57 protein-coding genes and 2 pseudogenes (2 of these 59 only partly in view) are annotated in these 54,978 nt (G+C 68.7%); 19 read left to right on the forward strand and 40 right to left on the reverse strand.

Translation table 11 applies throughout. The features are described 5' to 3' along the window. From ACWENQ_RS15535 to rpmG, 9 genes are all read right to left on the reverse strand, one after another. Positions 1-510, reverse strand: partial view of an ABC transporter ATP-binding protein gene (locus ACWENQ_RS15535; RefSeq protein ID WP_452414670.1) — the 5' end (the start) only. The gene continues 951 nt to the left of window position 1, outside the view; the window shows 510 of its 1,461 coding nt (coding positions 1-510); it begins with the start codon at positions 508-510; its stop codon lies off the left edge, out of view. 34 nt (positions 511-544) lie between these two features. Next, positions 545-1,306 (reverse strand): ABC transporter permease, encoded by a 762-nt coding sequence (locus ACWENQ_RS15540; RefSeq protein WP_449919368.1) that lies wholly within the window; start codon positions 1,304-1,306, stop codon positions 545-547. Next, positions 1,303-2,238: an ABC transporter permease gene (locus ACWENQ_RS15545; protein ID WP_449919365.1), complete on the reverse strand. Its 936-nt coding sequence runs from the start codon at positions 2,236-2,238 to the stop codon at positions 1,303-1,305. The genes ACWENQ_RS15540 and ACWENQ_RS15545 overlap by 4 nt, the downstream gene beginning before the upstream one ends. Continuing rightward, positions 2,235-3,641 (reverse strand): ABC transporter substrate-binding protein, encoded by a 1,407-nt coding sequence (locus tag ACWENQ_RS15550; protein WP_452414671.1) that lies wholly within the window; start codon positions 3,639-3,641, stop codon positions 2,235-2,237. The genes ACWENQ_RS15545 and ACWENQ_RS15550 overlap by 4 nt, the downstream gene beginning before the upstream one ends. A gap of 712 nt (positions 3,642-4,353) precedes the next feature. Continuing rightward, the gene (rpmF, locus tag ACWENQ_RS15555) at positions 4,354-4,518 is read right to left on the reverse strand and encodes a 50S ribosomal protein L32 (protein ID WP_452414672.1); all 165 of its coding nucleotides are present in this window, start codon (positions 4,516-4,518) and stop codon (positions 4,354-4,356) included. 2 nt (positions 4,519-4,520) lie between these two features. Then, positions 4,521-4,820, reverse strand: a complete 300-nt coding sequence (gene rpsN / locus ACWENQ_RS15560) for a 30S ribosomal protein S14 (protein WP_449919360.1) — start codon at positions 4,818-4,820, stop codon at positions 4,521-4,523. Beyond that, entirely contained in the window at positions 4,820-5,056 is a 237-nt protein-coding gene (rpmB, locus tag ACWENQ_RS15565) for a 50S ribosomal protein L28 (protein WP_449919357.1), read from the reverse strand. Before rpmB ends, rpsN begins: the two co-directional genes overlap by 1 nt. Further along, the gene (locus tag ACWENQ_RS15570; RefSeq protein WP_449919356.1) at positions 5,056-5,301 is read right to left on the reverse strand and encodes a type B 50S ribosomal protein L31; all 246 of its coding nucleotides are present in this window, start codon (positions 5,299-5,301) and stop codon (positions 5,056-5,058) included. Before ACWENQ_RS15570 ends, rpmB begins: the two co-directional genes overlap by 1 nt. Next, on the reverse strand, positions 5,298-5,462 hold the full coding sequence (gene rpmG / locus ACWENQ_RS15575; RefSeq protein WP_452414673.1) for a 50S ribosomal protein L33: 165 nt from the start codon (positions 5,460-5,462) through the stop codon (positions 5,298-5,300). Before rpmG ends, ACWENQ_RS15570 begins: the two co-directional genes overlap by 4 nt. Before the next feature lie 70 nt (positions 5,463-5,532). On the opposite strand from rpmG, the gene ACWENQ_RS15580 reads away from it, so the two are divergent. Genes ACWENQ_RS15580 through ACWENQ_RS15590 form a run of 3 tightly spaced genes read left to right on the forward strand, consistent with a single transcriptional unit; the run spans position 5,533 to position 7,555 of the window. Beyond that, positions 5,533-6,648 (forward strand): CobW family GTP-binding protein, encoded by a 1,116-nt coding sequence (locus tag ACWENQ_RS15580; RefSeq protein WP_449919351.1) that lies wholly within the window; start codon positions 5,533-5,535, stop codon positions 6,646-6,648. Continuing rightward, the gene (rpsR, locus tag ACWENQ_RS15585) at positions 6,645-6,872 is read left to right on the forward strand and encodes a 30S ribosomal protein S18 (protein WP_449919350.1); all 228 of its coding nucleotides are present in this window, start codon (positions 6,645-6,647) and stop codon (positions 6,870-6,872) included. Before ACWENQ_RS15580 ends, rpsR begins: the two co-directional genes overlap by 4 nt. Continuing rightward, positions 6,869-7,555: a methyltransferase domain-containing protein gene (locus ACWENQ_RS15590; RefSeq protein WP_452414675.1), complete on the forward strand. Its 687-nt coding sequence runs from the start codon at positions 6,869-6,871 to the stop codon at positions 7,553-7,555. Before rpsR ends, ACWENQ_RS15590 begins: the two co-directional genes overlap by 4 nt. A gap of 53 nt (positions 7,556-7,608) precedes the next feature. Here ACWENQ_RS15590 and ACWENQ_RS15595 read toward each other — a convergent pair whose 3' ends face one another. After that, a complete protein-coding gene (locus ACWENQ_RS15595) occupies positions 7,609-7,809 on the reverse strand; it encodes a hypothetical protein (RefSeq protein ID WP_452414676.1) in 201 nt (66 codons plus the stop codon). A 290-nt stretch (positions 7,810-8,099) separates the two neighbouring features. On the opposite strand from ACWENQ_RS15595, the gene ACWENQ_RS15600 reads away from it, so the two are divergent. Further along, complete coding sequence (locus ACWENQ_RS15600) at positions 8,100-8,378, forward strand: helix-turn-helix domain-containing protein (RefSeq protein WP_452414677.1); 279 nt, start codon at positions 8,100-8,102, stop codon at positions 8,376-8,378. A gap of 229 nt (positions 8,379-8,607) precedes the next feature. On the opposite strand, the gene ACWENQ_RS15605 is transcribed toward ACWENQ_RS15600, so the two are convergent. Both ACWENQ_RS15605 and ACWENQ_RS15610 read right to left on the reverse strand, forming a co-directional pair. Further along, a complete protein-coding gene (locus ACWENQ_RS15605; protein WP_452414678.1) occupies positions 8,608-9,168 on the reverse strand; it encodes a hypothetical protein in 561 nt (186 codons plus the stop codon). 215 nt (positions 9,169-9,383) lie between these two features. Then, the gene (locus ACWENQ_RS15610; protein WP_449919339.1) at positions 9,384-10,052 is read right to left on the reverse strand and encodes a DUF998 domain-containing protein; all 669 of its coding nucleotides are present in this window, start codon (positions 10,050-10,052) and stop codon (positions 9,384-9,386) included. A gap of 89 nt (positions 10,053-10,141) precedes the next feature. On the opposite strand from ACWENQ_RS15610, the gene ACWENQ_RS15615 reads away from it, so the two are divergent. Together ACWENQ_RS15615 and ACWENQ_RS15620 are read left to right on the forward strand one after the other, a co-directional pair. After that, entirely contained in the window at positions 10,142-10,330 is a 189-nt protein-coding gene (locus ACWENQ_RS15615; protein WP_449919336.1) for a helix-turn-helix domain-containing protein, read from the forward strand. Positions 10,331-10,336: 6 nt separating this feature from the next. Then, positions 10,337-10,795 carry a Clp protease N-terminal domain-containing protein gene (locus ACWENQ_RS15620; RefSeq protein WP_452414680.1) on the forward strand — a complete coding sequence of 153 codons (459 nt, stop codon included), beginning with the start codon at positions 10,337-10,339 and terminating at the stop codon, positions 10,793-10,795. Between the two features lie 356 nt (positions 10,796-11,151). On the opposite strand, the gene ACWENQ_RS15625 is transcribed toward ACWENQ_RS15620, so the two are convergent. The 4 genes from ACWENQ_RS15625 to ACWENQ_RS15640 form a co-directional block, all read right to left on the reverse strand. Beyond that, positions 11,152-11,817, reverse strand: a complete 666-nt coding sequence (locus tag ACWENQ_RS15625; protein WP_449919332.1) for a response regulator — start codon at positions 11,815-11,817, stop codon at positions 11,152-11,154. Beyond that, positions 11,814-12,959: a sensor histidine kinase gene (locus ACWENQ_RS15630; RefSeq protein ID WP_449919330.1), complete on the reverse strand. Its 1,146-nt coding sequence runs from the start codon at positions 12,957-12,959 to the stop codon at positions 11,814-11,816. The genes ACWENQ_RS15625 and ACWENQ_RS15630 overlap by 4 nt, the downstream gene beginning before the upstream one ends. Positions 12,960-13,108: 149 nt before the next feature. Further along, complete coding sequence (locus tag ACWENQ_RS15635) at positions 13,109-13,534, reverse strand: hypothetical protein (protein WP_452414681.1); 426 nt, start codon at positions 13,532-13,534, stop codon at positions 13,109-13,111. Positions 13,535-14,181: 647 nt separating this feature from the next. Further along, entirely contained in the window at positions 14,182-14,607 is a 426-nt protein-coding gene (locus ACWENQ_RS15640) for a Tn3 family transposase (RefSeq protein WP_449919324.1), read from the reverse strand. A gap of 51 nt (positions 14,608-14,658) precedes the next feature. On the opposite strand from ACWENQ_RS15640, the gene ACWENQ_RS15645 reads away from it, so the two are divergent. Next, the gene (locus tag ACWENQ_RS15645) at positions 14,659-15,288 is read left to right on the forward strand and encodes a transposase (protein ID WP_452415019.1); all 630 of its coding nucleotides are present in this window, start codon (positions 14,659-14,661) and stop codon (positions 15,286-15,288) included. 1,127 nt (positions 15,289-16,415) lie between these two features. Next, positions 16,416-17,561 (forward strand): mandelate racemase/muconate lactonizing enzyme family protein, encoded by a 1,146-nt coding sequence (locus ACWENQ_RS15650; RefSeq protein ID WP_449919323.1) that lies wholly within the window; start codon positions 16,416-16,418, stop codon positions 17,559-17,561. A 50-nt stretch (positions 17,562-17,611) separates the two neighbouring features. Here ACWENQ_RS15650 and ACWENQ_RS15655 read toward each other — a convergent pair whose 3' ends face one another. The 10 genes from ACWENQ_RS15655 to ACWENQ_RS15700 all read right to left on the reverse strand — a co-directional run bounded on the left by ACWENQ_RS15655 (position 17,612) and on the right by ACWENQ_RS15700 (position 29,458). After that, positions 17,612-18,619, reverse strand: a complete 1,008-nt coding sequence (locus ACWENQ_RS15655) for a dihydrodipicolinate synthase family protein (RefSeq protein WP_452414682.1) — start codon at positions 18,617-18,619, stop codon at positions 17,612-17,614. A gap of 1 nt (position 18,620) precedes the next feature. Then, positions 18,621-19,646 (reverse strand): NAD-dependent epimerase/dehydratase family protein, encoded by a 1,026-nt coding sequence (locus ACWENQ_RS15660; protein WP_452414683.1) that lies wholly within the window; start codon positions 19,644-19,646, stop codon positions 18,621-18,623. Beyond that, positions 19,633-21,081: a beta-N-acetylhexosaminidase gene (locus ACWENQ_RS15665; RefSeq protein WP_452414684.1), complete on the reverse strand. Its 1,449-nt coding sequence runs from the start codon at positions 21,079-21,081 to the stop codon at positions 19,633-19,635. The genes ACWENQ_RS15660 and ACWENQ_RS15665 overlap by 14 nt, the downstream gene beginning before the upstream one ends. Further along, on the reverse strand, positions 21,078-21,848 hold the full coding sequence (locus ACWENQ_RS15670) for a sugar phosphate isomerase/epimerase family protein (RefSeq protein ID WP_452414686.1): 771 nt from the start codon (positions 21,846-21,848) through the stop codon (positions 21,078-21,080). Before ACWENQ_RS15670 ends, ACWENQ_RS15665 begins: the two co-directional genes overlap by 4 nt. Further along, on the reverse strand, positions 21,845-22,852 hold the full coding sequence (locus ACWENQ_RS15675) for a Gfo/Idh/MocA family protein (RefSeq protein ID WP_452414688.1): 1,008 nt from the start codon (positions 22,850-22,852) through the stop codon (positions 21,845-21,847). Before ACWENQ_RS15675 ends, ACWENQ_RS15670 begins: the two co-directional genes overlap by 4 nt. A gap of 29 nt (positions 22,853-22,881) precedes the next feature. Further along, positions 22,882-23,694: a carbohydrate ABC transporter permease gene (locus ACWENQ_RS15680; protein ID WP_449919313.1), complete on the reverse strand. Its 813-nt coding sequence runs from the start codon at positions 23,692-23,694 to the stop codon at positions 22,882-22,884. Then, positions 23,687-24,613 (reverse strand): carbohydrate ABC transporter permease, encoded by a 927-nt coding sequence (locus ACWENQ_RS15685; protein WP_449919311.1) that lies wholly within the window; start codon positions 24,611-24,613, stop codon positions 23,687-23,689. The genes ACWENQ_RS15680 and ACWENQ_RS15685 overlap by 8 nt, the downstream gene beginning before the upstream one ends. A 2-nt stretch (positions 24,614-24,615) precedes the next feature. Continuing rightward, on the reverse strand, positions 24,616-25,908 hold the full coding sequence (locus ACWENQ_RS15690) for an ABC transporter substrate-binding protein (RefSeq protein WP_449919308.1): 1,293 nt from the start codon (positions 25,906-25,908) through the stop codon (positions 24,616-24,618). Between the two features lie 53 nt (positions 25,909-25,961). After that, positions 25,962-27,089, reverse strand: a complete 1,128-nt coding sequence (locus ACWENQ_RS15695; protein ID WP_449919306.1) for a GntR family transcriptional regulator — start codon at positions 27,087-27,089, stop codon at positions 25,962-25,964. 161 nt (positions 27,090-27,250) lie between these two features. Then, positions 27,251-29,458: an Ig-like domain-containing protein gene (locus ACWENQ_RS15700; protein WP_452414690.1), complete on the reverse strand. Its 2,208-nt coding sequence runs from the start codon at positions 29,456-29,458 to the stop codon at positions 27,251-27,253. 480 nt (positions 29,459-29,938) lie between these two features. Between ACWENQ_RS15700 and ACWENQ_RS15705 the strand changes: the two genes are divergently transcribed. Continuing rightward, on the forward strand, positions 29,939-30,853 hold the full coding sequence (locus tag ACWENQ_RS15705; RefSeq protein WP_452414691.1) for a hypothetical protein: 915 nt from the start codon (positions 29,939-29,941) through the stop codon (positions 30,851-30,853). A 273-nt stretch (positions 30,854-31,126) separates the two neighbouring features. Further along, complete coding sequence (locus ACWENQ_RS15710; protein WP_449919301.1) at positions 31,127-31,537, forward strand: hypothetical protein; 411 nt, start codon at positions 31,127-31,129, stop codon at positions 31,535-31,537. 355 nt (positions 31,538-31,892) lie between these two features. Here the strand turns inward: ACWENQ_RS15710 and ACWENQ_RS15715 are convergent, their stop codons facing one another. Together ACWENQ_RS15715 and ACWENQ_RS15720 are read right to left on the reverse strand one after the other, a co-directional pair. Next, positions 31,893-32,468, reverse strand: a complete 576-nt coding sequence (locus ACWENQ_RS15715; RefSeq protein WP_452414693.1) for a (R)-mandelonitrile lyase — start codon at positions 32,466-32,468, stop codon at positions 31,893-31,895. A 49-nt stretch (positions 32,469-32,517) separates the two neighbouring features. Next, positions 32,518-32,904 (reverse strand): annotated as a pseudogene (locus ACWENQ_RS15720) (tyrosine-type recombinase/integrase); the annotation flags it as partial. Positions 32,905-33,300: 396 nt separating this feature from the next. Here ACWENQ_RS15720 and ACWENQ_RS15725 point away from each other — a divergent pair. Together ACWENQ_RS15725 and ACWENQ_RS15730 are read left to right on the forward strand one after the other, a co-directional pair. After that, entirely contained in the window at positions 33,301-39,033 is a 5,733-nt protein-coding gene (locus tag ACWENQ_RS15725; protein ID WP_452414695.1) for a LamG-like jellyroll fold domain-containing protein, read from the forward strand. A 148-nt stretch (positions 39,034-39,181) separates the two neighbouring features. Continuing rightward, positions 39,182-40,252 (forward strand): hypothetical protein, encoded by a 1,071-nt coding sequence (locus tag ACWENQ_RS15730; RefSeq protein WP_452414697.1) that lies wholly within the window; start codon positions 39,182-39,184, stop codon positions 40,250-40,252. 184 nt (positions 40,253-40,436) lie between these two features. Here the strand turns inward: ACWENQ_RS15730 and ACWENQ_RS15735 are convergent, their stop codons facing one another. Then, a complete protein-coding gene (locus ACWENQ_RS15735; protein ID WP_452414698.1) occupies positions 40,437-41,027 on the reverse strand; it encodes an integrase core domain-containing protein in 591 nt (196 codons plus the stop codon). Positions 41,028-41,242: 215 nt separating this feature from the next. On the opposite strand from ACWENQ_RS15735, the gene ACWENQ_RS15740 reads away from it, so the two are divergent. Then, positions 41,243-41,515: a hypothetical protein gene (locus ACWENQ_RS15740; RefSeq protein ID WP_452414700.1), complete on the forward strand. Its 273-nt coding sequence runs from the start codon at positions 41,243-41,245 to the stop codon at positions 41,513-41,515. 348 nt (positions 41,516-41,863) lie between these two features. After that, positions 41,864-42,448, forward strand: a complete 585-nt coding sequence (locus tag ACWENQ_RS15745; protein WP_452414702.1) for a hypothetical protein — start codon at positions 41,864-41,866, stop codon at positions 42,446-42,448. Between the two features lie 45 nt (positions 42,449-42,493). On the opposite strand, the gene ACWENQ_RS15750 is transcribed toward ACWENQ_RS15745, so the two are convergent. From ACWENQ_RS15750 to ACWENQ_RS15760, 3 genes are all read right to left on the reverse strand, one after another. Next, positions 42,494-42,712 carry a hypothetical protein gene (locus ACWENQ_RS15750; protein WP_449919287.1) on the reverse strand — a complete coding sequence of 73 codons (219 nt, stop codon included), beginning with the start codon at positions 42,710-42,712 and terminating at the stop codon, positions 42,494-42,496. 101 nt (positions 42,713-42,813) lie between these two features. Next, complete coding sequence (locus tag ACWENQ_RS15755) at positions 42,814-43,107, reverse strand: helix-turn-helix transcriptional regulator (RefSeq protein ID WP_449919284.1); 294 nt, start codon at positions 43,105-43,107, stop codon at positions 42,814-42,816. A gap of 159 nt (positions 43,108-43,266) precedes the next feature. Then, positions 43,267-43,764, reverse strand: a complete 498-nt coding sequence (locus tag ACWENQ_RS15760; RefSeq protein WP_452414704.1) for a methyltransferase domain-containing protein — start codon at positions 43,762-43,764, stop codon at positions 43,267-43,269. Positions 43,765-44,074: 310 nt separating this feature from the next. Here ACWENQ_RS15760 and ACWENQ_RS15765 point away from each other — a divergent pair, with 310 nt between their 5' ends. Continuing rightward, positions 44,075-45,541 (forward strand): serine/threonine-protein kinase, encoded by a 1,467-nt coding sequence (locus tag ACWENQ_RS15765; protein WP_452414706.1) that lies wholly within the window; start codon positions 44,075-44,077, stop codon positions 45,539-45,541. A 209-nt stretch (positions 45,542-45,750) separates the two neighbouring features. Here the strand turns inward: ACWENQ_RS15765 and ACWENQ_RS15770 are convergent, their stop codons facing one another. After that, positions 45,751-46,623 carry a barstar family protein gene (locus ACWENQ_RS15770; protein WP_452414707.1) on the reverse strand — a complete coding sequence of 291 codons (873 nt, stop codon included), beginning with the start codon at positions 46,621-46,623 and terminating at the stop codon, positions 45,751-45,753. Here ACWENQ_RS15770 and ACWENQ_RS15775 point away from each other — a divergent pair. Next, complete coding sequence (locus ACWENQ_RS15775; protein WP_452414708.1) at positions 46,570-47,082, forward strand: flavoprotein; 513 nt, start codon at positions 46,570-46,572, stop codon at positions 47,080-47,082. The genes ACWENQ_RS15770 and ACWENQ_RS15775 overlap by 54 nt on opposite strands. Positions 47,083-47,572: 490 nt before the next feature. Here the strand turns inward: ACWENQ_RS15775 and ACWENQ_RS15780 are convergent, their stop codons facing one another. After that, complete coding sequence (locus ACWENQ_RS15780) at positions 47,573-48,130, reverse strand: hypothetical protein (protein ID WP_449919739.1); 558 nt, start codon at positions 48,128-48,130, stop codon at positions 47,573-47,575. After that, positions 48,061-48,405: a transposase gene (locus ACWENQ_RS15785; protein WP_452414709.1), complete on the reverse strand. Its 345-nt coding sequence runs from the start codon at positions 48,403-48,405 to the stop codon at positions 48,061-48,063. The genes ACWENQ_RS15780 and ACWENQ_RS15785 overlap by 70 nt, the downstream gene beginning before the upstream one ends. Between ACWENQ_RS15785 and ACWENQ_RS15790 the strand changes: the two genes are divergently transcribed. From ACWENQ_RS15790 to ACWENQ_RS15800, 3 genes and pseudogenes are all read left to right on the forward strand, one after another. Further along, positions 48,319-49,071: an alpha/beta fold hydrolase gene (locus ACWENQ_RS15790; RefSeq protein ID WP_452414711.1), complete on the forward strand. Its 753-nt coding sequence runs from the start codon at positions 48,319-48,321 to the stop codon at positions 49,069-49,071. The genes ACWENQ_RS15785 and ACWENQ_RS15790 overlap by 87 nt on opposite strands. A 311-nt stretch (positions 49,072-49,382) precedes the next feature. Then, on the forward strand, positions 49,383-49,871 hold the full coding sequence (locus ACWENQ_RS15795) for a dihydrofolate reductase family protein (RefSeq protein WP_449919267.1): 489 nt from the start codon (positions 49,383-49,385) through the stop codon (positions 49,869-49,871). Between the two features lie 649 nt (positions 49,872-50,520). Continuing rightward, positions 50,521-50,619 (forward strand): annotated as a pseudogene (locus tag ACWENQ_RS15800) (dihydrofolate reductase family protein); the annotation flags it as partial. Between the two features lie 246 nt (positions 50,620-50,865). Here ACWENQ_RS15800 and ACWENQ_RS15805 read toward each other — a convergent pair. The 5 genes in view from ACWENQ_RS15805 to ACWENQ_RS15825 are tightly spaced (each overlapping or abutting the next) and all read right to left on the reverse strand, a layout consistent with a single transcriptional unit that may run on beyond the window. Continuing rightward, on the reverse strand, positions 50,866-52,116 hold the full coding sequence (locus ACWENQ_RS15805) for a M16 family metallopeptidase (RefSeq protein ID WP_449919260.1): 1,251 nt from the start codon (positions 52,114-52,116) through the stop codon (positions 50,866-50,868). Continuing rightward, positions 52,109-53,386 carry a M16 family metallopeptidase gene (locus ACWENQ_RS15810; protein WP_449919257.1) on the reverse strand — a complete coding sequence of 426 codons (1,278 nt, stop codon included), beginning with the start codon at positions 53,384-53,386 and terminating at the stop codon, positions 52,109-52,111. The genes ACWENQ_RS15805 and ACWENQ_RS15810 overlap by 8 nt, the downstream gene beginning before the upstream one ends. Next, positions 53,383-54,333 carry a hypothetical protein gene (locus ACWENQ_RS15815; RefSeq protein ID WP_449919254.1) on the reverse strand — a complete coding sequence of 317 codons (951 nt, stop codon included), beginning with the start codon at positions 54,331-54,333 and terminating at the stop codon, positions 53,383-53,385. Before ACWENQ_RS15815 ends, ACWENQ_RS15810 begins: the two co-directional genes overlap by 4 nt. Continuing rightward, positions 54,330-54,935, reverse strand: coding sequence for a flavoprotein (locus tag ACWENQ_RS15820; protein WP_452414713.1), 606 nt, complete (start codon positions 54,933-54,935; stop codon positions 54,330-54,332). The genes ACWENQ_RS15815 and ACWENQ_RS15820 overlap by 4 nt, the downstream gene beginning before the upstream one ends. Next, positions 54,928-54,978, reverse strand: the 3' portion of a protein-coding gene (locus tag ACWENQ_RS15825) for an LLM class flavin-dependent oxidoreductase (protein WP_449919249.1). It continues 915 nt past the right edge of the window; the window shows 51 of its 966 coding nt (coding positions 916-966); its start codon lies off the right edge, out of view; the stop codon is at positions 54,928-54,930. The genes ACWENQ_RS15820 and ACWENQ_RS15825 overlap by 8 nt, the downstream gene beginning before the upstream one ends.

The following is a 54,978-nucleotide window of genomic DNA, read 5'->3' on the forward strand; positions in this document are numbered from 1 at the left end:
GCGCACCACCTCGTCGCGGGTGAGGACGTCCTGACCTGTGGTGGGCTCGTCGGCCACGATGACGGCGGGATCGCCGAGCAGGGCCTGGGCAATCACGAGCCGTTGCTGCTGGCCGCCGGAGAGCTGGTGGGGGTAGCGGCGCAGGAAGGCGCGATCGGAGGGCAGGCGGGCGCGGCGCAGCGTCGCCTCGACGGAGGTGCCGTGCCGCGCGGCGATCTCCCTGAGCACGGCGCCGATCCGGCGGACGGGGTTGAGCACCGAGGAGGGATGCTGCGGGATGAAGCCCACGGTTCCAGGAGCGGGCGGGTGTGTGGCGGTGATCTCCTGCCCCGCCACCGTGAGGGTGCCGGTGACGTCGACGCCCGGTGGGTGCTCGCCGAGCAGGGCCAGTCCGGTGGTGGTCTTGCCGCTGCCCGAGGCGCCGACGATGGCCAGCACCTGCCCGGCGGGCGCCTGGAAGCTCACCCCGTGCAGGATCGGCTCCGCGCGCAGGTCGACGACGTCGATCATGGGCGGGCCTTCCTGCGCGGGTCGATGACGTCGGTCACGGGCTGGCCTTCCTGCGCAGGGCGCGGTCGAAGGTGAGGTTGAGGCCGACGGACAGCGCCACGATCAGCAGCGCGGGGACGACCACCGCCCACGGCTGGAGGAACATCCCCGCGCGGTTGCGGTCCACCATGACGGCCCAGTCGGCGGCGTCGGGGGAGACGCCGATGCCGAGGAAGCTGGCCGCGGCGACGAGGTAGAGCGCCCCGGTCAGGCGGGTGCCGAGGTCGGCGGCAAGGGTGCGCAGCATCGAGCGGCCCACGTAGCCGACCGCGATGCGCCACGGGCTCTCCCCCTGCAGGCGCATGGCCTCCAGCGCCGGCCGCCCGGCGATCTCCAGCGCGGCGGCCCTGGAGATCCGGGCGACGTCGGGCAGGTTGATCAGCATGACGATGGGCACCAGGGTGAGCACACCGCGGGGCGCGACGGTGGCCAGCAGGATGAGCAGAAGCAGCGAGGGCACCGCGAGCAGCAGGTCGAGCGGGCGCATGAGCAGCTCGTCGAGCACCCGCCGCCGGGTCATGGCCGCGACGACCCCCCACGGGACGCCGAGTAGGTAGGCGCCACCCGTGGCCAGCAGCGCGACGAGCACGAGGCTCCGCCCGCCGAGCAGCACCTGATGCCACACGTCCCTGCCGATGAAGTCGGTGCCCAGCCGACCCTCGCTGGTGAAGGCCGCCCTCCTGGCGAGGTCGTCGGGCGCGAACCAGGGGCCGAGAAGCGCGATGAGCAGCGGTACTGCGAGCACTATCCGTCTCATGCGCGCGGCGCCAACCGGAAGGCCGCCAGGTCGGCGACGAGGTTCACCAGCACGGTGGTGGTGGCGAAGACCAGCGCCAGCCCCTGGACGACCGGCAGGTCCCGCCCGTCGACGGCACCGGTCAAGGTCGTGCCCAGACCGGGGATGACGAAGACCGCCTCGACCACGATCACCCCGCCCAGCAGCCAGTCGGTCGTGCGAGCGATCTGCTGGACGGCCGGCGCCAGCGCGTTGGGTAGCGCGTGCGCCAGCCGTACCCGAAGGACGGGTAAGCCGAGCCTGAGGGCGTGGCGCGCGTACCCGGAATGCAGTGCGTCGATCATCCCGGCGCGGACCAGGCGGCTGATGGAGCAGATCGGCCGGGCGAGCAGGACGAGCAGCGGCAGCACCAGCACCGCCGGATGCGCGAGCAGGTCCTGCACGCCGACCGCGGTCGGCGGGAGCCAGCCCAGGCCCACGCCGAACACCGCGATCAGCACGATGGCCAGGGCGAATTCCGGGATCGCGTACAGCGCGACGCTCACCGAGGTCAGCGCCTGGTCGAGCGCGCGGCCCTCACGGACGGCGGCGGCCACGCCGATCAGGATCGCCGCCGGCACGAGCACCAGGAGCGTGAGCCCGGCCAGCACCAGTGTCGGCTCCAGCCCGTCCAGCAGGATCTCCGCCACCGGCCGGCCGGAGACGATCGAGACGCCCAGGTCGGCGCGGGCGAGCCCGCCCAGCCAGTCGAGGAACCGGTCCAGCGGCGGCCGGTCCAGACCCAGCGTGGCGCGGATCTGCGCGATCCGCTGCGGGTCGGGGTTGTCTCCGGCCAGAGCGACGGCCGCGTCCCCTGGCAGGGCCTCGGCGAGCAGGAACACCATGGCAGCGACACCGATCACCTGGCCCAGGCCCAGCAGCAGCCGCCGCCCTGCGTAGCGCGGCAGGTTCACCCCAGCCGGACCTTGTCGAAGCGGGCCCAGTCGAGCGTGTTGGCGGGCGCGCTGGGCACGCCGGTGACGTTCGCGGCCGTTCCGACGATCCAGTCGGCGAAACCCCAGACCAGCAGACCGCCCTCGGCGTGCAGCATCTCCTGCATCCGGTGGTAGGCCAGGCGGCGGGCCTGCTCGTCGGCGGTGGAGACGGCCTTGGCGTACAGCGCGTCGAACTCGGGGCGGGCCCACTTGGTGGCATTGGTGGTGGAGGTCGACAGCAGCCGCTGGGCGATGTGCGTCTCGATCGGCATGGCGCCGGAGCGGAAGCTGACCATCGAACCCTTGGTGAGGATGTCGGCCCAGTAGGTGTCCTTGTTGCCCGTCACCACCTCGGCCTTCAACCCGGCCCTGCGGATCTGGTCGGCGAAGACGCTGGCGGACTCGACGAAGCCCGCGGCGGCGGCCGAGGTCGTCAACCGGACCGTGAACCCCTCCGCGCCCGCCTTGCGGATCAGCGCCCGCGCCTTGTCCAGGTCGGGCTCGCGCTGCGGGATGTCGGCGGCGTAGTACTGGTAGTCCTTTCCGAACAGATCGTTCCCGACCTGCCCCGCTCCCGGCATGATCGTGTCCACCAACTGCTGCCGGTCGGTCAACAGGAACATCGCCTCGCGCAGGTCCCGGTCGTCGAACGGCGGGCGGTCCACCTTCATGGCGAAGGCCTGCATGCCGCTGTTGGGCGAGCGGACCAGTTTGACCCGCGAGCCGTACTGCCGGGCAGTGGTCGGCGTGAGGTCGTGCGCGTACTCGACCTGCCCGCCGAGCAGGGCGTTGATCCGCGCGGACTCCTCGTTGGCGATGACGAACTCCAACTCCTCCAGGTACGGCGCGCCGTCCCAGTAGTCCGGGTTGCGCTTGAGCAGCACCGAACGGCCGGGCTGGAAGGAGACGAAGGAGAACGCGCCGGAGCCGACGGGCTTGGTGAAGTCCTCGGCGCCCTCGGGGACGATGTAGGTGCCGAACGCCGCCAGCACGTTGGGGAACTCCACGAACGGCCGCTTCAGCGCGAACTCCACCGTCCGCTCGTCCACCGCACGGCTGTTCGCCAGGTCGATCACCGCCAGGCTCGACTTGGCGCGGAAGGTCCGCTTCGGGTCGAGAATGCGGGTGTAGCTGGCCAGCACGTCCTGGGAGCGCACGGGGCGGCCGCCATGGAAGGCGGCCTGACGCAGGGTGATCCGCCACCGGGTGAGATCGGCCGACGGCTCCCACCTCTCAGCCAGCCTCGGTTGCGGCGACACGTCAGCGCCAAGGTCGGCGAGCTTGTCGAACATGGCCTTGGACCTGGCCGCCTCGACGAAGAGGTTCGCCAGGTGCGGGTCGAGCACCTCCGTGGCGCCGCCTCCCGCGAAAGCCGCCCGCAACCTGCCTCCTGTCGAGCCCCCGGTTGAGGCGGCGGGCTGTGTTGCGCACCCAGTGAGCGCGGCGGCCGACAAGCCGGCGGTGAAGCCGAGGAAGCCACGGCGGTTCAGGTGATCGTTCATGGGGTGGTGCCTTTCCATTTCGTTGTGACGTCGTGCAGCCGAGGCCGATGGCCGCGCAAAGCAGAGGTCCGGCGCGGTCGGCCCAGCCGAGAGTGGCGGTGCCCGCTGCCGCCGCGACGCCGGAGATCAGGTAGACACCCCGAAGTAGGTGCCGGACAGGCCGTCGCGGGCGAAGGCGGGGATCAGCGCGAGCACGAACGGCTGGGCGATCATCACGCCCGCCGACAGCGTGAGTGCCGCGATCAGCTCCGCGACCGGCCCTGCAAATCCCTAGTCCCACAGCCGCGTGAGTGCGGGGGCGGTGAAGCCGCGCCCCATCCAGCCAGTCCGACCGGGATGGTTCACTCGATCCGTCCGGGCGCTTCACGGCCACACTCCTGGGCGCGGGCCGTGAGATGGACGGTAGGCGACTGACCGAGTTCACTGACAGATGGATGGTGGCCGGCAACCTGGTGTTCACCGTGATCGCTCTATAGCCTCCACGCTTGAAACCTTGTCGCACGCGGGCCAGAGAGACGCGATGGCGCGACCGGATCGCCCTCTGCGGTTCCGCGCCCGGCAATGCTGGCGGGCGACCCGGTGCGCGGTAATCTCATCGAGCGGCGAGCCCCCGCTGATAGGCGCGGACGAGTCGTCGAGGGACCAGCAGGTGCCGCCCGTTCACGGTGATCGGGACGAGGTCCGGCACGGTCGCCTTCCACTGACTGCGGCGATGCCGCGTGTTGCTGCTCGAGGTCCTGCGCTTGGGCACGGCCACAGCTACCAGCTCGCCTTCGTGATCCCGGGGAGCTCGCCCCGGTGGGCCATGTCGCGGAAGCGGATCCGCGAGAGGCCGAACTTCGTCAGGTGCCCGCGAGGCCGCCCATCGACGGAGTCGCGGTTGCGCAGGCGGGTGGCGCTGGCGTCACGGGGCTGGCGGTTCAGCTCCTGTACGGCTGCCGCCCGCTCCTCCGGCGTACCGGTGCGGATCAGCTTCTTCAGCTCGGCCCGCCGTACGGCATAGCGGGCCACCACGACCTTGCGCCGCTCGTTGGCCGCGATCTTGCTCTTCTTGGCCATCAGACCTTTTCTCCCCGGGCGCGAATCCGGGCCACGGCCGCCTCGATGCCGATCTTGTCCACGGTCTTGATCGCTCGCGTGTTGAGCGTCAGCCGGACGAACCGGTCCTCGCTGGGCAGCCAGTAGCGGCGGCGCTGGATGTTGGGGTTCCACCGGCGCCGGGTACGCCGGTGAGAGTGGGAGACGTTGTTGCCGAAGACCGGCGCCGCCCCGGTGAGCTGGCAGCGGGCCGACATCACGACCTCCCGTAACGCTGGTTGAAGCGGTCGACCCGCCCGGCGGTGTCCAGGACGCGGCTGCGCCCGGTGTAGAAGGGGTGACTGGCCGAGGAGACGTCAACGTCGACCACGGGGTAGGTGTTGCCGTTCTCCCACTCGATCGTCTTGGTACTGGTCATCGTGGACCTGGTGAGGATCGCGAACCCGGCGCTCGGGTCACGGAAGACGATCGGGCGGTAGTCCGGGTGGATGCCCTTCTTCATCGCTCCTCCCGGAATGCGACGTGCTGGCGGATGATCGGGTCGTACTTGCGGAGCGTGAGTCGGTCGGGGTCGTTCCGCCGGTTTTTCCGGGTCACGTAGGTGTAGCCGGTGCCTGCGGTGGACCGCAGTTTGATCACCGGCCGAAGTTCGTTTCTGGTCAAGGCGTGTCCTTTCCTGTCGCAGCAGTATGCCATGATAACGACAACGGTTTTCATTTTTATGGGAGGTGCTGTGTCAACCCCCGTCGTCCTGGTCGCGGGTCTGCACACCGCGGCCCGCGCCGCAGTCGTCCACCAACTCCTTCGCGAGCACCCCGGCGCCGTCGCCATCCACCACGACCTGCTCAACGTGACCTCCGGCCGCGTCGAGCGCACGGTCCGCACCGCCGACGAGATGCTGGACGTCTCGGAGATCCGGCTCGCGCACGGCTGCGTCACTTGCACCGTCCGCGAAGACCTGCTCCCGCAGTTGGTACGGCACGCGGACGCCACCCCGCTGCTCGTCGTCGACCTCTGGGACTCGGTCGAACCCCGATCCGTGGCCGAAGCACTCGACAGCGAGGAAGCCCACGAGATCCTCCGCCTGGCCAGCGTGCTGACCGCCCTGGATGCCGAACACCTGCCGATCGACATCGTCCGCGGCGAGAAACTGATCGAAACGGGCCAGCCCGCCGCGGCCGGAGACCAGCGCTACCTGGCCGAGGTGCTGGCCCGCCAGCTCGAATACGCCACCGGCCTGGCCCTGCGCGGCGGCGACGAGGAGGACCACGAGCTGACCCGCGCCATCCTCACCCACCTGGCGCCCCACACCCCGGTCCACGCCGAGAACCTCCCCGCGGTGACCGGCCCCGCCGTCTGCACCGCCGCGCTGGCAGAACGCGTCGACCCCGCCACTGCCCAGCTCCCCTGCGACGCCCGGACCGGCGAGGTCACCACCGTGGTCTGGCGGCGGCTGCGCCCGCTGCACCCCGCCCGCCTCTTCGAAGCCGTCGATGAGCTGGTCACCGAGTCGGTCCGCTCCCGCGGCCGGTTCTGGCTGGCCAGCCAGAAGGACCGCATGCTCGCCTGGGACGCGGTCGCCGGGATCATCTCAGTGGAGGACGCCGGGCCGTGGCTGGCCTCGCTGCCCGAAGCCGCCTGGGAGATGGTCTCCCCGACCCGCCGCACGATCGCCGCCCTCGACTGGAACCCGATCGTCGGCGACCGCGTCCAGCACCTGGTGTTCATGGGCCCTGACCTCGACCACGAGCGCATCCACGCCCTGCTCGACTCCTGCCTGCTCGCGCCGCACGAGTCCGCCGCCGAGTTCGACGACCCGTTCGCTCCCCTGCTCAAGGAGACCGCATGAAGCCGCGCCGCACCCCGCGCAAGAAGAGCAACCCGCTCCTGGGGGTCAGCTCCATCGACTACAAGGACACGGACCTGCTGCGCAGGTTCGTCTCCGACCGGGGCAAGATCCGCAGCCGTCGCGTCACCGGCGTCACCGTCCAGCAGCAGCGCCAGCTCGCCACCGCCATCAAGAACGCCCGGGAGATGGCGCTCCTGCCGTACGTCTCCCGCACGCGCGGATGACGCCCGAGGAGGCGCTGGCCCGGTGGGACGCCCAGCAGGAGCGCTACGTCGCCAACCGGGAGGAGCGATTCGCGACGATCGTCCACGTGCTGGCGCATGCCCTTCGCGACGTGGCCCAGCCGCTGATCCTGGACCTCGGCTGCGGTCCCGGATCGTTGTCCGGCCGGGCGGCCGAGCGCCTGCCGGAGGCGGAGATCGTCGGCGTGGACGTGGACCCGCTGCTCCTCGCCCTCGGCAGAGCCGGGTACCCGACGGTGGCGCGCTTCATCGAGGCCGATCTGAGCGTCCCCGGCTGGCCGGGCCTGCTCGGGCTGGATCGGAAGGTGGACGCGGCGATGTCCAGCACCGCTCTGCACTATCTGCCGCCTGAGACCCTCGCCGGGATGTACGGCGAACTGGCCGGGCGGATGCGCCCCGGCGGCGTCTTCGTCAACGCCGACAACCTCTACGACGAGCAACCTATGGTCGCCGACTTGGCCGCCACGGTCAGGCGAGCAGCGGCGGCTCTCCATCACGAGGACTGGTCATCGTGGTGGAGAGCTATAGATGCCGAGCCAGCCGTGGAGGCCGATCATCGCGTGTCCGTCGCCGTACACGAGCAGCTGCTGCGCGACGCCGGGTTCGTCGAAGTGGGGACGGTGTGGCAGGTAGGCGACGACACGATCCTCGTCGCCATCCGGTGACGAGCTACCCCTTCGCCGCCGCTGGGGTGGGTGGATGTGCTGCGGGACTTGGCTCAGTCCAGCAGCCCGCACGCCTTGTAGCGCGTCAAAAATTGCGCATACGTTCTGATCTGCGGTTTCCCTGGCCAAGCTAACTCGCTGCCAAGGTTGATCAGGAGGTTGCGGGCCTGCTGAGCGGTCCACGCGCCGGTCGGGTGGCAGGTCACACCCAGAATGTGCACGCGCCGCGGATGGACCTCCATCACGAACAGCACCTACAGGCGGTTCAGAAAGATCGCGTCAAAGCTCCTTCCTTGGCGGGGGTGGCGCCCGCCGTCCTCGCCGTCGGCGCCGACGACCCGGTACACGACGACGTCGAGGCCTACGCGCGCAGGCTGCGCGGAGACGGCCGGTAGCCGTTGATCGTGGCCGAGGTTTCCGCGTCGAGGGTCACACCCCACCCATAGCGGCAGAACAACCTGCCGTTACTGAGCGCGACGACATTAACCGAAAGGAGCACTTTGTCATGGTCGGAGGATGCGCGCGTTCCCGGTCTCCCCGGAACTTGGCCGACGACCCGGAGAACTGGCCCCACTCGGATCTGTCCGGCCACCCGGCCGCCGCCGTCGTCGTCCAAGCGATCGCCGCCACCTTGGCCGAGGTGATCGCCGAGCAAGGGCTGAGTTTCCGCCGTCTCGCGGTGATGTCCGGCGTCAATCGGCAGACCATCAACGACCTCATCGCCGGCCGCTGCTGGCCCGACGTCGCGACCATCGCCCAACTTGAAGCCGGCTTGGCCATCCGGCTCTGGCCTGCCTCGCCCGGCGGATCCGGGAGAGGCTGACCCGCGACGAACCCACCTTCGCCCTGGTGAGGGCATCGCCGATCCTTCCCGCCCCGTCCCTGCCGCCAGCAGGGCAGGCGAAATCCAGGCTCGACGCCCCTCCCCAAGACATCCCATCCGGGTTACTCTCGGGAGTGCGCGAGCCACTGTCAGTTAGAACCTGGAGGGTGCTCACGCAACCTCGGGTGCCGCCGAGGGCCTAATCTCGGCGGCACCCCGCTTCAGTCACTCACGGAGCTATCGGCTCACTTCCCTCCCAGGCTGGGGCGTTGCCGTTCACGCCCGAGGCGATCGCGTAGGTGCCGCCCTCGCAGCGGGTCAGCCATCCATCGGCGGCCAGCCGCAGCAACCGCGACCGCATCGACTCCACCTTCCCCCGGTCGTCCGGCTGGCCCAGCGCCACCACCACATCCCGGACCCGCATCGGCCGCTGTGCCGTGGCCAGCAACGCCACCGTCTGCCGGCGAACTCCGCGCAACTCCGGCAACGCCGCAGTCCCGCCTGAAGGCCCGGCTGGGCCGTCCGGCTCATGCCTCTTGCCCGCCTCGACTGGTTCCTCGGCGCCTGACTCGCCCGATCCCGCCACCTGCTCGCTCTGGGCCGACAATGCCCGCAGCGTCTCGCGGGTGATGGACAGGCGCCGGAGCTGTTCCTCCGCAGCGGCCAGTTGCTCACGCAGTTCGGCCGCTTTCTCGGTGGCAGCCACCTCGGCCTGGGCCAAACGTTCCAACAGTGACGTCACGTCGCCCTCCACGAAAGAGCGCAGACGCGCCCACCCGATCCGCTTCACGCCATGTGGTCCAACAACTCCACACAAGGTCCAACGTCTCCCGGATGCCGCCGCTGGCGCGTCGCCGAAGGTGGGCGTAGAGCGGGTAGTGCCGGTGGCGGGGCATCTGGGGCGGACCGCGCGCATAACGGGCCGGCTGTGCGCCGGTTCCTCAACCCCGATGCCGGTCGGCGTCATCTCCGGTTCGTCCAGCCCGATGTCCGATGCGCGATCGGCTAACGGATCCGGGCGCTCAGCCTTGATCGCTCACTGTTGCCATATATGTCCCGGGCGAGCAGGGTCAGCCATGACCAGGCTGCAACGATCATGATTCGCTGGAACAGGCCGCCGAAGGCCACGAGGTTCGGCGATTGGGCGAAGGCCGCGTTCGAGAGTCCGAGGGCGACGAGGACGACGATGGCGGTCGCGGTCGAGTACAGCGCCCAGCCCTGCCGGTTCTCGGAGGCGAACCGGCGAGCGAACACGATGCAGGCCCCCAGGATCGCGACGAAGGCGACCAGCGACACGGCGTCGTGCAGGGCCGCCTGGGTGCTGCCGTAGGCAGGCAGCAGATCCGGGCTGCCAGCCGGGTATCCACTCACCGGGTCCGTGGTGAACAGGCCGGCGCCGACGAGGCCGAGCGCCCACACGCCCACGAGCATTGGGCCCCATAGCCTGCCGGGCCCTGGGTGCAGATTCCGTCGGAGCCCGACGGCGAAGACGGTGGTCAACGCGCCGGCGACGAGGAATGTGGCGCTCTGCACCCAGCCATGGTCGCCGAGGGCGAGGGAACTGACCGGATGGCGCAGCGGATCGTAGCCGTTCCGAACGGCGCCCTGCATCAGGAAGCTGAGTACGAACAGCGGACCGGCGGCGATGCCGCAGATGAACGTGGCCTTGGACATTGAGCCCTCCTCGAGTATTTGAGGTCTGTCAGTTTGGGTTGACAAGTGCCGCTTGTCAATCCAAACTGACAGTCATGGAGGAGCCCGAATTGGTCGCCCGACTGCGGTCGCACGACCCGGCGGTGGGGCTGCGCGCCGTCGGTGCCCTGCACCGGCTCGCGGAGCAGGTCGAGGCCGCCGCAGTAGCCCGCGCTCGAGCTGAAGGCTGGTCTTGGGAGCAGATCGGCGACGCGCTCGGAGTCTCGCGCCAGTCCGCCCACGCCAAGCACGGGAAGTGAGTTGCGATGTTCGAACGGTTCACGGCTGGCGCCCAAGCCGCGGTCGTGGCGCACGCACCGGCGGAGGCGCGGCGGCGCGGCGACCGGCGCATTGGCACAGAACATCTACTCCTCGGCGTGCTCCATGAAGCAGAGGCGGCACAGGCACTCGGGGCGGACGTTGAATCGGCGCGGTCCGCGCTCGCTGTCTTGGATGATGCCGCCCTTGCCGCAATCGGCGTAGATGCGCGTGGCGTCGAGCGGGCCATGATTTCGGCACCTTCGAAACGGATGCCCTTCACCTCCGGTGCGAAGGCCGCCCTGTCCCGGGCTCTCGTCGTGGCTAGGCGCAGCCGCGCGCGCCGGGTCACCGCGGTCCACCTGCTGGTCGGGCTCCTGGACGGTGACCGCACCGATCCCGCGTCTGACGTGCTGACCGAGCTCGGCGTGGACCGGCTGACTGCCCGCGCCCGTCTTGCGCCGTAGCCGATGGCGCGACGAAGAGAGTGCCGTGGGCGTGGACGTTGTCGTGGTGAGCGGGCCATGTGCGCGCCAGGACTTCGACGTCGACGAGCCAGCCGCCGCAGCACCCACCGCCAGGACACTGCGGATCGAGGAACCCTTACGCCGCTGTCCTGTACTCCAGGATCCTGGGCATCGATTCGGAGCTGGGAAACGATCATCTTCATGCCGGGAAACGATCTTCTTGCCCCCTCCTCCACCCCAGGCCAGATCCACCCGTGAACACCCCATGACCCCAAATGCCGACGCTCGGAGGCTTAAGCGAACCAAGGGGGATGGATGCCTGGTTCCGGGTTGGTGGCTGACCTTTGATCCCGATGTCACGCGCCGGGCCGTATCAGGCCGCTCTCGTAGGCCAGGATGACCAGCTGGACCCTGTCGCGCACGTTCAGTTTGGCGATGGCCCTGGTGATGTGGGTCTTGGCAGTGAGCGGACTGATGACGAGGCGCTCGGCGATCTCGTTGTTGGAGAGACCGAGCGCCACGAGCTTGACCGTCTCCAGTTCCCGGGCGGTGAGGGCGGCCAGTCGCCGCCCCGCGCTGGGCGTGAGGTCCTGCCGGTGGGCGAACTGCTCGATGACGCGGCGGGTCACCCCCGGAGACAGGAGCGCGTCTCCGCCGGCGACGGCGGCGACCGCCCGGCGTAGTTCGGCGGGTTCGACCTCTTTGGTGAGGAAGCCGCTGGCGCCGGCGCGCAGGGCGGCGAAGACATGTTCGTCGGTGTCGAACGTGGTGAGGATGATGACGCGACAGCCCAGAGTGGTCGGGTTGGTGACGATGCGGCGCGTGGCGGTGATCCCATCGGTGCCCGGCATGCGGATGTCCATGAGGATCACATCGGGGCGGGTGCTCGCGGACAACGTTACGGCTTCGTCGCCGTCCTGGGCTTCGCCGACTACCGTGATGTCCCGGGAGCGGGCCAGCAGGCTGCGGAAGCCGGCCCGTACGAGTGCCTGGTCGTCGGCGAGAAGCACCTTGATCGTCATGCCGTCGAGCCTGCCACAGGGATGTCGGCCCGCACGGCGAAACCGCCGGGGACCGGCCCCGCGGTGAGCACGCCCCCGAGTGCGCTCACCCGCTCGCGCATGCCCGCCAGGCCATGGCCTTCGGTGACATCGGCACCGCCTGGGACGCTGCGGCCGTCGTCGCTGATCTCGACGGTGATCGAGCCCGACGCGTAATTGATCGTCACCTCGGCCTTGCTCGCCCCCGCGTGCTTGAGCGTGTTGGTGAGGGACTCCTGTACGACGCGGTAGATGGCGATGGCGGGAATGGCGGGGACGGTCGCCGGGTCGCCGTGCTCGTCGAGGGTCACGTCAAGCCCTGCGGCGCGGGCGTCGGCGATGAGAGTGCCCAAGGAGGCCAGATCGGGCTGGGGCACGGTGTCGCCGGGGTTGTCGCGCAAGACCGCGATGAGGGAGCGGAGGTCGGTCATCGCCCGGTTCCTGACGTCCTTCGCCAGGCGTAGCGCGGCGGCGGCCGCGGCCGGGTCCTCCTCAAGAGTGTCGGCGGCGACATTGAGTTGAACTCCGACGACGGCCAGCGTGTGGGCGATGACGTCGTGAACCTCGTGCGAGACGCGCAGCCGTTCCTCGGCGGCGCGGGCACGGCTGTCGGTTTCGCGCAGCCGTTCGCGCCAGCGCATCGCGGCGGTGTAGGTGAGGCCCGCGGCGATGAGGATCGCCAGGAGCAGTCCTTCCCCCGCGACGTGGATCAGGTAGCGGGTCGGGTTCGTGTCCAGGACCGAGCGGAAGTCGACCGCGGAGTAGACCAGTTGAGCCAGGCCGATGGCGGCCACCCAGCGCACGCGTGGCGTGGTGGCGGCGGTGAAGTAGGCGACCGCGGCTGGCCAGATCCAACCGGCGGGAGACCAATGTCCGGTGAGGTGATAGGCGAAGATCCCGCCGATCGACAGCAGCAGCACGGTCATCGGCCAGCGGCGTCTGACTAGCAGGAGCGCTCCGAGAAGCAGAGCGAGGGGGATCGTGCCCTGCCAGGGGCTGTGCACCCCGGTGGCGAGGGCTACGGCGACGAAGAAGACCAGAGTGAAGGCAGCGAGCGTAATGTCGGTGATCCGGGCGAAGTGCCAGACAGGAGCGGGTTCGCGTCGTGGGGGCGGCTCTGCCATGCGGAGGCCCTTTCTCGAGGGGTGACGGGTGTAACGCCGGGCCGGGGCGTACCGGACGGCGTGTTCGGCTTCCGTAGCCGCGTGGATCGGCGGACTCAAGGACTGCGGAAGCTCTGGATCTGTTACCAGCCCGGGTGGGAAGGTTCGGATCAGACGTGGGTGACCAGGAGGGTCACGCCTGCCTCGCCGCCACAGTCGACGAAAACAGGACCGACGCCGCTACCGATCTTGGGAGCGAGGGTCGCCTTCGCCACGAATCCCTTCGGGTTGTCCTCAACGATGCGGATGTTCTGTAGCACTGGGTGCTCCCTGTCGAGCCCGGCGAGCACGGCCTTGAGCCCTTTGCCGCCGCCACAGTGGCCGGTGATCGTCACCTCCTGGCCTCGCTTGGTGGTGGGATTGGGGCTGACCTGAACCACCGCCCTGGCGCCCTTCGGCGGCTTCGGCACGGCCATCGCAGCGGTGACAGCCTCGCTGGCCGTGCCGACCTGGGCACCAGCCGGCGCGCCGGCCAATCCCAGCAAACCGGCCGTCAAGCTCAGCCCGGCGATCGCAGCCATCACTCTCTTGCTCATGGCGATTCCTCCAGCTCTCATCCGGCTATCTCGAGGAGAAACGCTAGGCCGGGCCGCAGCGGGAGCGCGTCGTCCGTTGATCGTCACTTGACCTTGCACCGTTCGCCGTACGCACTACACCGAAGGGAGTAGACATCAGGCCTCAACCGACCGCACAAGGCCGAGACTGTCAGGGCTTTAGGACGGCATGTCCAGGCCAGTCGCGCCGGGCATGACGTGGGAGGCCGACTTCTTCGCCTTCGGTACTGGTGGAGGCTGAGTGCAGAAATTGGCGCTAGGAACGCGATCTTCGCTTCGGTTCGATGACGCGACCTTTGGCCTGTCTGCTGGGCTTACGTTCCTGGGGCCATGCCTTTCCGAACCTCTCTGACGAGCCGCCCGGCATGGCCGCTTCCCCGAGGAGCCGTCAGCGGCGGAGCCGGAACGGGCTCTTCCGGCTGGATCGTGGCGTGCTGGAGGCGGTGGCCGACAAGCGCCGTCCTGCGACCCGTCTTGGGTGGGTGGCGCAGTGGGGGACAGTCCGTATGCGCGGGGCGTTCATGACCGAGGATCCGCTCGCGGTCCTAGCGCCAGCCCAATATCGTGATCGGCATCGACGACGGGCGCGTGTTCTCGCGCCCGGGAATTGGCCCTTCTGCCCCGGCGGGTCACATCACCGTCGAATCCGCAGTCGCCGGGCGCAGCGGTCTCCAGCCGCCGCCGTCCGGCTTGGCCAGCTCCGCCTCGACGTCCACGGTGATGACGCCGAAGAAGTTGACGTTTTCGCTGCGCGCCGGGGAGATGTGGGCCAGCAGCTCGTCGGGAACGTCCCTGCCGGCCGCCCGCAGCTGCAGCACGGCGAGTGAGTAGTACTCGGTCGTCCACGCTATGACAGAGCTGGTCAAAACGGTCAAACACCATGTCTGGTCCGTCTGATCGCCCAAGGCCGGCCTGATGATGGCGCCCTGCTGGGCATAGTGCAGGCCGCGACGCGGCGTGTGCAGGCTCTCGCCCTTGTTCAGTTGGCGGGCGATCTTGCGGCGGTAGGCTGGGTCCGACAGGTACTTCGCCGCGTGCAGCGTACGGCGTAGCATGCCCCCCGGTCCTTCTGCCATACCTACGGACGCGGCAAGGACACCCACGTGATGATCCCGGGCTGGCCGTACTCCATCGTCGCGGCCCTGGAAACCGGTCGCACGTCCTGGACCGCGCTGTTGGACGCGCTGCGCCTGGAGCCCGGCGCCGACGTCACGGTCACCGCCGCCCAACTCCGCGAGGTGATCGAACGGCTGGTCGCTGCCGGGCAGTGGCAGGCCGGGGACCCGTCCGTCATGATCGCCGATGCCGGCTATGACCTGCACCGCCTGTCGTTCCTGCTGGCCGACCTGCCGGTCGAACTGCTTGGCCGACTGCGCTCGGATCGGGTGATGCGCCGCCCGGCGCCCTCGCGCCAGGACTTCTTCCTGGCCAATCCCGGGGGCGGCAGGCCACCCAGGCACGTCGGCGAGTTTGTCTTCGGCCAGAGCTCCACTTGGGGCACCCCCGACCAGACCACGACCACTGCCACTACCCGGTACGGCACCGCGACCGCGCTGGCTGGCCTGGGGCCGGCTGCACCCGCGGTTGACCCGGCGGGCGGCCTGGATCGAGCACCTGCCCGAGTTGCCGCTGATCGAGGGCACCGTGATCCGGCTGCAGGTAGAGCATCTGCCCGGCGGCGGCGATCCCAAGCCGGTGTGGTTGTGGTGGTCGGGCACCGACGCGAGCGCCGCTGACGTCGACCGGCTCTGGCAGGCGTTCCTGCGCAGGTTCGATCTGGAACGCACCTTCCGGTTGTTCAAGCAGACCCTCGGCTGGACCGCCCCCAAGATCCGCAGCCCTGAGGCGGCCGACCGGTGGACCTGGCTCATTCTGGCTGTCCACACCCAACTGCGTCTGGCCCGAGGTCTGGCCGACGACCTGCGGCGCCCCTGGGAGAAACCCGCCGACCCGCTCCGGCTGACTCCAGCCCGGGTCCGTAGAGGGTTTCGGCACATCCGCACCAAGACGCCTTCGCTTGCGCGTGCGCCTAAACCCACCCGGCCTGGTCCCGGTCGGCCACCCGGCTCCACCAACCGTCCCGTCCCACATCACGAAGTCGGGCGCGTCCTGGCTACCGGCGAGGCCTACCAACGCCCAGCTCACCACCGCAAAGGCACCAAGCCCAGAAGGTGATCCCACACTCGCTACACCGAGCAACCACCCGCTTCGTCATCTCCCAGGGCAAATGCGAAGATCAGAGGTTAAACGACAAGCTAAGTGCCTGTTCCTGAACCCGTTGCTTGAGCCGTATGACTATCCCGTCCACGCGAACGTTGCGACGTCCGGACCTACCTTGCGAACGATCGCGCAACGTCCGCAGTAACCATGCGAAAGGAGAGCCCTGACAGGGGAGATACGAAAGTCGTATCACAAGGCCCACTCTGCCGACGGCGACGACAACCGCGCTGCAGGGTGCTGCTCGGCGAAGTCGAAGCCGTCCAGACGGTGCTCGTCAACGATGCCTCCGTCGCGCTTTCGCCGTGCAGTTCCCGAACACTCTCGACTAACACTTTCGACGCGGAGGAGGCGCGGGCCGATTCGACGCCGTCGGCTCTCCCGTTCCGCCGGGTGCTCGCGTCGAAGGGCGACTGTGTCTCCTCCATCGGTCCCCGTGCCGCGATGATCGTCGCCGCCGTCACCTCGCCGCCCGTGAGCCAGAGAACGCGTGAACTGCGCCGTCGAGCTGCAGGGACGCCGGGGGCGCCGCCGAATCGGCGAACGCCATGAATTCATTCCATGAATTCGTGAATCATTTCCAGCGTGCTAGGTTCAGGGCATCGCGGTAACGAAAACAGCACGAATTCATGCCATTGGGAGAATCATGGAGTCGCTAATCGTCGAGCAGGTGGACACATTTGTCGTGGAATTGCCGTCCATCCGGTCGTTCAGCATTTCCGGGGGAAGTGTCACCACGGCGGGGAAGCCCGCCGAACGGGTTCTTGTCAAGGTGACGGCCGGAGGGCTGACCGGCTGGGGAGAGGCGACGCCGACACCCGCCTGGACCTACGAGACCGTGGAGTCGATCTCGACGACGATCGATCGCTACCTCGCTCCCGCGCTGGTCGGACGGTCGGCGTGGGATCTCGACGGTGCCTGCGCGGCGTACGAGAAGGTGATCAACCGAGGGCTGACGATCGGCTCCCCCATCGCCAAGTCCGCACTCGACATCGCGCTGCACGACCTGCTCGGCCGGGCGCTCGGTGTCTCCGTCGGCGTGCTCTGGGGCCAGCGCCGCGTCGACCGCATCACGCTCGGGTGGATCGTGGCCGGCCAGACCCCGGCCGAGGTACGGCAGGCGGTCGAGGAGGGCAGGGAGCAGGGCTATCAGGCGTACAAGGTCAAGGTGGGCCTGCACGACGAGGCGACGGACGTCTCGGTCGTGGCGGCGGTCAGGGAGGCGGCTCCGGGCGCGCCCATCTGGGTGGACGCGAATCAGGCCTACACCGTGGACGGCGCGCTGCGTATGGCGCGCAGGCTCGCCGACCTGGACGTGTCGGCGTTCGAGCAGCCGCTGCCCGCCAACGACGTCACCGGGCTGCGCCGGCTGCGGGACCGCAGTCCGCTGCCCGTGGCGTTGGACGAGAGCCTGCGCCATCCCTCCGACCTGGCCACCTTCGTGAAACTCGACGCGGTCGACATCGCCATCGCCAAGGTTCAGCGTTCGGGCGGTCTCACGCTCTCCCGCCGGCTGTGCCAGTTCGCCGAGGACGCGGGGCTGCGCATCATGGGTTCGGGACTGACCGACACCGATCTCGGATTCGCCGCCTCGCTGCATCTGTTCGCCGCGTTCGGCGTGGACACTCCCGTCGATCTCAACGGGCGGCAGTTCGTCCACTCGGCGTACGTCGGGGGGAGCACGGTGGAGGTCGTGGACGGCACGGCACTGGTGCCTTCGGGGCCTGGCCTGGGGGTCGAGGTGGACGAGGACGCGGTCCGCGCCCTCGCCTCGGCCCACTGGAGCGTCTGACGGACTGTGTTCCGCCGCTCCCCGAGGAGGGCGGCGGAACACCGGAGCGCTCAGCGCAGCCAGTCGTCCAGGCCGGCGGCGACGAAGTCGTCGTCGACCAGCCAGGGGTAGGCGGCACCGACTCTGGCGATCTCGTCGGCCTGTCCCGGGGACAGTCCCTCTTGCGGGTCGAGGCACCACGTTCCGGCCAGGAGCCCCTGCCCGCGCAGCACCTCGTGGACTCCGGCGATGCAGCCGCGGAAGTTGCCCGCCACGTCGAAGACGGCGCTGTTGGCGTCGGTGAGGTCGGCGGCGCGGGCCAGCAGGGAGCGGAGGACCTGGTCGTCCCCGGCCCATACCTGGCGTACCTCCTCGAACATGAGTACCGCCGCGCGGGTCCACACCGCCCACTGGCCGAGCAGTCCGCCGACGATGCGGTGCCCCGCGACCGGCGTGAGCAGGTCGGTCAGGATGTTGTCGTCGTTTCCGGTGTAGAGCGCGATGTCGTCGCCGCGCCCCGACGCCTCGACGGCCCTGACCACGTCGACCGTGCGGTAGCGGTCGAAGGGCGCCATCTTGATCGCCACCACCGACTCCTGCTCGCTCAGCGAGCGCCAGTAGGACGGGCTCAGCCTCCTGCCGCCCACCGCCTCCTGCAGGTAGAAGCCGATGACGGGCAGCACCTCCCCGACGGCCCTAGCCCGGTCGAGCAGCTCGGCCTCGCCGGCGCCCGCCACCTTCGGAGACAGCAGCACGGCGTGGTAGCCCAGCGAGGCGGCGAGCTCGGCCTCGGCGACGGCCTGTGCGGTGTCGCCGCACGCCCCCGCGACCATGACGAAGGGCCGGTCGGCCTCCTTCGCCACCACGTCGGCGGAGATCTCCAGCACCGGCCTGAGCAGCCCCGCGTCGCGGATCTCGAACTGCGTCGTGTGCACCGCGACGGCCACCCCGCCCGCTCCGGAGGCGAGGTAGTAGCGGGTGAGCGCCCGCTGGCGACGCTCGTCGAGCGTGCGCCGTCCTGTCAACGCCAGCGGGTGGGCGGGGATGACGGTCCCCTCCCTGAGCAGGTCGATCGACATCTCAGAACCTCCCGTCGCGCACCGCGAACCTGGTCGGCTTCCCTGACAGGGGCAGCCCGCGTGACAGCCAGCCGGCCTGCCACGCGATCAGCGTGTCGAGCGGCACGTCGGGGTAACTGAACAGGCCGTGGCAGCGGGAGGCGTCGTTCAGCAGCGCCGTGCCGCTCTCCTGGCCGGTGAAGGTCGCCTCGACATCGAGTGCTGCGGCCAGCCGGGTGGCCGTGCGCCGCACCGAGGCCGTCTCAGGGCCGGTCAGGTTGAGCGTGAACGCCTCCGGTGCCCGCGCGTGCCGCAACGAGCGCAGCGCGACCTCGTTCGCGTATCCCTGCCAGACGACGTTGACGTGGCCGGTCGTGAGGTCGACCGGCTCGCCCGCCGCCAGGGTAGCGGCGATGTCCGCCAGGACGCCGTAGCGCAGGTCCACGGCGTAGTTGAGGCGCAGGATCGTGACCCGGGTGCCGTACGAAGCGGCGGCATGCTCGAAGACGCGCTCCCTGCCGAGGCAGCTCATCGCGTACTCGCCGACCGGTCCGGGCCGGTCGTCCTCCGCGCTCCCGCCGGAGGCCACGTCCACCAGGGGGTACACGTTGCCGGTGGAGAACGCCGCGATCGCCGAGTCGCGGTAGCGCCGCGCGACGGCGGCGGGCAGCGCGGCGTTGACCGCCCACGCCTGGTACGGCGCCGCCGATGTGCCGAACTTGGCGCCGACCATGAAGACGACGTTCGCCGCGTCGGGCAGCCCGGCGAGGTCGTCGTCGCCCATCAGGTCGTGGCGCACCACGTCGACGCCCTGCTCCGCCAGCTCCTTGGCGGCGGCGTCGTCCGACCAGCGCGACACGGCGTACACGCGGGCGGAGCCGCGTCCCGCGGCGTCCAGCGCTCGCCGGGCAAGCCGGACCAGGCTCGGCCCCATCTTGCCGCCGGCGCCGAGCACGACGAGGTCGCCGTCCAACTCGCCGACGTCGGCGACCAGCGCCGCCGAGGGGGTGGCCAGCCGGTCCTCGAGTTCCCGTTCAGAGGTGAACATGTCGCGCTCCTTCGTCGTCTGGCCTCCGGTAGCGCACGCCCAGCCGGTCTAGGAGCGGCAGGTGCGCGGTCAGCCGCCGGGTGAAGTCGCCGAGGTCCCTGCCGGAGGACCAGGCGGCCTCGGCGACGGCGCACAGGCGGGGGAAGGCGTTGTAGTCGAAACGTTCCCTGGTGGGGAGGTACTCGCCCCACAGCTGCGCCTGCGTGCCGAGGACGCCCTCCCCCGCGTCGTACCCGTAGACAGTCTCCAGCGGAAGCGGCCCGGCGATGCTGACCGGCTCTCCCGGGGCGTCCGACTCGGCATAGTCGAGATAGGTGTGCGTGTGGGGGGCGGCGACCACGTCGTGGCCCGCCCGCAGCGCGGCCTCGACCCGGTTCACACCCCGCCACGCCATGATCACCATGTCCTCGGGCGGGTCGTGGTCGAACATGTCGTCCCAGGCCACCGCACGGCAGCCGAGCCCGCGCAGGTGATCGGCGAGGAGCCGCCCCCACCAGCCATGCAGCGCCTCGGGGCCGGCGAGCCCCTCGCTCGCCACCCGCCGCAAGGCGTCGGGGCTGGACGCCCATTCGCCGCTGCGGACCTCATCACCGCCGATGTGGATGAATCTGGACGGAAACACCTCACTCAGCTCGTCGAGCACGTCACGGGCGAACCCGGCGGCGCGATCGCTCACGTTGAGCACGTGCGAGGAGATTCCCCACGAGGTGCGCACCTCGGCGGGCGTGTGGCCGAGCCAGGGACAGGCGGCGATCGCGGCCTGGGAGTGCCCGGGGAACTCGATCTCGGGGACCACGGTCACGCCGCGGTCGGCCGCGTAGTCCACCAGGCCGCGCAGCTCTCGCTGGGTGTAGAAGCCCCCGTGCGGGGTCCCGTCGAACCTGCCCTCCCGTGCGTGACCGGCCGAGGACTCGGCACGGGTGGCTCCGACCTCGGTGAGCCGCGGGTGGCCGCGCACCTCGAACCGCCACCCCTGGTCGTCGGTGAGGTGCAGGTGCAGGACGTTGAACTTGTGCAACGCCAGCAGGTCGACGTACGCCCGCAGAAAGGAGATCGGACGCCACCAGCGAGCCACGTCGATCATCACGCCGCGCCAGGTGTACCTGGGCACGTCGCGAACGGTGCAGCACTGCACGCCGCCGGGCCCGCTCAGCTGGCGCAGCGTCTGGACGCCCCAGCGCAGCCCGGCGGGTCCGGCCGCGGCGATCCTGGCCTCGTCAGGGGTGACGGTGAGCGTGTACCCCTCCTCCCCCAGGGACGGGTCGTCCACGAGGTGAAGGGTGATCTCCCCGGCGCCGCCGCCTTCCGACTCCAGGCCGAGCAGGTCCCGCGCCGTCCCGGCGTGCGGGCCGCTCACCTGCGTGCCGTGGCCGAGCGGGAACAGTCCTGGCCCTGGGATCAACGAAGTGACCTGCGGGATCAGCGGGGAGATCATCGCCCGAGCACCTCGCGGAAAGCGGCGAGGGCATCGCCGACGGGCGGCGCGTCGGGGTACCACACGCGTTCCCATTCGAGCGCGAGATAGCCCGTGTAGCCGAGACGGTCGAGCTCGGCGAGCACGCCGGGCACCCCCACCGCGCCCCGGCCGGGCAGCACGGGGGCCAGCTCGGTCGGCGCCGCCGCGTCCTTGATCTGCACGTGCCGAAGGTACGGTGCCAGCGCGTCCGCCGTGGCGGCGGCCGTCTCGCCCGCGCGCCACGGGTTGACCATGTCCCACAGCGCGCCGACCCGTGGCGAGCCGACCCCGGCGAGCACTCCGGCGATCGCCTCGCCGGTGAGGAAGACGTCGTGCGTCTCCAGCAGCACGTCGACGCCGTTGTCCGGCAGCAGGTCCGCCACCTCCGCGAGCCTCCGAATCGCGGCGGCGGCCGGATCGTCCTGTCCCTCGACCCCGCCGAAGACGCGCACGAACGGCGAGCCGAGCGCCTCGGCGATCTCGACGTGGTGCAGCACCTCGGCCACGGTGTCGCCGTCTGGCCGCGCCACGCGCGTGTAGGAGCAGACGGCGACGATCTCGACTCCTGCCTCGTCGAAGGCGCGGCGGACCTGACGCAGGTCGGCGGCCGACGTGTCCGGCGCGACGATCTCGCCGTCGGCGCAGCGCAGCTCCACGCCGGCGCAGCCGTACTTGGCGGCCACCGCGATCACCTCGTCGGCGGGGGCGCCCGGCATGCCGAGCGTGCTGAACGCGATCGGGTTCACATCTGTCCCTTCACTGTGACGGTGGAACCGTTGAGGGCGGACTCGTAGACGGCGAGGGCGACGTCCAGGACGGACAGCGCGTACTCCGGCGTGACCTGGGGCGCGCTCCGCGCCGCGCAGGCGTGCGCGAAGTCGGCGAGCTGCGCGGCGAACGCCTTGGTCATCTCGCCGGGCTCGGGGGCGGCGACCTGGGTGGCGACGCCTCCGCGGAAGGACCAGACGCCTTCGCCCCGGCTGATCCTGACCGCGCCCTCGCCGCACACGAGCTCGGCCTCGTCGGTGAACGGCAGGCCGGTGCCGGTGACGGAGATCGTCGAGCGGGTGCCGTCGGCGTGCCGCGCCAGGGCCACCGCCTCCGTCTCGACCGATGCGCCGGCGGGTCCGGCGATGTGGCCGGTGACCTCGACGATCGGCGAGCCGACGAGCATCTGGAGCTTGTCGATGCTGTGGGTGCCGACGTTGAGCACGATCCCGCCGCCGGCCATGTCGGCGTCGAGGAACCAGCGGGGCCTCGAAGGGTCGGCGTAGTCGGCGGTACGCCGTTCCGAGGCCACCACGACCTGGCCGAGTTCGCCGGACGCGAGATAGGCGGCCGCGGCGCGCAGCGTCGGGACGAAGCGCAGGACGTGCCCGACCGTGAACACGACTCCTGCCGCACGGCAGGCGTCGATCATGCGGATCGCGTCCTCGCGCGTGGTGGCGATCGGCTTCTCCAAGAGCACGTGCAGCCCGGCCGCGGCGGCGTCCAGGGTGATCGGCGCGTGCAGGGCGTGCGGGACGGTGATCACGACCGCGTCGAGGCCGCCCGCGTCGATCATCTCGCGATGGTCGGTGAAGACGCGGGCGCCGGCCTCCGCGGCCAGTTTCTCCGCCACCTCGGCGCGCACGTCGCACACCGCGGCGATCTTCACCTGGCCGGCCGTCTGACGAGCGGCGGCCACGTGGAGCTCGGCGATGGTGCCCGCGCCGATGACGCCCAGGCGCAGCCCGGATGTTGTTGTCACGATTTCCTTCCTGGATGGGACGGAGGGCCTCAGCCCTTGAGTCCCGCGGACATGGTTCCGCGGACGAAGTAACGCTGGGCCAGGATGAACACGACCAGCATCGGCAGCAGGCTCATCATCGCCGCAGCCGTGACGAGCTGGTCGTTCCCGACGAACTGGCCCTTGAGGCTCAGCACGCCGACCGGCAGCGTGTAGTTCTCGGGTGAGGTGAGATAGATGGTGGGTTCCAGCACGGCCTTCCACGAGGTGGTGAAGGTGAAGACCGCCAGCGTGGCCAGGGCCGGCTTGGCCAGCGGGAGGTGGACCCGCCAGAACACCTGCCAGGGATTGGCTCCGTCAAGGCCCGCGGCCTCCTCGAAGTCCTTGGGGATGCCGAGGAAGGTCTGCCGCATCAGGAAGATCCCGATGGGCGTGGCCAGCCAGTACGGCACGACGAGCGGCAGCAGGGTGTCCAGCCAGCCCAGCGAGCGGAACAGCAGGAAGTTTGGGACGATCGTGATGACGGTCGGCAGCATCATGGTCCCGAGTGCCATGGCGAGCAGCGTCTGCTTGCCCGGCAGGCGCATCCTGGCCAGGGCGTGGCCGACCATCGCGCTGGTCAGCACGTTGCCGGCCACGGCGAGGACCGCGATCACGAGGCTGTTGACGAGGTAGAGCCCGAACGGGGTACGCCGCCACACTTCCGCGTAGTTGTCCCACTGGACCGGATCTGGGATCCACACCGGCGGCACCTGGATGTACTGGGCGAAGCTCTTGAGCGAGTTCCCGAGTGCCGCCACGAACGGCACCAGCATGACGAGGGCACCCGCGAGCACCAGCACGTAGGAGATGGTTCTACGCATAGTGCACCCACCTGCGCTGGAGACGGAACTGCACCAGCGTGAGCGCAAGGACCAGCACGAACAGCACCCACGCGATGGCCGAGGCGTAGCCCATCTGGAAGAACTGGAAGCCCTGCCGGTAGAGGTGGAGCACGGTCAGCTCGCTCGCCCCGTGAGGGCCTCCGTCGGTCATCACGAAGACCTGCTCGAACGACTGCAGCGTCTCGATGGAGGTCAGCACCAGCACCAGGAAGGTGGTGCCGGAGACGCCGGGCAGGGTGATGTACCGGAACCGGTTCCAGGCCGACGCGCCGTCGATCTTCGCCGCCTCGTAGCGCTCCTCGGGGATGGCCTGCAGGCCCGCGAGGAACAGCACCATCATGTAGCCGACCCCCTTCCACACCGCGACGGCCGCTAGCGTGGGGATCACCAGCGCGGGGTCCTGCAACCAGTTCTCGGCGGGCAGCCCGAACCAGCCGAGCACCTGGTTGGCGATGCCGGTCTGCGGGTTGAAGACCGCGTCGGCGACGTACGCGACGACCACCCACGAGGAGACGACGGGTACGAAGTAGGCCGCGCGGAAGAGGGCCATGCCGCGCAGCCGCTGGTTGAGCGCGATCGCCAGGGCCAGGGCCAGCGCCGTCTGGGTCGGCACGAACAGCACGGCGAAGTACGCGGTGTTGCCCAGCGTCTGCCAGAAGACGCCGTCGCTGAAGAGCCGGGTGAAGTTGCCGAAACCGACGAACCTGGGCGAGGACATCAGGTCGTAGTCGGTCATGCTGAAGACCAGCGAGGCCAGCAGCGGCCAGGCGGCCAGCACGACCAGGTGGAGCAGGTAGGGCGAGGCGAAGGCGAACGCCCAGGCCCGCTCTCCCACGTGCCGTATCCGGGCGGGCGGCCGCGGTGCGGCGGCCGCCTTCCCCGGTGGTCTGGTGAGCATCGTCACTGCGTCTGTCCCGCGTAGAAGCGGTCGATGACCTCCTGTGCCTCCTTCTGCCCGGTCTCCAGCGCGGTGGCGACGGGCGTGGCGCCCGACAGCGCCTCGTTCATCCGCTTGGCCAGGGCCTCGGTGTACTCCGACCACACGGCGTTGGTGCCGAGGTCGGTGGCCGCGTCGAGCGACTCGAGGAACGCCTTGCTCTGCTCGGCGGGCAGGGCCGAGGAGGCGACCTGCTTGTTGATCGGGATCGCCTCGCCGAGTTCGGCCCACTTGCGCTGCGGGCCCTCACCGGAGAAGAACATGATCCACTTCCACGCCGCGTCTGCTTGCGCCGCCGAGGCCGCCTTGCTGACCACCCACGAGTTGACGATCGCGACGTTGCCGCGGCCGGCCGGCCCCTTCGGCATCGGCGCGACACCGAAGTCGACGCCCGCGCTCTTCGCGGGCAGGGTGCGGGCGTAGATGCCGTACGACATCGCGACCCGGCCGGTGGCGAACAGCGTGTGGACGACGCCCTTGCCGAGGGCCTCCGTGGTCGCGTAGTCGGGGGCGAACCCGTCCTTGCCCATCGCGGCGAGCATCCAGTCGAGCGCGGCGCTGGACTGCGGGCTGTTGACGACCACCTTGCGGTTGCCTTCGGTGACGATGTCGCCGCCGTACGCCTTGATGATGGGCCACCAGCTCTCGGTGAAGCCCGGCGAGTAGGCGCGGAACCCGTACGTGTCGGGCTTGCCGTCGCCGTTGGTGTCCTTGGTGAGCTTCTTGGCCGCGGCGGCGAAGTCGTCGTAGGTCCAGTCGGCCGTCGGCTCGGCGACCTTGGCCTCGGCGAACATCTTCTTGTTGTAGAACAGCACCGGTGTCTGGGCGCCCTGCGGGAAGCCGTAGATCCGGCCCTTCGCGTCCTTGTTCAGCTCGATGCCGGAGTAGTCGGCGGCGTTGACGGTGCTGACCCTGTCAGTCAGGTCGGCGAGGGCGCCGCGCGCGGCGAACTCCTGCACCAGCACGCCGTCGGACAGCCACACCTGCGGCGCCTGGCCGCCGGCGATCTGGGTTCGCAGCCGCTCGAAGAACTTGACGTACGGCGCGACCTCCAGCTCCACCTTGATCGACGGGTTGGCGGCCGAGAACTCCTTGACAAGTTCCCGCATGGTCGTGTCGGCGGGGTCTCCCGCCGCCGCGTAGAAGCCGAGTCGCAGCGTGACCGCTCCGGAGCCGTCGGCCGAGCCGCCACACGACGTCGTGCCGGCCACCGTGAGCACGACCACCGCGGCGGCGGCGAGCATGCGCACTCTCATTGAGTCCTCCAACAGGAAAAGGGGGGCAGGGGGTGAGGGGATGAAGGTCGGCGTCACATCGGGACGCGGACCTCGACGAGGGTGCCGGAGGCGGCTCCGCAGGAGGCCCGTACGGCCAGGCGAGGCTGCAGCACGACACGGCAGATCGGGGCGACGGGACCGAGCTCGACCCGGCGCAGCAGCAGCTCGGTCGCCATGCGGCCGACTTCTGCCTTGGGCGGGGACACCGCCGTGAGCGGCACCTCGGCCAGGTCGGCGACCTCGTCGTCGTAGGCGACCAGGGCGATGTCGTCGGGGACGGTCAGGCCGACCCGGCGCAGGTAGGGCAGGAGCGCGGTGGCCTCGCGGTCTCCGAGGCACACCACCGCGCGCACCTTCGCGGTGACCAGCGAGTTGGCGTAGGCCAGCATGTCGGGTCCGGTCCAGACGGGCTGCCGGGCCACCGCCTCAGGGATCTCCGGCAGACCCAGGTCGGTGACGGCCTGGCGGTATCCCGCGAAGACCTCCTCGGAGGTGGCGGTGCCGATTCTGCCGAGGTAGCCGATCCGGCTCCGGCCGAGCCCGCTGAGGTGCTGGACCGCCGCGTAGCCGCCGCCTTGCACGTCGGTGCAGACGTAGGACGTGGAGTCGGCCGGGCGGGGGTCGGCCGGCCGGCGTTCCACCAGCACGTACGGCACGGTCAGCTCGCGCAGGCGGGCCAGGTGCGCGGCGGGGTCCGCGGCGAGGTGCAGGTTGGGCACCAGCAGCAGACCCGCGACCCCGACGTCAACGAGCTGCTGGATCTGCGCGAGCTCTACGCCGGGGTCGTAGTTGGAGCACGCGAGCACGAGCTGCACTCCCGCGGCGGTGGCCGCCCGCTCGATCCCCTGGACGACCTGGGGGAAGTAGTAGGTGGTCGACGGGACGAGCGCGCCGATGAGCCGCGGCCTGGCCTCGGTGGTGCCTGAGGGTCTGACGGAGGCGCTCACGAACGTGCCCGACCCCTGCCGGCGCCGGACGAGCCCCTCCTCGACCAGGAGGTCGACCGCGCGGCGCACGGTGTTGACCCCGACCGAGTAGGTCTGTGCCAGTTCGGACTCGGTCGGCAACCTGCCACCGACCGGCCAGCGGCCCTGCACGATCTCCTGCCGCAGGCGTGCCGCGAGAGTGCGGTATCGCCTTCCCTTTGGGAGGGAATTCATTCCGTCCAGTGGCTCCATAACGGGATTCTTCTTGTCATATCGCGGCAATGTCAATGACGAATTCATCGCTAATTCTGCAGAAAACAGGGATGAATTCCTTCCTTTAAATCGCAGCGCAGGGCCGCCTCAGGCGGGAGGTGGCCCTGCGGGCGGCGGGGTCGTCACCACTGGGCTGAGACGTCCCTGTCCCGGTCATAGGCGCTGGCCCAGTAGCGGCCGGGAGCTGTCAGCCGGTGGCCCGCGAATCCGACCTGGCCCGTCGGCTGTACCAAGACCTCGGACGTCGCGGTGGCCCAGCCGTCGGCGTCCGCGGTCACCGTCACGTAGCGCCCCGCGGAGAAGGTGAACCGCCCGCGCACCGTGGCGGCCACCGGCTCACCGGTCTTCTTGTCCACGACGCGCAGCCGCACTCGCGCCGCGCCGCCCTCAAGCTTGACGGCCATCGACTCCACCACCATCGGGCGCAGGTCGGTGCTCCCGGTCGTCACAGAGACGGGATCCGACGCGGGGCCGCGGTGTCCGGCCACGTCCACGGGCACGACCCGGTAGGTGTAGGCGGTGCCGGGCAGCAGCCCGGTGTCGGTGTAGGTCAGGCCGCGCGCCCGGCTGGCGAGGGTGCCGGGTCCGGGAGTGAAGCCCGGCTCCACCGACCGATGCACCTCATAGAAGTCGACCTCGGCGTCGTCGTGGGCCCGCCCGTAGGTCAGGTCCACCGTGGAGTGGTCGAATGCGACGGCCTTCGGCGGCGAGTCGACGCCCGTGGGCGGCCCGGAGTCGGCGGGCGGCGCGGGCCACTTTGCCGAGGGGCCCCAGATCGTGGGCAGTTCCCGATAGGAGTCGTAGTGGTGGAGCGCCACCCCGGCGAAGGCGGGGCTGTCCGAGAACGCCCCGTAGACCTTCGCCAGCTCCGCCTCCATCGCGTCCCTGCCCTGTTCGCGGAAGGTGATGGTGTGCGGGTCTCCGCTGGTCGCGATGTCCAGGGTCTCCACCCCGATCACCACTGAGAGCGGCTTGCCGATGCGCTCGGCGTAGGCGATCTCACCCTCGGCCTGCGCGATGATGCCGGGGCTGCCGTCCGCCTGGTCCCGGTAATCCATGATCGCGATGTAGTCCGTCATGTCCTGGATGTGTTCGGCCATGGTGCGGGTGGTCCCGCCGTACGGGATGTCCGTGCAGCAGGCGGAGGTGTCCAGCCACCGGGGCACGGCGGGGCCGAACAGCAGGGGCTGCCCGGACGCGTCCCGGCGCGCGATCATCGCCCGCAGCGTGTCCAGCCACTGGATCTGCACGTCGGGCTTGGTGCTCCCGAACCAGGGCAGGATGTACGGCTCGATGTCGACGTTGATCCCGTCGAAGCGCTCGGCCGGCGCCGACGAGAGGTTGTAGTCGAGAACCCGTTCCATCTCCCTGACCGCGCGGTCGCGATATCGGGAGAGCGCGCCGAGATAGGGCGGACGCGTCCCGCCGGCCACCGTGGCGTGCACTTTCATCCCCCGGCGATGCGCCCAGGCCACGAGGTCGCGCAGCTCGGAGCGCGCGTCCTCGATCAAGTCGCGCCCGGCGTAGGTGTCCACTCCCAGGTAGATCGTCGAGCCGGGCCTCAGCACGGTCTCCAGCAGGCGGCGCGATCCCGGGTTGAGCACCAGGTTGTAGGAGGCCTTCTCCCAGATCCACATCGCCCGGTCCTGTTGGTGCCGCACCGGGCGTTCCTTCTTCGCCGCGCCGAGCGCCACGTACCGGGTGGCCGACCTGGACACGTTGCCGCGCGCGTCGACCGCCTCCGCCTCCAGGCTGGCCATGACGTCGCCGTACTTCGCCGGATCCACCACCGTCACGTACCGCCCGTTCGCGCCGGAGGCGTTCTTCCATGGGCCGCCGTTGACCCGGACCCGCACCGAATGCACGTCCGCGCCGGTGATGTTCACCCGCACCGTCGCGGGCCTGGTGAGGCTCGCCCCATCCGCGGGCTCGGCGATCGACACCTTCGGCGCCCTGGCGCGCGGGTTGTCCACGCGCAGCGTCAGTGGCCTCGACCACGTTCCGTAGCGCGTCGCCGCATTCGTCGCCTTGGCGTAGATCTCGAGTTCGCCGTCCATCTCGCTGGTGTCCAGGTCATAGGACCAGGTGCCGGAGTCGTCGGCGTCCAGATCGCTCACCCTGGCGCGCTCGATCCGCTCGCCGTTCACCACGATGTTCACGTCGTACGCCCCGGTGAATCGGCCGGCGAGCCGTACGACGCCCTGGGTTGTCTCGGAGGAGTCGATCACCACCGATGACGGCTCATCCGCATGGACGGCGGCCGGTATGGCCGCCGTGCCCGGCAGGGCCAGCACGAGAGCGCCGGCGATCCGCAAGAGCCCTACACGCATGAAGAAGCCACCTCCGCAGGAATGAATTTATGCCGGATTACGAGATATCCAGACAAAGGAATCCGAGAGATGGCGAAACAATAACCCCGAACTAATGACAGAAAAATGGCGGGAATTCATGCCCAGCCCTGCCTGCGCGGAAGCGAAGCCCGTGCCCGAGACGGCCTTGGCGAGGCCGTCGAATGCGCGCGTGCACCAGGTCGGAGGTGGCCAGGTCACGCAGGGCAGGAGCCCTCGGAGTTGCGCGCCCGGCGCCCTCTGAGACAGGACACCCACGCTGGGCACGGTCATCCGCCCTGCGGCGATCGCATCGCTCGAAACAGCCTGTCGCGGCCCTCTGGAAAGTTGGTCCAGAGCCTGCGGTGCCGTCTTGCGCGGCGCTGTCGGCGCAGAGGTGGGTGCTTCGGTGTGGTTGCGCGGCGTCGCACCATGATCACTAGCGGGCGGGGCGAGCACGGGCCTATGGCATGATCACTTCCCATGAGCTGGACAGTGACGATGGCGGGTGTGGTGGGACTGGCGACCGTGCCGGCTCCTGCCCAGACCGCGGCGGCCGTCGATGTGGTCGCGGCGGTGCAGCGGCTGCAGGCCCACAGTCAGTCGGTGAAGGTCGTGCAGCACACCGCGGCTGACTGGCCGTACGATCCCCGGTTCCGCGAGATGCCACGCGGCGCGTGCCGGGGTGGCAGCGGTGACCCCCACCTGACGGGCGTGGCCCGGCTGGGCCGAGGCGGGGTGATCGCCGCCGACGTGACGCGGTCGATGCCGCTCGGTGAGTGCCACCTGCAGCTCCTGCGGGATGACGCCGCGGGTGGTGACCGCCGGGCGGCCGACCTCGCCAAGGTCGGCTCGGCGGCCCACAAGGTACGCGGCGTCGGCGGCGTGCTGTACGGCGCGGGGCCGGCCTACGGCGGGAAGTCGTGGGTGCGGCTGGGCAGCGCGGCCGGTGGCGCGGCACTGTACGGCGACCAGATCATCGACGTCTTCGACCTCGGCACGCTCAAAGCCCTGGTCGCCTCGGCGTCCAGCAGCAAGTCGGGCCCGACCCTCCGCGACGCCGACAACCGGGCCGTCAAGACCTGGGGCTACCGCGGCACGACCACGTTCGGGCAGCTGTTCAAGGTGTCGAAGCCGTTCAATCAGATGCTCGGCGGGCGGCTGAATCCCAAATACAGCCGGATCACCCTGCACTGGGGGATCTCGACCGACCTGTCCGGCAGACCCATCGTCGTGCAGGCGATCTGGCGGCCGGGCGAGGGGTATCCGATGCAGTCGGTGGCGGTGGCCACCCGGTTCAGCTGGAACGTCAATGCCACCGCCATCAAGGCTCCGCGTGCCGGTGGGACGGCGCGGGACCCGTACGGGGACGACGTCGTCGACTTCTTCAGGTCCTGACCGACGGCCTCCTCAGGAGTGATCGAGATCCGGAGCGGTCAGCAGGGCTACACCTGCGTCTCCTCCGACTTCCGTACCCGCACTCTGTGCAAGGCGTTGGAGAGCACGGTCGACGCAGCACTGTGCGCCGGAACGAAGACCCGATGAAACGCCAGGTCAGCTACCAATGACGGCTCCGCTGGGTCATGGCCACCCACGGGATGTTCTCCGGGTACGGCGGTGTAGCACTTCAGACACCTTGCTCAAGATCGGGAGCATCGACGAAGATCAGGAATGATCACGGTGGATGCCGTATACGTAGACGAGGGAGATGGCGTGAAGAACACCGCTCGATTAGGCAACAAGATGCGTATACGTTCAATCGCGTTACGCGTGCTGGCCACCGCGGCGCTGGGGGTCTCGGCAACGCTGGTGCTGCCCGCGGCTGCTGCCCAAGCCGCACCGTCTGGTTGCTGGAGCGGACAGTGGAATAACTATGATGGCTGGCAGGGCAAGTGCGGCACGATTACCTACCCCGGCGTCGACGGGTACCGCGCCGTCGCCTACTGCGCACGGGAAGACGGAAGCCGCCGGACGGTCTATGGCGCTTGGGTGACGAACATCCCATATCCGGTGTCGATCGCGGCATGTCCAGTCAACTGGTTCGCCAGTGGCGGTACCCTCCAGACCGTCTCAGGTCCGTGACCTACGGATAATCGGCTCACACCACCACGACAGCGCGCAATCGGGTTGACACCCGCCGAAGTCTCGTCGTCTCGGCGGGTGCCGCACGCCTCGTGGCCGATGGAGGCGGGGTCTTTGACGGGGTTGATGCCGCGATGGTCCCACAGGTCGGACCCGCACACGCAGGTGGCGAAGGTGCGGGTGATCGCGTCGGTGGGCTTGAGGATCTTCGGCGCGTCACGGTCCTCGACGCGCACGTCTCGGGGGCCGTACAGGATGGCTCCACGCATGGCGGATACTCCCTTGCTCGATTCGGTCGGTTCCGGTCGCGGGGGCCTGCTGCCCCAGGCCGTCCAAGGTCGGGTGGCCGGGGATCTCAGGTGGGGTGGTCGGTGGGAGGGCTGGTGTATTCGGCGTCGGTGACGTGGTCGAGCCAGGTGACCTCATCGCCTTCCCACAGGGCGATGTGGGTCATGAACTGGTCGGGGGCGGCGCCGTGCCAGTGCTCTTCACCGGGCGGAGTCCAGATGACCTGCCCGGGGTGGGCTCGGAGGATCGGGCTGCCCCGGGACTGGATCAGGGCGATCCCCTCCACGATGTACAGGGCCTGGCCCCTGCCGTGGGAGTGCCAGGCAGTGCGGGCACCGGGCGTGAAGTGCACAGCGTTCGCCCGCATCGCGGAGGCGTCGTGGCCTCGGTAGATGACGTCGGCGAAGACGTCGCCGGTGAACCACTCGGCCGGCAGCTTGCCGGTGGCGGGACGCTTCAGCAGCTCCATGATGTTTGTTCCTTTCGCAGGACGGGCCGGTCGGGCGCGAAAGAGATCTTTGGTGACCGTCATGGCGGACATGGCGCGGGGCCAGCCGGCGTAGAAGGCCAGGTGGCTGATCGCTTCGATCAGCTCGGCCTCGGTGACGCCGTTGTCGGTGGCCCGGCCCAGGCCGGAGATCATGCAGCCGGACCGGCGGCAACCCCGCCAGATAGGCCAACCACAAGAACTGGTCGGACACGTGCTGCGGGTGCAGCCGATCCCCATCCGGTTGGGTGAACACAAACCCGGTCTCCTTCCACGCCTCCCCCGCCGCGAGCCGTTCCTCCTGCTGGCGCCGCCTGTGCGCCCGCAAGATCCCGACCGTCTCGGCATCCAGCGCGATGGTACGCATCGAGGCATCGGTCTTGGGCCTGCCCTCGTGAATCTGCCCCGCCAACTGCACCAACTGCCAGGCGATACGCGCGGATCCCTGGTCGAGATCGACGTCCTTCCAACGCAGCCCGCACGCCTCCCCGCGTCGTAGCCCTCGAAGCGTGATCAGCCGATACAAGGCGAACAGCCGATGTCTCCTGGCCTCCTCCAGAAACAGCCGGGTCTGCTCCGGCGTCCACACCATCACCGACGACGGACGCGACACCCGGACATAGGCATCGATCGGATCGACCCTCCGGCCACCGCGCCGCGCCCTCTCCGCCGTGCGATAGTCACGGAACTCACGATGCCATTCCTCGACCCGGTCCCCCGGTCCATACCAGCGCCTTGGGCCGGGCAGTGGCCGGCATCTCCAGCACCGCCGCCGGGTTGAAGTCGGGGGACGGGGGCCGATGGGCTGCGGTCAGCTGACGGCACGCGTTTCATCCGTCACTGAAAACGATCTTTACTTTTAGTTCGACCTCATGTGATGATCACTCCGTTTTGTCGCTTTTATCCTCGAAGGGTCCGAGTGAACACATCACGACCAGCGTCCGGTTTATCCAACCGGACGCGCCGGCGCGCTGCCCTGATCGCGGCTGTGACGTTGCCGCTCTCGATGATGAGCGCGCCCGCGATCGCGCAGAGCCCCACCCCACCCCCCACCCCACCCCCCACGACATCACCCCCGAGCACCCCCGCGACGCCGACCGAAAAAGCGCTGGCGCAGGCCAAGAAGGAGAACCGACGCGTCGAGGTCGAGTCGATGGGCTCGGAGAGCACCACCTTCTACGCCAACCCGGACGGCAAGACGATCCGGATGGAGTCCAGCGCCCAGCCGATCCGGAAGAGGAACGCCGACGGCAAGGGTTTCACGCCGATCGACACCACCCTCGTCAAGGCGGACGGCGCCATCAAGCCCAAGGCCACGCTCGGCGACCTCATTCTGTCCGCGGGCCGGGACAAGACCCTGCTCAAGAGCCAGGCGACCGGCGCCGAGGCAGCGGCGGACGACGCCACGGCGAAGATCAGCACACCCTTGGCACTACCTGAGCCGCAGCTGAAGGGCAATACCGCCACTTACCCCGGCGCCTATGGCAAGGGGCGCGACCTTCGGGTGACCGCGACCGCGACCGGTTTCCGACAGCAGGTCGTCATCACCGAACGGCCCAGCGGTCCGGTCACCTTCAAAATGCCGGTGGCACTGCCCGCTGGGCTCTCCTTCGGCAAGAACGCGCAGGGCAGGCCCGTCATCGTGGGCAAGGACGGCAAGACGCTGACCGAGCTGCGGCCGACGCTCCTGCAGGACGCCACGGCCGCCGACGCCTACGCCCCCATCGACGAAGGCAAGGTCGGCAAAGCCGCGATCAGCCTCGATGACGACGGCAAATCGCTGGTGTTCGCCCCAGATGCCGCGTTCCTGGCCAACCCTGCGGTCACCTATCCCGTGACCATGGCGGCCGTGGCAGCCGACTGGTGGGAGACCCACACCGGCGCCGGCGGCCTGCCCAAGCAGGGCTGGGACACCTTCGTCAACAACGCCGATTACCCGGACAGCTGGGACAACTTCACCCTGGACCGGATCCTGGTCGGCAAGTCCAACAGCGGCACCGTCCGCTGGCGCAGCTACATCAAGTTCCCCGACATGCCCGCCGAGTTCCGCGGCCTCAAGGTACAGAACGCCGACCTGATCCTGTGGAACCACCTGTCCAACGACTGCGGGACCTACATCGGCTCCGGGATCACCACCCGGCAGGTCACGTCGCCCTGGGACGAGGCGACCATGACGTGGAACAGCCAGCCGTCGGTCACCTCAACGGGCCAGATCACCGAGGGCGCCGCCTACAGCCCCAACTGCACCAGCGGAGCCGCGAGCTGGGCGGGCAAGGAATGGGACCTGGTCTACTCGATCGACGAGATCGTCCAGGCATGGTCGGACGGTGCCTCCAACTACGGCGTCCAGCTCACCGCCGGCAGCGAGTCGGACACCACCAACTGGCGCCGCTACCGGACCGACGAGGCAGGCGGCTGTAGGAGCACCCCGCTGGAGGAGTGCAAGGGGCAACTCCACCCGCCCATCCTCACCGTTGACTTCGAAGCGCCTCCACCGCCGGTGCCGAACATTGGATATTGGCTTTATCCCGGAGAGCCCCATCCGACGACAGCGGATGAGATTCGCGCCTTCGCGGACGACCCAGCGAAGGGACGCTCTGCGACTGCTCTTCCAAGCCCTGAAGATGTTTCGTGGGAGAAGGCCTCGGAGCTCAGGATCCGTTCCGGCCAGGACATCTCCACGTCGGCAGAGGATCTTCTGAACGGTCCTGCGCCTGTCGATGAACCACAGCCTGATGCAGCTCCGCCAGGCGTCGTGACAACATCGCCCGCCAGAGATGCAACCAACACGGCGACCAAGCTTGATGTCTGGGCTGTGTTGAGCGAAGACGTATCGAAGGCGGAGATAACCCTCAAGGACTCCGCGGGAAACGCTGTCCTCGGAAGCAAGATTACCGGCCAGGCTGCGGATTTCGTTGGATTCACTCCAGCAACGTCCTTGACGCCGGGGTCGGTTTACGTTGCCCAGCTGAGTGGGGTCGAGGATGCGGCGGGCAACGCGATGCCCTCGTACTCCTGGTCGTTCACGACTGACGGCACGCCACCGGCGGTATCTTCGGTGAGCCCGGTGGCCGCGGCCACCGATGTTCCAGTCACCACCCCGGTCACAGTGACATTCAGCGAAGTGGTCACTGACGCTCAGTTCACGATGAAGGACTCCGGCGGAGCTGCGATTGCTGGATCATCGGTGATGGATACCACCGACCGAGTGCTCACCTTCACTCCTGAACAGCCGTTCGCTGAGGCTTCCACCTACACCGCCGAGGTGGCCAGCGCGAAGGACCTCGCGGGCAACTCCCTGGCCGTGCCGTACAACTGGTCGTTCACCACGGGTGCGAAACCACCGAGCGGGCTCGTGGCGGCGTACGGCATGGATGAGGGTGTCGGGACGAGCGTGAGCGACTCCTCTGGCCACAACAACACCGGAACAGCCACTGCCACCTCGTGGCAGAACGGAAAGTACGGCAAAGCGCTGCTGTTCAACGGCACCTCCAGCTGGGTGACCGCCCAGGACGCCGCCTCGCTGCGTTTGGAGAGCGGGATGACGCTGTCGGCCTGGGTCAACCCGGCCTCGGTGGCCAACTGGAGCCCCGTGGTGGGCAAGGAGCTGAGCGAGGGAGGCGTCTCGTACACCCTGTACGCCGCCAACGGCGACTCGGTCCCCTCTGGTTGGGCGCAGCCTGAGCCGGAGGCCGTCTCGTCCGTAGCCGGTACCTCCCCGTTGCCGGTCAACACCTGGAGCCACTTGGCGCTCACCTACGACGGCACGTACCTGCGGTTGTTCGTCAACGGCCAGCAGGTCAACCAGATTCCGTTCAGCGACAACCTGTATGACGACGGCAGCCCGCTGCGCATCGGCGGCAACCAGATATGGGGCGAGTACTTCAGCGGACTGATCGACGAGGTGCGCATCTACAACCGCGCGCAGACCACCACCGAGATCCAGACCGACATGACCACCCCGATCGGCAGGACGCCGTCGCCGGACACCCAGGCACCGAACGCGCCCGGCTCGCTCGCCGCGACCGGCGGCCCCGGCAACGCGCAGCTCACCTGGACGGCCTCGACCGACAACGTGGGCGTGACCGCCTACACCGTCCACCGCTCCACCACGCCGGCCTTCACCCCGTCGGCCGCGAACCAGGTCGGCTCGTCGCCGGCCACCACGTTCACCGACGCGGGCCTGGCGGCGGGGACGTACTACTACCGGGTCCGAGCCGCCGACGCGGCCGGCAACCTCAGCCCGTCCTCCAACGAGGCCTCGGCCACCGTCACCGCCCCGCCGGCGACCCCGGGCCTGGTGGCCGCGTACGGCATGGACGAGGGCACGGGCACCACCGTCGGCGACTCCTCCGGACAGCACAACACCGGAGCCGCCACCGACACCACCTGGGCCAGCGGCAAGCACGGCAAGGCCCTGTCCTTCAACGGCACCTCCAGCTGGGTCACCGTCCCGCATGCCCAGTCGCTGCGCTTGACGAACACACTGACATTCTCGGCGTGGGTCCAGCCGGCCACAGTGGCCGGCTACCGCACCGTACTGTCGAAAGAGAACACCAACGGCCACTCCTACGGCCTGTACGCCTCCTACGGCGGCGAACCCTTGGGCTGGCTGGAGAACGCCACCACCTCCAAGTCAGTGGTGGGCGACGATCCGCTGCCACTCAACCAATGGAGCCACCTGGCCGTCACCTACAACGGCACCATCGTCACCCTGTACCTCAACGGTACCCAGATCGACCAGACACCGATGACCGGCAACCTCGCCGACAACGGCGGTGCGCTACGCCTCGGCGGCAACAGTATCTGGTTGGACGAGTTCTACAGCGGCCTGATCGACGACGTGCGCATCTACAACCGCGTCCAGACCGCGTCCGAAATCCAAACCGACATGAACACCCCCGTCGGCGCCGCGGCGACCAGCACAGTGGCAAGGCTGAACACGGCTACCGCAGACCACGCCGGGATCGCGAAGCTGACGGTCGACGACAGCCGCACCATGGACGGCGTCACCGTCGCCTCCACCCTCACCCCCCGCCTGACCACCTGGCTGCCCGCCCAGCGCGACGGCGAGGCGAAAGTGGAGATGGAAATCTCCCGCATCCCCGCCAAGGCCAGCAAGTCCGGCAAGTCCGGCAAGACGGACGAGACCGCCGAGGGCAAGCAACTGGTCTGGTCAGGTCAGGCCACCGCCAAGCGCGCCGACTCCCGCGTGACGCTGCAGGTTCCCGGTGGGCGGCTGGGAGACGGCGATTTGGTGAGGTGGCGCGCCCGCGCGACCGCCCCTGGCGCCAACGGCGCCTGGACTGGTTGGCACACCATCAGCGTGAGGATCACTGCAGCCACCCCTGCTGATACTCGCCCGGCCCAGCGTGAATCCGACAACACCGTCGTCCAGAGCGCGCCAGCCGCGGACGACCCGATCCCCATCTATGAATTCGATCGTATAACCCCCGACGACTGCAAGAAAGAAATCGCCAAAGCCGGTCGTCCGGAGGGCTGGATCAAAAACCACTATTCCTGGTGCTCCATCGGCGACGTTACGGCGATAGACACCTCCACCCCTAGCTGCCGCATCACCTACTGCCAGGCGAAGGGGAAGGTGATGACCATTGTCCAGACCTTCCACGGCAAGGGCAGCCTGGGCGCGGATGAAGCAAAGGGCGCCACATCACGAGACATCGTGGTTGACGTCTATTACCTGGATAATAAGCTCGACGACATCTATAACGTAGGCATCGGTTCGCGCCAAATGACGATCGGCGTGAATCCGGTGGGCACTCGATGCCAGCACGTAACCGAATTCGGGGGTAGCCCGAACGTCAATTATCGCACCAAGTCGATAAATAGCTGGGACGGCAGTACTGCGCGGTTCCGGCTACGCTGCCCCAAGGAAAAGGCGGATCCAAAGCGGACGCTTATCTGGGAAGTGCACGACAACGGAACTCCCGCAAAGACGGAAGAGAAGGAAAACGTGGAGGCCGTGACGATTGACGGTTTCCGAACGTATGTGAACTGGCCGACCTGGCCGGGCATCCAAGGCTATTACTCGCTCTCAGGGAAGCCGCTCGAGGATCGCACCATTGTTCGATGCGACAGCGCCAGCTACATCGCCGGCGATGGTGGCTGCATCTTCGACAGTGCCATCCCCTCGATCGTGTTCAGCACCGGTTCAGGCTATGACGCTGCATACGAGCATTACTGGAAGGCCTGCAACGACCCCAACGACACCTACGAGAAGCCTCTCGGCTACGTCGGTCCCGGAGGAGGTGCGGGAAAGACCATCATCCAGGGATGCGGCGGCGAGGACAAGAGCAGGGCATGGCTCCACAGACTGTCGGGCGACCTCGCCGACGCCTATCGTAGAAAGTATACGCGGCCGAAGTGCATAGAGATCTGGGGAGTTAACTACACGCAGAACCAAACCCGTCAATGCGATGAATATCCCTTCGCCTCCACATATGAGCGATGGGAATGGTCCTCGCTCTGGGACGGCGACAAGCCGGCCAATCCCAATAAGTTCTCTGTCTGCCCCATAGCGAACGACGACAACAAAAAGGCCGGTGACGCGCTCGACAAGAGATTCTATCTTCGAGACCGGATCCTGCATGGCGATCCATTCTTCGTCCGGTTCAAGACCAAGATCGACGTGCGACCGATCGAACAGCTTTGCGGAAATCCCACCAAGGAATACCAAGATTGGGATGATCGCAGACGGTAAAGCATCGGGCGACGCCTTCTAGTGTCAAGCGATAAGCACACCCTGTTTGAGCCGGCCCGGGTGCCGAAACGGAAGCTTCAGCGCTCCCGGGCCGGCTCGGCGTGAACCATCTTCCCGATCGACTTATCGAGGAGTAGTATCAGGCACCATGTACGATCTTGCTGCGACAAACTACTACCTGCGCTTGCTGCGTTCCAGCTCTGCTCAGTGGCTATCCGATCGAATGTGGTGGATCTCCGTCACGCCAAAAGCTCAACAATCGATTGAGATCGACGATATCCACGAAGTCCTCACGGGTGGGACTCCGCCAGAGGTTCGCCAAGAAGACGGATACGAACTTCCGATAACGCTGCACTGTCCGGTAGTGGCATTCTTTGTCCATCGGTCCGCAGGAGACGGGACGGTATCGATCCTCAACCTGTCCTCTGAATCCGCCTCCTTGAGAGACTATTGCCGCGCTCTGAGCAGTGGTGCGTCGGCGCTGGGAATCGAGTGGGGCGGCAGAACTTGGGAGGCCATTGCGTATGCCGAGGACGGGGATATCGTCGCGTACTTCCCCGAAGGTTTCTCGCGCGAGCTCGCCGGCGGAACCAATCCGGAAGCGCTCAGCCAAGAGCTGCAATTCATCCACCAATTTTCCGAGGACAGTCCTGCTGGCGTTCTCGCACAGAAGGCGGCGGCGCTGGCGATCCTGGAAGCCCGGTCAGGGCTCCGCATCACCGAAGAGTGGCTGAATTCAACCCACGAGGTCGTCTACGTCGACGTTCCGGTCGGCGTCGGCGATTCGGCACACGGTGATGCCATCGCTTCACCGCAGACTATTCCGAATCCACCGGATACGTGGCCGCACAGCAAGAAGACTGAAATTCTCTTCCGGATTATCGACCTGCTTGTCGCGAAATTCGGCTTTGAATGGCCGGAGATTGCAGAGGCCCGTAGCGCTTACGGCTCGGGGCATGTCCCCAGGGAGACGCTCCACACAGAGGTCATGGACCGCACACTTCGCCTCGGTCGCGATTGGCTCCAGGCTACCAATGAATATGAATCGTCCGCTGCGAACTCTGGGCTCATGAGGTTGCGATGGAGGGCTGGGATTGCCATCCGAGTCGCGCTTAGAGAGATCGAACAGAGCAACCCCAAACTGTCCTCGCTTCAGCTTGCCAAAGAAGCTCTTGGGACGGAGTGGCCGACCGTTCAGCGACATATCCTCAACCTCTGATCTACTTTCTGAGAGTAAGCCGCCAGGGCTTTTAACGGCTGGCTGACGCGGGGTTGAGGATGGCTCTGAGCCAGAACTCCCCGCTACCTGGCGCTTGCGCCTGCCGGAAATTCCATCCATGCAGGTCAAGCCATATGTGAATACTCGTGGAGGACGCTGCCGAGCCGGTCTCGTCGGCGGATACTCAGGTCGATGATTCGTTCTGGGGGCCAGGATCGAATCCGGGACGGGACGCAGCGGGACGGCTTCGTTGAGGGCTTGATGGGCTCGGTGCTGGTGATAGAAGTGTTCGTGGTGCCGCTTGGGCCAGGGCCTGATGGGCTCGGTGCTGGTAGTAGAACTTTTCGTACTCGCGCAGGGCGTGCCGTAGGTGGCGTTCGTTCCAGATCAGGCAGCGGTCGAGAAGCTCTCGGCGGCACGACTGCACCCATCGTTCCATGACCGCGTTCATGCGCGGCATCCGGATACCGGTGAGCACGGTCTGGACGCCGGCGTCGGACAGGACCTCATCCATGAGGGCCGGGAACTTCGCATCCCGGTCCCGGATCAGGTAGCGCGCCCGGCAGCCCGCCTCGTCCAGATCCATCACGAGATTCTTGATCGCCTGGATGACCCAGCTCGCGGTCGGGTGCGCGGTGGTGCCCAGCACGCGCACGCGCCTGCTGGCGTGCTCGATGACTGCCAGGATGTACTGGCGCTGCCCATCGAGGGTGAGGTCTCGATGAAATCGCAGGCCAACAGGGCGTCGGCCTGCGAGCGCAGGAAGTCGGCCCACGTGGTGGACGCCCTCTCGGGCGCCGGATCAAGACCTTCCTGCTTGAGGATCTCCCAGACCGTCGACGCAGCGACCTTGATGCCGAGTGCGGTGAGCTCGCCGTACACTCGCCGATATCCCCACGATGGATTCTCGCGAACCAGTCGCAGGATGAGGACGCGGATGGAGCGGACCGTGGGCGGGCGACCTCGCCTGTTCGGCTGGCAGGTACGGGCGTGACGCCGTTTCAACAGATCGCGGTGCCAGCGCAAGACGGTATCCGGCCGGACGAGCAGCCGTACCCGGCGCAGGATGTCGCGTGGCAGCGACGTCAGGAGGGCGGCGAGAAAGGCTCGATCCTCGGGAGCGAACCTCACCCAGGTGTCGTCGCCGAGTTGCCGTTCAAGCACGGTGATCTGATGGCGCAGGGCGAGGATCTCGATGCCCTTGTCCCGATCACCCATCGGCAGCAACCTCAGCGCGGCGAAAGCGACGTGACGGCCAGATAGGCCAGGCGAAGGAGCACGACCGGTCATCCTGCCGCACTGACTCCTCTTCAGGAATTGAAGCCTGCCTACCAGAGAAGCCCTGCAAGGCCGTGACCTGGACGGATGGAATTATCGGCAGGCGCAGGGCCCGGCCCAACGCGGAGAAGCGGTGCGCCACACCAGCGAGTTGCCGGTGACCAGCGCCGACATCAGGGAGTAGTACTGCTCTATTCCTGGCATGACACGTAAGGGTCCTGTGGTCCGCGTACGGCCTTGATCGAGAAAATGTCGAGCATACGGATTCGCGGCCGGTCGTCTTCGCCTGCCGGTCAGGACCGGCCGGCTGAGGTCCTCGGATAGGGTCCACGGGTGAACGACGCCCCCATCATCCTGCTCGGCGGCGCTTCGGGGACCGGCAAGAGCCGGGTGTCCTATCCCCTGGCGCGCCGCCTGGCCTCACCTATCGTCGAGATCGACGACATCGTCGAGGCGCTGCAGGCCATGACCACGCCGGAGCAGCTGCCCGCGCTGCACTATTGGCGGGCCAACCCCGAGGCCGTCCACCTGCCTCACGAGCGGATCGTGGAGATGCAGATCTCCGTGGCGCGGGCGCTCGTCCCCGCGGTGCGGGCGGTGGTCGCCAACCATCTCGAGACCATGACGCCGGTGGTCGTCGAGGGCGACTACCTGTTGCCGTCCACGGCCGCAGAGCTGGACGGCGTGCGCGCGGTCTTCCTGCACGAGGGCGACGAGGAGCAGATCGCCGAGAACTACCGGCTTCGCGAACCCTCGGCAGGGGCGCAGCACGGGCGGGCCGTGGTGAGCCGCCTGTACGGCGACTGGCTGGCGTCGCAGGCCCAAGCGGCTGGAGTGCCGGTCGTTCCCGCCCGCCCCTGGGACGACGTGCTCGAACGGGTGGCACGGGCGCTCAACCTCGCGCCGCCCGCCGTCTGATCCTGCCGCCGGGCTTGTGGACCGGCACGCGGCGCGCCGATCGGTTCACCTGTGCGTCCAGCGGAAGAGGGTAACGCCTTCGGCGGTGAGCCAGGTGCCGTCCCCGAGCGGGTATGCAGATTCGTGCGCGGGCATCGGGTAGCGTACCTCCCCGCTGAGAGTGTCGATCAGGACGTGCCTGGCGTCCTGCGGCGTTTCGGTGTAGAGCGTCGCGGTGGCGATCACGGTCGCGACACGGGCCGCGATGTCGGAGATGTCGCCCAAGGCGTCGAGCTGCTCGTCGGTCAGCAGGTCGATCAGGTGTCAGCGCACGGATTCGACATGGAGAGGGGCGGCCTCTTGGATGGCGCGCCAGCCGCCCTCGCTCAGGACGATGACCGCGCCCCTGCCGTCCGTCGCGTGCACTCCTCCCTGGACACCAGGCCGCGCTCCTCCATCCGGCTGATGTGCCTGGACAGGCGGCTCTTGGACCACAGCACGCGATCGGCCAGTTCCTGCAGCCTCCAGCGCCTGTCCTCCCTGGCGGTCAGTGCGGACAGGACGTCGTGGTGGGGCGCAGGAAACCCTCTCCGACCTTGCCCGTCGCATCCTAGGTACAGCTCACCGTCGCAGGATGAAGGAGGATGGCGGCGACGCCGACCGGGCACGATCAGCGGCATGATGATCAGCGATGACAGGAATGCCGCGCTGCGCCTGGCGCAGCAAGCCCATGAGGTCGGCCGTGCATCTGGACGCCAGCTCTGGCGAGAGGTGCTGCTGTGGAGTGGATCAGCCGCGGGCGACTCGGCCGGAGGGCAGGCTGGCCCGCCATCCCGCACTTAGGTACTGTCCAGCCCGGCCTGGTAGATGGCCAGCACCTGGCTCGCGTCGGCCTCGCGCATCGGGCGGACCTCCAAGCCGGGGCCGATCGCGGGCTTGACCGCTTGAACGATGGCCGAGCGGACCCCGTCGCCGTGATCAGCCGTGAGAGTTACCGTGGTGCCGACGAAGCCGGTCGTGCGCAGCAGGTCGCGGTACTCGGCCACCTTCAGGGAGCCGGCGACGCAGCCCACCCGCTGCTCGGCCGCGGCGCGCCGTGTCGGGTCGAGTGCGCTTTCGGTCACCATGTCGCTGATTCCCAGCCGTCCGCCCGGGCGTAGGACGCGGAAGGCCTCGGCCAGCACGGCCGCCTTGTCGTCGGACAGGTTGATTACGCAGTTGGAGATGACGACGTCCACCGACTGGTCCGATAGCGGGATGGCCTCGATGGTGCCGTGCAGGAACTCGATGTTGGTTGCGCCGGCCTCCGCCGCGTTGCGCCTGGCCAGCTCGATCATGTCGCCGCTGGCGTCCAGGCCGTGGGCCTTGCCGCGCGTCGAAAACGACTCCTCCCCCTGGCTGGAACGTCCCCCCGGGATGGGAGCCCCCAACGATTGGGACGGCCCACCGCCGGACTGGCCCGACGCCCCGCCGTACTGGCTGTGGTGGAAGGAGCCAGCAATCCTCGCGCCACCGGGAGCGCGCGGTGCTCACTCGCCGTCGATAGCCCACGTCCATGGCTCTTCCGGATCGAGTCCTCATCGTTTCGCTAGGTTTGGTATTTCCCGATCAGGGGGCCGGTAAGGACATCAATGGTGCAGGCAGGGAGTGTTCATCTTGATGAGGAGTTCGATAGAGGCCACGTCGGTGCTGGCGGGGCGCTATCGGCTGGATGCGCTGATCGGCAGGGGTGCGGTGGCCGAGGTGTGGAGCGGCCGCGACCTGACACGTGACAGGCCGGTGGCGGTCAAGCTGTTCGCCCCCCAGTTGGCGGACCCGGCGGTGCGTGCGCGTTTCATGAGCGAGGCCCGCATCGCGGCCCGCGTGGTGCACCCCAACGTGGTGAGCGTGCTCAACGTGGGCGAGCATGACGGGCGGCCGTTCCTGGTGATGGAGCTGCTGTCCGGGCGGAATCTGGCCACCGAGATCGCCGAGCGGGGACCGTTGCCGCCAGAGGAAGTACGCCATCTGATGGGCCAGGCCGCCGCCGGCTTGGATGCGGCGCACGGGGCCGGGGTGGTGCACCGCGATATCAAGCCCGGCAACCTGCACCTGACCAGCAGCGGACTGCTCAAGGTGGTGGACTTCGGCATCGCCCGGGTAGCCGGAGAGGAGGCGGGCAGGCTGACCGCGGCCGGCACCGTGGTGGGCACCGCCGCCTATCTGTCGCCCGAACAGATCCTGGGACACGGCGGGAGCGCCGCCGCCGACCTGTACGCGCTCGGCTGCGTAGGCTACGAGCTGCTCTGCGGGCGGCCACCATTCTTGGGTGTCCCGATCGAACTGATCTACCAGCATCTCAACCAGCCACCGGTGCCGCCACGCCGGCTTCGGCCGGACATTCCCGCCGACCTGGAGGCGCTGGTGCTGTCGATGCTGGCCAAGGAGCCCGCCAGCCGCCCCACGAGCGCGGCACAGGTACGACATGCCCTCGCCTCCGCAGGCCTTCGACGCGCGCCGGGCGGCACCGCCCTGCTCGAGGTGCCAGACCCGGACACATGGCCTGGACAAGACGCGCCCCGGCGACGGTCCGCTCCGCGCCGCTACGTGACCCTCGCCGCCACCTCCGCCGCGCTGGTCGGCACCCTGCTACTGGCGACCCTGACCTACGCGGTCCGGCAAGGCGCCACCCCGACGCCCTCCGCGCCGCTCACCACATCCCCGGTCACCGCGGCGTCTTCCGCGCCGAGCATGTCCCCGTCCGCCGCGCCTACCAGCCCGCAACCGTCACCAACGGCGCGGCCCGCCACGTTAGCGGCACTGGCCTGGCTCACAACATTGGAACGGGCGCTTGCCGCCCAGCAGCGGCAGGGCGGCATCGCATCCGACGCGGCCCGCGAGGTTCGCAACCGCATCGCCGAGGCGCGCAAGAACCTCAACGAGGGCAAGATCGACGAAGCGCGCAGGCACGTCCTGGACCTCGGGACGATGCTCGCGGCGGTGCGAAGAGACGGCAGACTCGCCGATGGCCCTCTGGTCACGTTCCTGACCCGTTCCGGCATGCCTCTCCCCCGGATCGACGAGCAGCCCGATCAAAGCCATCCCGGCAAGGGCAAACACAAGAGACGCAAATAGTGCCCGCACTGGACACCGCGCGCCATCCTCTCCCTGCCGCAGCGGCCGCGGCCGGGGGCACGTCGGTGAGCTTGCCGCCGAAGCGGCAGAGCACGCCCTGGAACCGCCAGTACTTCTCGGTCGGCGCGCCGCGCTCGTCGACGCGCCCATCGGGGCTGTAGTGATGAGGCCATGCCGGTTCGGCAGACGAGAGACGGGCGGTAATGGGGTTAGCGGAACTCGACCTCGACATCGTGCTCGGAAAAGATCTTCAGGAGGTCGTCCAGTTCGACGCTCGGTCTCCAGTTGCGCAGGCGGTGGCTCGGCCGGTCATAACCCGGGACGAGGCGGCGGCGGGCCACCTCGGAGTGGTGCCAGAGGAGCCGGAACGGGCTGGCAGCACCCCATTTACCCCTAAGGCAGTCGTCTAGAGCGTCGAGGTTCCAGCCGAAGTAGCCGCCGGGACCGTTGATCGCCTCCCCGATGGCGCAGTAGAAGGCGTCAATGTCGGTGACGAAACGGCCGTCGAGGTGATACGTCGTTTCAGCCGGTTTGTCGGGCAGGCCCTGAGGATGGTGTCTGAGCGCCAGGCCGGACCATTCGTGCTGTAGCAGCCGGTCGTAGCGTGTCCATAGGTTGGGTTCGGCCGGACCGCCGTCGTACCACATCTGGAAGATCTCGCGGGCGCCGCTCGGCGTCGGCTCCTCCATCCCGTCGTCGAGGGCGATGTTCGGCAGGGCGGGGCCCAACCTCGACGGGCGGGCGGTGACGACGGTGGCCGACAGGAGCCCGGCTCCTCCGGCGATCAGGCCGTCGCGTTGGATGGCGATGATGGATGCCGTGATCTTGCGTCCCTCGACGGTCCCTGCCAGCGCCGCTTCGGGGCGGAAGCCAATCAGGGTCACCGGCCGGACGGGCGCGGAGGGCCTCTTGCGAAAAACTCCGGCGACATCCAGGCACTCGCCGAGCTTCTCGTCATCAAGCGCGGCGAGGCGGAATCCTGTTACGTCCGGCTTCTCCTCCGGCAGCCCAAGGTCCTCTACATCATCGTGTGCGCAACCGGCGCCGCCGGCGACGTCGGCCGCCTGGTCACCCTTGCCCAAGACGACGGCTGGACCGTCCAGATCGTCGCCACCCCATCAGCCCTGGACTTCATCGACATCCCCGAATTGGAAAAGCAGACCGGCCGCGTCGTCCGCAGCCAATACCGGAAGCCCCACGAGCCCAGGCCCCCGAGAGCCGACGCCATCATCCTTGCCGCGGCCAGCTTCAACACCATCAACAAGTTCGCCCAGGGAATCGCGGACACCTACGCCCTGGGACTCCTCGCCGAAGCACCCGGACTCGGCATCCCCGTGGTCGTCCTACCCTTCGTCAACAGCGCCTTCGCCACCCGCGCACCCCTCATCCGAAGCGTCGAACAACTCCGCGCCGCAGGCATCCCCGTACTCCTCGGACCCGGCCACTTCGAACCACACCCAGCCAGCACCGGAAGCGACCACATCGACGCCTACCCGTGGGCGCTGGCACTCAAGGAATTGGACAAGCTCATACGCCGCTAAAACGGTGATCTGCCGAATTGTTCTCATGAAGATCAAGGCGGCGGCGCGGCGCGCCGCCGTACCCCCGGCCCTCCGCCCGCCCGCCGTCCGGGCGTGCGGCCTGGGGGCCGGTCCCGAACGACGGCGGGACACCGGGCCGGGCACCGCGCGCCGCCCCGCCGTAGCGGCCGAACGCTCCGACCGAGATTGCCACGCCGCCGCGCAGGTACAGCATTACGATCGCCCCTGCGTGGTGGGTCATCGCAGGTGGCCGGGGCGATCGAAGGTCCAGGGCTTCGTTCCTCAGCCCCGGCCCACTGGGTATCCAGGCACAGGTCGGACGAGAACTCTCTGACCATGTACAGCGGCAGCATGATCCGGAACATGCGCGGAACGCTCCCCGTCTCCCGGGAGGAAACAGTGACATCGTCGCAGGTCGGGGTGCTGTCATGTGAAGGGACAGCGATCCACTTCTAATCCGACGGTCGCAGTTCGAATCCTGCAGGGCGCGCTAGGTATCCACCTGATCCACAACCGGCCTGGTAGACCATTGCCAGACCATCGCGTCAGGAGCCCGTCTTCCGGGACCCAGGGCCATGCCTCCGCTGTCGGCGGTCCAGGTGACCTCCGGCGCAAGCAGCCAGAGCAGCTCCTCCAGATCACCGGTGGCCGTGGCCCTCATGAACTCAGCGACGGCCGCGGCCTGGTCAGCACCGCGCTCCGCCCAATCGAAGGCGCCGAGCAGATCGTGCGCTCCCTGATCCATCTCGAGGGTAAATTCCGCGACCTGACGATCCTGGATCGTACGGTCAACGGCCAACCCGGCCTGATCGCCCAGCAGGATGGCCTCACCATATCCGTGTAAGCGTTCGAGGTGGCAGGCGACCGGATCAAGCTCATCTGGGCCGTCCGCAACCCCGACGAGCTCCGCCCGTGGACGGCGGAGCCACAGCATGAGGAGACTGGTCTGCAGCTCGGCGATGCGCCGTTTGGTGGCCGCTAACTCGATCTGCTCGCTGTTGTCAGACCGGGCTCCAAGCCGCGGTCGATGCGGTCCTGCCGCCGCCATGTGTAGATCGTCTGGGTGCTGATCTCGAGAGCGTGGGCCGGGTCAGTGGCCTCGCGGCCCGCCTCGAGCAGATCCAGCACGTTGCGCCGGAACTCCGGCGGGTAGCCCCGTCGTTCCACCCGCCTGCCGAGTAGGATCTCGCGCGCCCGGAATCCAGCCGGGCGCGCATCCGCACAGTGAGGAAGAACATGAAGGACGCGGTAGCCGGACCCGACGGTGCGAAGATCCGCTGGGTCGAGATCGCGGGCGACGAACCGGCGCGGGTATGCGTGCACGGCGCCGGAGCCCAGGCGGCGGCGTACTTCACCCACGTGATGACCCTGCCGTCCGTGGCACGGCGGCGGACGCTGATGATGGACCTGCTGGGTTTCGGACTCAGCGACCGGCCGGCCGAGTTCGGCTACCGGCTGGAGGATCACGCCGACGCGCTGGCCAGGGCACTTGATGCCGCGGGCGTCAACGGGGCCGAGGTCGTCGGGCACAGCATGGGCGGCGCCGTGGCGATCGTGCTGGCGGCCCGGCGGCCGGATCTGGTGTCGCGGCTGGTCCTGGCCGAGGCCGTCCTGGATCCGGTGCCGCCGCCCGCTCCAGGCACCGTCGGCGTCACCAGCTTCACCGAGGCCGAGTTCGCCGAGGGTGGGATGGCCCGGATTCTGGACCGGGTCGGGCCGTTGTGGGCCGCGACCATGCGTCTGGCCGATCCCGTCGCGCTGCATCGCAGCGCGTACGGCTTGCGCGCCGGGACCAACCCGTCGGCCAGGAAGCTGCTGATGGAGCTGACGATTGCACGCACGTTCCTGGTTGGGGCCCTGTCCCAGCCGCTGGAAGGAAGGGCGGAGCTGGAGGCGGCGGGTGTGCGGGTCGTCACCGTTGCCGACGCCGGTCACAATGTCATGCTCGACAACCCGCAGGCGTTCGCGGTCAGCCTCGACGGCTCGTAGGCGCCTGGATCTCGCGGATGATCTGGATGAACGTCCGTACCCGGGCGTTCTCCTCGCCTGCCCGCCACAACAGCCCGTATTCGATGGGCGGGGCGTCGCTGAACGGCACGAAGGCGATGCCCGGCCGGGTGTAGTAGCGGGCGCCCCCCCGCGGCCACGACGGAGACGCCCTTGCCGACGCCGAGGTGCGGATGCCGGTTCTGGGATGAGAGGACACCTTCCAGCGTGGCCAGTCGTTCGGCACCGGGCGCTGTTACTGGGCCGCAGGACCTACGAGGCCGTGTCGAAGGTGTGGCGGACGGTGGGCCACGATGGCGACGTCGCCGCCTGGATGGACGCCATCCCCAAGTACCTCGGCCTCTCTGAGCGATCCCGGCTGGAACAGCGTCGTGATCAAGGGGGAGGTCGCCGAACAGGTCGCCAGGCTCGAGCGGGAGCCCAGCCGGGATCTGCTGGTGTACGGCAGCGCCACGCTGGTCAACCACCTGATCACGCACGGCCTGATCGACGAGCTCAAGCTCCTGCTCCGCCCCGTCGTGGTCCCCGCTTCACCGAACGGCTGCCGCTGCGCCTGCTGGCCAAGGCGGCGGGGTGCAGCGAACGGAGCGTCACCCGGCTGTTCCACCGCGCGACCGGGCTCACCCCGCTGGCCTATCAGACCGCCCTGCGCGCCTGGAACGTGCCGAACTCCTCATACGGCAGCGCGCCACCACCGAGGTCGCCGCCAGGGAGGCCGGCTTCGGGGATACCGGATGCTGCGCAGGCTGCGGGCGCGGGCTGCGACTCTGGATCACCCGTGAATCGCCAGGTGCCCAGGGGCGCCGGGCGGGACTTCGCCATTCCGGTCCGCGGCCACCAGTAGAGATTCCCCGGGAGCGCACGCCGACATGCTTCGGCCGTATCCGCCCGCTGCCAATGATCAGGACAGAACGGAGGAGAAACCGTCGAGCCGTACCGCGGGAGATCGTACAAGGGATGATCAAGGCGGAGGCGGCGGGATCGTGTGGCTGAGCCGTACCGCCGCCGTCTCCGTCGTCGCCTCCAGCAGCTCATGCGGGTTGACGCCGAGATCTGCCGGGCGCTGTTCGCAGAGCTTCGAGGCCCTCCGCTCGGGTCCGCGCCATGAGGGCGTTTCCGCAAGCCACAGCGGGTGACGGAGGCATCGCCCGAGTGTGGGTGCGGTCTGCGGCGGTGTCGTGGAGGCGCCGGAGAAGTGGCACTTCCCCTACATCAACGAGGAGATGGAGACGGCGATCGTCGAGATGGCGGCCGACGCCGACACCCTGTTGATGGGACGCAAAACCTACGAGTCCTTCGCCGCCTTCTGGCCGCACCAGAACGACGAGATGGCCGACCAGCTCAACGGCATCCGCAAGCTGGTCGCCTCCACCGCTCGACCGGACCGACTGGCAGAACTCCAGCCTGATCGAGGGAGATTTCCTCGCCGCGGTGAGCGAGCTCAAGCGGCAGCCGGGCCAGAACATCAACCTCACCGGCAGCATCAGCCTGGTCCGCGCCCTGCTGCAGGCCGGTCTCCTGGACGAGCTGCGGCTGCTGGTGCACCCGATCGCGGTCGGCGACGGCGAACGGCTCTTCCCCGGCGGCACCGGCCAGGTACCGCTTTCCCGCCGCCGGCCGTACGTGGGCGTCCATTCGGGCTTCTTCGACAGCGCGGTCCCGGCGAACTCGGCGGCGTCCCGGCCCGCGACGGAGGGCTGCTCCGCGCGGCCGGGAGGGGCGGCACCTTCGATCTCGTCTGCTTGGCCGCTGACAGACCGAAGGATGATCACTAACTCAGCTCGAACACGTCAAGGAGTTCGCCGGTGGTACTGTGCCGCCTTCGCCCTCGGCAGGGGAGGTCAGACGCATGAGCACGTCGGGATCCGAGGCGACCACGCCAGAGAATCGCTCGGGAGTGAAGAACTCCTCGGCCGCCGCGACCACCGCGTCCGGCGTCACTGCCGCCACACGGTCTGGGAAGTCGAGCAACCGGAGCGGGTCGATGGCCTTGGCGGAGAGGTCGGCGAGCGCGGAGGCGAAGGCGGCACGCGGAGCCAGCCGGGTCGCCATCGAACCGAGAGCGTAGGACCGGGCGGCTTCGATCTCCTGCCTCGTGGGGGGATTCGTTCGCATTCGGCGGAGTTCGCGGTACAGCACCTCCATCGCGGCGTTCGTGGTGGCGGCCGCAGTGTCGGCTTCGATCGCCAGGAGTCCGCTACCGGGATGGGCGTCAAAGAACGAGGTGACGCCGTACACGTAGCCCTTGTCTTCACGCAGGTTCTTCGAGAGCCGCGAGGAGAGATAGCCGCCCAAAACGTTACAGGCCAGGAAGAGCGCCGGATAGCGCTCGTGATCGGCCGTCAGCGCCTGTGCGCGCAGCCGGACGCGTGACTGCGGGACGCCCGGTTGCGGCAGGGACGCCAATCGTCCGCCTTCGATCTCGGGAAGCGACGGCAGCGGCGGCGTTCCCTGCGCCGGTGGCCGCCAGCCGGCCAGCGATCTCTCCGCGGCGTCGGCCAGCCGTTCGGGATCGTCCTGCGCGAGGACCACCAGGACGGCACCGCGCGGATCGAACGGCCGGTGACGCGGCTCCTCGATCGCGGCCAGCTCCTCTTCCCGCACCTGGAACGCCACCGGATGGTCACCGAACAGGTGCCGCGCGAGGTGTGCTCTGACCGCGACATCGGGATGCGATCCGGCCATCTTGAGATGCGCCACCAGCTGTCCACGCGCCGAGGCGGCCCGAGTCGGCGTCCCGCGCACCACCCAAGCCATTGCCGACATGAGCGAGTCGACCGCGTTCACGGAGCAACAGGCGCTGACTGTCATCTGATGGACGTCGGCCACCGCGTTCCATTCCACGCCGTCGTCGTCCCGCCCCTGCGACATGTGGGCCGCCAGCAGTACGGACTCGGTCAGCGCGTCCCGGGTCGGGCAGGGGAGGGGAAGGCGGAGCCGCGCTTCCACAAGGGGGCTCACACCGTGCCGCAGCGCCAGCAGGCGCAGGCCGTTCCCCAGAGTGCGATCCACCACAGCACTACTCATGCACCCTCCCCGGAAGTGCCCTGAGCAGCGCGCGGGAATCGGCACGCAGGCCGGCGGCCGCCGCCGCCACGTCGTCGGTGGTCACCTCGGCGTACATGTCGGGCAACCGCGCGACACGTCCGGCATCGCCGAACAGCAGCTCGAAGCGCCCCAGCGTACGCACCCGGTCGGCGATCCGGTCCATGGACCGGTGATGGGAGGTGAGCCACGTCGTACGGCAGCGGCGCAGTTCCTCGTCGGTGGGCCCGCTCGCGCTGAGCGACTCCAGCTCCGCGTCCACGGCGGCCAGCACCTGCGCGGGCGGCACGCCGTCCGGGTGGACCGCGGTGAGCAGCCACATGTCGGGGTCACGCGCGTCGAGGAAGTCGAACAGGCCGACGCGGGCGGAGAAGGTGACCGTCTGCCCCGTCTCGCGCCGCATCCGCTCACGCAGCCGCGGTCTGCCGCCTCCGGTCAGCACGCCGGAGAGGGCGGACAGCGCGAAGTGGGCACGCGGCTCGGCGGCGGGGTCGGGCACTCGATGGCCGATGGCCAGAGCGGGAAGCGGTGCCAGCGCGTCGATGTATTCGGCCTCGCGCCGCCCGGCCGGTTCCGGCTCCCAATGGGAGGCGGTCGCGGGCGCGGGCCGGGCAGGGATCTCGCCGAACGTGCGCGTGACGGTTTCCAGCACCGCGTCGGCCTCGACGTCGCCCGTCACCGTCACCACGGCGTTGGAGGGGCTGTAGTTGCGATCGAAGAACTCCATGCAGTCGTGGAGGGTGACATGCCGCAGGGCGGCGTAGTCGCCGTACCCGTCATGGGCGTTGGCGAAGTCGCGGAAGAGCACGGGCGAAACCCTGGGCCAGGGGAAGCCGCCGTAGGGTTTGCGGATCTTACCCAGGATCTCTTCCTGCACGACCGATGCCTGGGTCCTGATGGCCCGTTCGGTGATCCTCGGGGCTCGCATACGGCCGGCCTCCAACATGATCACCCGTTCGACCGCGTCAGTGGGGACCACGTTGTAGAAGTCGGTGTAGTCCTGGCGGGTCGAGGCGTTGCAGAAGCCGCCCGCGCTTTCGACCTGCTCGAAGTGGTCCGACTCGCCGCCCATCTCTCCCTGGAACATCAGGTGCTCGAACAGGTGGGCGAGCCCGGACCCGCCTTCGGCCTCAGCGCGGAAGCCGATGTCGTAGTGGACGGCCACACCCGCCACGGGCACGGAGCGTTCCTCCTCGATGACCACTCGCAGTCCGTTGCCCAGCCTCGCGCGCACGATCTCGGCGGGCCTCACCGGCGGATCATCTCGCCTCGGGCGGGCAGCAGTTCCCCGGCGTCCGCCGCGTCGATCACGTCGGCGACGAGCCTCAGATAGACCACGAGGAGTTCGTGCCATCTCCTGTAGGCGGCGAAATCGTGGACGTGCTTCAGGAAGCGCACCGCGGCGGTCCTGCCCACGGCGGCGAGATCGAGCCGGGTGGCGTAGCCCTCCAGAACGCGGCCGATGAGGTCGTCGTAGTGGACCTTGGGGAGCATTCCGTGGCCGAACCTACGGGCCAGCTCACGGAACTCCACCAACTCGCCGATGAGCCACCCCACGTCGGACTCCCGCCGACCGGTGCCGAGATTCTCACCGGTCAGCAGGTGACCATCCCGGCCCGGCGACAGAGGCAGGAGGATGCCCTGGCTGGGAGCACCGTGCAGCAGCACGCGCGGTTCCTCCGCCCCCGGTACGCACCACGCCCCCACCATGGCCATACGTTCGTGCCCGAGGATCTCGATCGCGTGCCGGTGAAGGTCCGGCGCGGCGAGGGATCCCCGCCCGCTGCGCAGCCACGAGAGCAGCCGTCGCGGGCCTTCGGGGGACGGCAAGTCGGCCTGCGGCAGGGGCACGGCGTGCAGCCGGGCGAGTGCTGCGCTCGTCTCCGAGAAGGTGTCCCCGATGATCTGTTCGAGAGGGGTCCCGGCCCCTTCCGGCCTCCGGAGCAGCATCCCCGCGATCGAGTGCGGCTGATCCGTCCGGTACGTCATGCCGGCGGCGTCCGCCTGTTCCGGGAGCGTCAGCCTGACCCGGCCCTGGCAGGCCGTACGGACGGCCGCGACGACGGCGGGATCAGGTATCCGCATCGCGTCGTCCCGCTCGGATCCCGGCCGCCGGGTCCATCGGTAATCACCTTCACCGCACCGGACGACCGTGGTGACCACGAAACCCGAGCCGAAGGATTCGACGACTTCGCTCACAGGACCTCCTCGCGGGAGGCGCGCAACTCCGCCAGCCGCCCGATCAGCGTGTCGAGAGGGGCGGCCGCCAGGGCGTCCCGCTCTCTGGTGTGGGTGCTCAGGGTGGGCACAGGGTCGACGATCGCGACGTTGGGGCGGGCCTCGATCACCGCGAGGTTCTGCCGGTAGGCGTACGAGTCGACAGCCCCGGGCGGCAGGGCGGGGGCGATTCCGACCAGCGCGGACGTGCACTGGAGCGCCAGCAGCATCGGGGTGTCACCGAAACCGTTGGCGAACCGGCTCAAGAAGTGGTAAGTCGCCGGGTATACCAGGACGGTGTCGGGCCAGGTCGCATACTCCACGTGCGGCGATCGCCGTTCCGGGACCTCCGGCCAGGCGTCCAGGGGGACGTCCTTTCCGGTGATGGCCGCGATCGACTGCCGGGTCACGAATTGCTCCGCGCTTCTGGTGACCACCACCCGGACATCCAGGTGCCGGTAGGTGGTCCTCAGCCAGTTGAGCCAGTAGGGGAGGAAGGTGGCGCCGAGGGACCCGGTGGCGAGCACGAGCAGGCGCTCGGCGTGGAACGGCGGCGCACCCTGGGGCTGCCCGGTCTCACTCATCGGCGTCCGCCATGGCTCCGAGGATCCGCTCCACGTCGGTCAA

The sequence above is a fragment of the Nonomuraea sp. NPDC004354 genome (assembly GCF_053602555.1).

Excerpts from the sequence above, each read along its gene's own strand:
- ACWENQ_RS15655 (WP_452414682.1), bottom strand. The coding sequence starts at position 18,619 with ATGTCGATCGACCTGCTCAGGGAGGGGACCGTCATCCCCGCCCACCCG.
- ACWENQ_RS15730 (WP_452414697.1), top strand. The coding sequence starts at position 39,182 with ATGTACGATCTTGCTGCGACAAACTACTACCTGCGCTTGCTGCGTTCC.
- ACWENQ_RS15795 (WP_449919267.1), top strand. The coding sequence starts at position 49,383 with ATGGCGACGTCGCCGCCTGGATGGACGCCATCCCCAAGTACCTCGGCC.
- ACWENQ_RS15700 (WP_452414690.1), bottom strand. The coding sequence starts at position 29,458 with ATGCGTGTAGGGCTCTTGCGGATCGCCGGCGCTCTCGTGCTGGCCCTG.
- ACWENQ_RS15660 (WP_452414683.1), bottom strand. The coding sequence starts at position 19,646 with ATGTTCACCTCTGAACGGGAACTCGAGGACCGGCTGGCCACCCCCTCG.
- ACWENQ_RS15695 (WP_449919306.1), bottom strand. The coding sequence starts at position 27,089 with ATGAATTCCCTCCCAAAGGGAAGGCGATACCGCACTCTCGCGGCACGC.
- ACWENQ_RS15820 (WP_452414713.1), bottom strand. The coding sequence starts at position 54,935 with ATGAGTGAGACCGGGCAGCCCCAGGGTGCGCCGCCGTTCCACGCCGAG.
- ACWENQ_RS15635 (WP_452414681.1), bottom strand. The coding sequence starts at position 13,534 with ATGAGCAAGAGAGTGATGGCTGCGATCGCCGGGCTGAGCTTGACGGCC.
- ACWENQ_RS15625 (WP_449919332.1), bottom strand. The coding sequence starts at position 11,817 with ATGACGATCAAGGTGCTTCTCGCCGACGACCAGGCACTCGTACGGGCC.
- ACWENQ_RS15715 (WP_452414693.1), bottom strand. The coding sequence starts at position 32,468 with ATGATCTCCGGCCTGGGCCGGGCCACCGACAACGGCGTCACCGAGGCC.
- ACWENQ_RS15805 (WP_449919260.1), bottom strand. The coding sequence starts at position 52,116 with ATGAGTAGTGCTGTGGTGGATCGCACTCTGGGGAACGGCCTGCGCCTG.
- ACWENQ_RS15640 (WP_449919324.1), bottom strand. The coding sequence starts at position 14,607 with ATGCTACGCCGTACGCTGCACGCGGCGAAGTACCTGTCGGACCCAGCC.
- ACWENQ_RS15645 (WP_452415019.1), top strand. The coding sequence starts at position 14,659 with ATGATCCCGGGCTGGCCGTACTCCATCGTCGCGGCCCTGGAAACCGGT.
- ACWENQ_RS15620 (WP_452414680.1), top strand. The coding sequence starts at position 10,337 with ATGTTCGAACGGTTCACGGCTGGCGCCCAAGCCGCGGTCGTGGCGCAC.
- ACWENQ_RS15755 (WP_449919284.1), bottom strand. The coding sequence starts at position 43,107 with ATGCCGCTGATCGTGCCCGGTCGGCGTCGCCGCCATCCTCCTTCATCC.
- ACWENQ_RS15710 (WP_449919301.1), top strand. The coding sequence starts at position 31,127 with ATGATCACGGTGGATGCCGTATACGTAGACGAGGGAGATGGCGTGAAG.
- rpsN (WP_449919360.1), bottom strand. The coding sequence starts at position 4,820 with ATGGCCAAGAAGAGCAAGATCGCGGCCAACGAGCGGCGCAAGGTCGTG.
- ACWENQ_RS15650 (WP_449919323.1), top strand. The coding sequence starts at position 16,416 with ATGGAGTCGCTAATCGTCGAGCAGGTGGACACATTTGTCGTGGAATTG.
- ACWENQ_RS15570 (WP_449919356.1), bottom strand. The coding sequence starts at position 5,301 with ATGAAGAAGGGCATCCACCCGGACTACCGCCCGATCGTCTTCCGTGAC.
- ACWENQ_RS15680 (WP_449919313.1), bottom strand. The coding sequence starts at position 23,694 with ATGCGTAGAACCATCTCCTACGTGCTGGTGCTCGCGGGTGCCCTCGTC.
- ACWENQ_RS15590 (WP_452414675.1), top strand. The coding sequence starts at position 6,869 with ATGACGCCCGAGGAGGCGCTGGCCCGGTGGGACGCCCAGCAGGAGCGC.
- ACWENQ_RS15610 (WP_449919339.1), bottom strand. The coding sequence starts at position 10,052 with ATGTCCAAGGCCACGTTCATCTGCGGCATCGCCGCCGGTCCGCTGTTC.
- rpmB (WP_449919357.1), bottom strand. The coding sequence starts at position 5,056 with ATGTCGGCCCGCTGCCAGCTCACCGGGGCGGCGCCGGTCTTCGGCAAC.
- ACWENQ_RS15685 (WP_449919311.1), bottom strand. The coding sequence starts at position 24,613 with ATGCTCACCAGACCACCGGGGAAGGCGGCCGCCGCACCGCGGCCGCCC.
- ACWENQ_RS15665 (WP_452414684.1), bottom strand. The coding sequence starts at position 21,081 with ATGATCTCCCCGCTGATCCCGCAGGTCACTTCGTTGATCCCAGGGCCA.
- ACWENQ_RS15690 (WP_449919308.1), bottom strand. The coding sequence starts at position 25,908 with ATGAGAGTGCGCATGCTCGCCGCCGCCGCGGTGGTCGTGCTCACGGTG.
- ACWENQ_RS15705 (WP_452414691.1), top strand. The coding sequence starts at position 29,939 with ATGAGCTGGACAGTGACGATGGCGGGTGTGGTGGGACTGGCGACCGTG.
- ACWENQ_RS15540 (WP_449919368.1), bottom strand. The coding sequence starts at position 1,306 with ATGAGACGGATAGTGCTCGCAGTACCGCTGCTCATCGCGCTTCTCGGC.
- ACWENQ_RS15780 (WP_449919739.1), bottom strand. The coding sequence starts at position 48,130 with ATGGCGGCGGCAGGACCGCATCGACCGCGGCTTGGAGCCCGGTCTGAC.
- rpsR (WP_449919350.1), top strand. The coding sequence starts at position 6,645 with ATGAAGCCGCGCCGCACCCCGCGCAAGAAGAGCAACCCGCTCCTGGGG.
- ACWENQ_RS15630 (WP_449919330.1), bottom strand. The coding sequence starts at position 12,959 with ATGGCAGAGCCGCCCCCACGACGCGAACCCGCTCCTGTCTGGCACTTC.
- ACWENQ_RS15790 (WP_452414711.1), top strand. The coding sequence starts at position 48,319 with ATGAAGGACGCGGTAGCCGGACCCGACGGTGCGAAGATCCGCTGGGTC.
- ACWENQ_RS15760 (WP_452414704.1), bottom strand. The coding sequence starts at position 43,764 with ATGATCGAGCTGGCCAGGCGCAACGCGGCGGAGGCCGGCGCAACCAAC.